Source organism: Streptomyces sp. NPDC060184 (genome assembly GCF_042728795.1).
Classification (GTDB): Bacteria; Actinomycetota; Actinomycetes; order Streptomycetales; family Streptomycetaceae; genus Streptomyces.
Window position 1 is genome coordinate 55679 of sequence record NZ_JBHWYX010000018.1, and the last position, 55873, is coordinate 111551.

A 55873-nucleotide genomic window follows, 5' to 3' on the forward strand; every position below is an offset into this window, starting at 1 on the left:
GAACTCGGCCGCCACCTCGGTGTCCGCCTCGATGACGTCCGAGCAGTCCCGGCAGACCAGGTGGATGTGGTGGTGGCGGTCGGCCAAGTGGTAGGTGGGGGCGCCGTGGCCGAGGTGGGCGTGGCTGACCAGCCCGAGCTCCTCCAGGAGCTCCAGGGTCCGGTAGACGGTGGAGATGTTGACCCCGGACGCGGTCCGGCGCACCTCGCAGAGGATGTCGTCGGGCGTCGCGTGCTCCAGCGCGTCGACCGCCTCCAGCACGAGCTGGCGCTGCGGCGTGAGCCGGTAACCGCGCTGCCGGAGATCGGTCTTCCAGTCGGTGCTCACCACGGGGCCAGTGTACGGCCGCCCCCGCGCGGCATCCCCCGGTACGAAGGGGGACGCCCCGCGGGGGCGTGGGCCTGTCCGGCGCGGTGCCGGCCGCCGGTGGGACGTGCGGCCTGCTGGAAGGAGGTGCGGCCTACTTGAAGAAGGCGATGCCGTCGTCCGGGAGGTCGCCGAGGCTCTTCGCCATCTCCTGGACCTCTTCCGGCGTGACGACCTTCTTGAGGTGCGCCGACATGTAGGGGCGCAGCTCGACGTCGGGGGTCGCCTTCTCGCCGACCCACATGAGGTCGCTGTTCACGTAGCCGTAGAGACGCTTGCCGCCGCTGTACGGGCCGGAGGCAGCGGTGCGGGCGACCGCGTCGGTGACGACGTCGATCTGCGGCTTCTGGTCGGCGAGCTCGCCGTACCAGACCTCGACGACGCCCTGGTCGCGGACCATGACGATCTCGACCTTGCGGTCCTTGTCGATGCGCCAGTAGCCGGACTCCGACTCCAGCGGCCGGACCTTGTTGCCCTCGGCGTCGAGCACCCAGGAGTGCGACACGTATTCGAGGAAGTCACGGCCGTCGTGGCTGAAGGAGACTTCCTGGCCGAAGTTGCACTTCTCGTCGCCGGGGAAGTCGGCGACGCCCGCGCCGGCCCAGTTGCCCAGGAGGAATGCCAGCGGGACGAGGTCCCGGTGAAGGTCGGACGGAATCGAGATCATGAGCGGCTCAGGCGATCTGTGAGGGAGGGGCGGAGGTCGACGAGGGTCAGCGCTGGCCCTGGTACAGCTTCTTCACGGTCACAGCGGCGAAAGCGAGGACGCCGACGCAGACCAGGACCAGCAGGGTGGAGAAGAATGCCTCAAGCACGGGAGCTCCTCGTCATGAGCGAATGGCGGCAATGGCGCCCATACAGGGCCGGGCCCCAGCCTAGTGGGTGGGGGCCCGGCTCTCTCGTTCAGGTCCTCGCGCCGGCGCCCGCCGGCGCGGGGCCCGGCGCTCAGCCCAGCAGCTGGTCCTGGAGGATCACCGTCTGCTGGAACGGCACCTTCGCCGTCTCCCCGCCGCCCTCGTGGGACTGCACGATCACCGCGAGGGTGTCCCCGGCGACGACGTACGCGACCCGGGTGTGCTCCTTCTCGTACGGCTTCGACTCGGTGAAGACGTTGGGCTGGACGTACTCCGGCATCGGGGCGGTCGGCCAGGATTCGTCCAGTTCCAGGCCGGTGGTGCCGTCGAGCAGCGGCTGGTCGTCGCCCCAGCCGGTCAGCTCGTCGCCGAGGGCCGTGGAGAAGCCCACCGAGTTGAACTGGAGCAGATAGATCCGGGACGAGGTGCCGTCCGGCATGGTCCAGCCGCGCGCCGCGGTGTGGCGCAGCGCCGAGTCCCGGAGCACCTGGGTGAGGTGGCTCCGGCTGTCCTCGGCGAACTCCGAGACGAACAGCGAGGAGGGCACCCAGCCGCCGGTCAGCTTCTTGTCCGGCACCGATCCGGCCGGGGCGGGCAGCAGCAGGTCCCGCACGTCGGCGTAGTGGATCTCCGCGTCGTTGGAGCTGTCGAAGGGGCGGCCCTTGCCGGGCGGCAGCGCCGGAAGGGAGAGGGCGGGGTACTCCCACCGTCCGTCGCTCACGGTGGAGAGGCCGGGCACGTCGGTCCGCTCCATCGAGGCGATCCGGTACGCGGTGCCCGTGGAGGCGGCGCCGAGGACCAGCACCGCGACCGTCCAGCGCGCGACGGCCCGCAGGACGCGCCGGGGCCTGCGCGGGCGCGCGGGAGGCTCCTGGCCGTCCGGGGCGGGCACCACCGGCGCCACGGCGGGCATCGGCGGGAGGTCCGCGGGGGCGGGCGCCTGGGCGGCTGCGGCCGGTACGGGGTCCGCCGGTGCGGCGTCGTCGGGTGCGGGGGCCGGTGCGGCTTCCACGGGTGCGGGTCCGTCCGGCTCCGGGGTCCCCTTCTCCGGCTCCGGGGTCACCTTCTGGGGCTCAGGGGTCACCGTCTGCTCGGTCATATGTACTTCCCCGGGGACTTGATGTGGTCGAGCTGGTCCTTCACCAGGTCGGCGACGACGGACATGTCCATCGGCTCCGCGCCGTCGACGGCCACGGTGACGAACAGCTCTCCCTCGTAGGCCACGCAGGTCACGCCGTCGAGCTTCGTGTCGGTCTTGGGGGCCCGGAAGCAGCGGGCCTCCTTGTGGTCCTCGACCTTCGGCCCCTTGCGGAAGACGCCCGCCGCGTCCATGAGCCCGGTGTTGGAGACCCACAGGTTCTTGACGGCCGCGGTGTCCTTCATGCTCAGGATCCCGATGACGGCCACCTGGCTGGAATCCATCGCCACCATCGCGTAGGACCGCTGGGCCATGCCCTGGATCTTCAGCCGGTCGACGCTCTTCTCGTAGGCGCGGCGTTCCTTGCCCGCGAGGCCGGGGATCGACTTCTTGACGGCTGCCGCCGCCTCCTTGCCGCTGACCTCGTTGTCGTTGCTCAGCTTGCCGATGTCCGGGCCGAGTTCCCAGGGCGCGGACGCCGGCAGGAGCAGCTTGCTGAGCGCGGTGTCGGAACGGCCCGTCCGGGCGGCTCTGCCCCGGTCGGTTCCGCCCTTCTGCTGCGCGAGCGAGTCCCTGGCCTCCTCCTTCGTCCAGAGGGTGGTGGGCGCCGTGCGGTCCGCCGAGTCGACGGTGGTCCTGGTGTACGCGCCGGCGCCACCGATCACTCCGAGCACGAGGACGGCGGGCACCACGTACCGCACGGCCTTCATCACCCGGCCGGTGCGCGCCGGGGCCACCGGGGCCGTCTCCGGATCCGCTTCGGGAGCTGCTGCGGGAGCCGCGTCCACGGTCGCCTTGCAAGCCGCCTCAGCGGTCGTCCCGGGCGCCGCCTCCGGAGCCGGTTCCGCGCTCTCTTCCGGGGCCACGGCTTCGTTCTTCTCGTCGGTCACAGCCGCTCCAACTGGCGCTCGGCCAGAGTCCGGATGGTCTTCTTGCTGATCGGCTCGGTGTCGAAGACCACGACGTCCATCACGATGTCCCCGCGCACGGCGATGGCCCTGGCCTGGTACATCGGCTCGTACCCCTCTTCGCGGTCGACCGGGTAGAGGAAGTAGCGGCCCTCGAGGCTGCCCTTGATCGGGTCGCCCTCGTTGCCGGCCCCGTCCTCCTCCGGCAGGTACTCCATCTGACCGTCGAAGTGGTCCTCGGCCCCGAGGAAACTGTCGGAGCGGTACTGCACGAGATCGATCTTCGTCTCGCGGTCGCCCTCCAGCCAGGACTGCCGCGCGATCCGCCGGACGCCCGCTCCGGCCAGCTCGCTGAACATGTAGTCGGGGCTCTCGTACCAGGTGGAGAACGTGGAGACGCCGATCCAGCCGCTGCCGAAGTAGTCGTCCTTCTCGGCGCCCTCGGGAGGGCTCACCAGCATCTTGGTGAGGTCGCCGTCCGTCTTCACCCGGCGGTCCTCGGAGGCCGGCAGCGGGTCGGGGACCTCGTCGGCCGCGAGCGGTTTCGCCGGGTAGGCGAGGTGTGCCTGCGCGAGCGTTCCCAGCGGGGTCGGGTCGCGGTCGGCCTGCACGCCGTACCCCACGGCACCGCCGATGACCACGCCGAGCACCGCGGCGGCGAGCACGATCAGCGAGGTACGGCCGCGCGGGCGGCGGCGGACGGCGTCCGGGGCGGCTTCCTCGGCGACGTCCGGGGCGTCCGGGGCGTGCTCGGTCACGGCTTCCGGGGCCGGTACGGCGGTGGCGTCCGGTACGGCGGCTTCCGGTGCGGCGGGCGCGACGGGCGCGGGAGCATCGGCCGGGGTCAGGTGCTCACCGGTGTCCGCGGCGCGCGGTACGTCCGGCGACTCGACCGCATCGCCGGAACTGGTGTCTTTCGGTTCCAAAAGGGTCCCCCCATAAGAGACCTGAAGCGCCGGTTCCAATTACCTGCGCACACAGCTGACCCACAGGTCGCAGAAGAGGTTGCACGGCCGCCGGTTACAGTTCGGCATATGCCGAAGAAGCTCGTGATCAAGGTGACCGCAGGGGCCGACTCCGCCGAGCGGTGCTCGCAGGCGTTCACGGTGGCGGCGGTCGCCGTCGCCAGCGGGGTGGAGGTCTCCCTCTGGCTGACCGGGGAGTCCGCCTGGTTCGCGCTGCCCGGCCGCGCCGCCGACTTCGAACTCCCGCACGCCGCGCCGCTGCCCGACCTCATCGAGTCGATCATGGCGGGCGGACGGATCACCCTCTGCACCCAGTGCGCGGCACGGCGGGACATCACGGAGCGGGACGTCCTGGAGGGCGTACGGATCGCGGGGGCGCAGGTCTTCGTCCAGGAGGCCATGGCGGACGGCACGCAGGCGCTGGTGTACTGACGGGGCGTCACCCCGCAAGCGGCCTCAACGGTCGTACTTGCGCCGCTTCCTGCCGTCCAGCTCGTCCCACCACTCGTCGGACTCCGGGTCCCCCGATGGATGCTCGTCCCACCAGCGGTCGTCGGGGCCACGGCGGTTGGCGACCATCGCCGCGATCGGCGGGATGACCATGGCGACCACGCACATGCCCACGGCGACCGGCACGGACCAGAGGCGCACGAAGGCCCAGGCGGACACGAAGAGGACGACGCATCCGCCCATCAGCAGGAAATAGCCGCGACGGCGCCGGGCGTACATGCCTCCAGAGTAGGCCCGCGGCCGTCGATCGGCGCCGGCCGTCGATCGGCGCCGGTCGGCGTCCGGGCAGCACGAAGGGCCGCACCCCATTTCCGTCACGGGCGTCCAACCCCCGGGGTGCGGCCCTCCGGCCCTGCCTCAACGGTGCGGCACCGGCGCACGCCGGTGCCGCACCGATCAGCGGCTCACGTCGTTCAGACGGCGATGGCCACCTCGGAGAGGCCACCGGTCTGCGCGACGACGGTGCGGTCGGCGCTGCCGCCCGGGACCAGCGCGCGGACCGTCCAGGTCCCCTCGGCCGCGTAGAAACGGAACTGCCCGGTCGCCGAGGTCGGGACCTCGGCGGTGAACTCGCCGGTCGAGTCCAGCAGGCGGACGTAGCCGGTGACGGGCTCGCCGTCGCGGGTCACGCTGCCCTGGATCGTCGTCTCGCCGGGCTTGATGGTCGAAGCGTCGGGGCCGCCGGCCTTTGCTCCACACATGGTGTTCAGTCCTTCTGGGTCGGGGGTCCTGCGAATTACTTGTTGGCGCCGAGCTCGATCGGCACGCCCACGAGGGAGCCGTACTCGGTCCACGAGCCGTCGTAGTTCTTGACGTTCTCCTGGCCGAGCAGCTCGTGCAGGACGAACCAGGTCAGCGCGGAGCGCTCGCCGATGCGGCAGTACGCGATGGTGTCCTTGGACAGGTCGACCTGCTCGTCCTCGTAGAGGGCCTTGAGCTCGTCGTCCGACTTGAAGGTGCCGTCGTCGTTGGCGTTCTTCGACCACGGGATGTTGCGGGCGCCGGGGACGTGGCCCGGGCGCTGCGACTGCTCCTGCGGGAGGTGCGCCGGGGCGAGCAGCTTGCCGCTGAACTCGTCGGGGGAGCGCACGTCGACCAGGTTCAGGGTGCCGATGGCCGCCACGACGTCGTCGCGGTAGGCGCGGATCGACTCGTCCTGGGCCTTGGCCTTGTACGCGGTGGCCGGGCGCGCCGGGACGGCGTCGGTCAGGTCGCGGGAGTCGAGCTCCCACTTCTTGCGTCCGCCGTCGAGGAGCTTGACGTTCTCGTGGCCGTAGAGCTTGAAGTACCAGTACGCGTAGGAGGCGAACCAGTTGTTGTTGCCGCCGTAGAGGACCACCAGCGTGTCGTTGGCGATGCCCTTCTCCGACAGGAGCTTCTCGAAGCCGGCCTGGTCGACGAAGTCACGGCGGACCGGGTCCTGGAGGTCCTTCGTCCAGTCGATCCGGATGGCGTTCTTGATGTGGTTCTTCTCGTACGCCGAGGTGTCCTCGTCGACCTCGACGATGGCGACCTGCGGGTCGTCGATGTGGGCCTCGACCCAGTCTGCATCGACCAGTACGTCGCTGCGGCTCATGCTGTTCTCCTCCGGGGCAGTCTGCGGCGGTGTCATGCGGAGTGAAGAGTGCTGCGGGTGCACGCGGACGCGGGGCGTGGGCGTGCACCGGGGGCACGGGCCGGCCCCGACGGTTCAACGGTCGAGGGGCCGGACGGAAGCGGGACGGAACGGAACGTCCTGCTCAGAAGGTGCGACAGAGCATGGCGGCGACGCGGCACAGGTCTACTGCCCGCCGCTTCGTGAGGTCCGCCTGTCGTTTCATGTGTCCGATCGTAGGGAGGCGGAGGCGGAGCTGTCACCGGCATGTCGGATGATGAGACAGGATCGTCCGCGATGCGAGACACAGAAGCGGAATCTCGCCTTCCACTCCCCCTCCGGGAGAACGGGGGCCGCGCCGCATCTGCGGTACGGACACCCCCGTCTCACCATCCGGTCACATGCGCCGCACGGCCGCCCCCGCGCCCCGCACGACCGCCCCCGCACGACCGCTCTCGTACGCCCGGCTCGCGGACGTCAGCCGGCGAGGGCGATGTCGGTGGCCTCCACGGAGAGCTCCAGGCCCTCGGGAAGCGCCTCGATCTTCTTCAGCACCACGCCGTTGGGCAGTCCGCCGACGCTCCGCTCGAAGTCGGTGCGGGAGCGCACCAGCTGCTCCAGGCCGGGGATGTCCTCACCCGGCACCGTGTCCGCGTGGACCCGGACCGTACGCCCGTCGACCAGCGTGACCGAGGAGACGACGCTGCGGGTGAGGTCCTCGCCGCCCACCTGCACGGTGCCGGTGACCTTCACCTTGCCGTTCTCGCCGTACCGCACGGTGACGCCGTCCTCGGCGGCGTCGGTCAGGTCGTCGTAGCTCACCAGCGCGGTGCCCTGGACCAGACCGGCGCGGGCGCTGGTGTACCCCTCGCCGATGGCGACCCGGTCGAGCTCGGCCCGCAGCTCGCTGATCCGGACGGTGTCGCCGTCGGTGCCCGCCTCGATGCCCTTGAGCGTGATGTCGACCTGGTCGAGGTCGCGGCCCGCGATCTGGGTGAGGAAGGGGAAGCCGTGGATGGAGACGTCGGTGGAGGCGGCCGTGGCACCGGTGAACTCGATCCGGTCCGCCGCCTCGTTCTCGGCGAAGTGGACGGCGAGCCGGTCGACGGCCACGAACAGGCCCCCCAGCACCACGACGACGATCAGCAGTATTCGCAGTGCGCGCATGCCTGTACTTCTCCCACTCTCGCCCGACGGAATCCGGGCTTCCCGCGTGCCTGGTACGGCTGCGGAAAGCCCGGAGTGAGCGACGAAGCGGGGGACCCGGTCGGTTCCCGCAGGCGCCGGAAAGATCGGCCGCACCTCAGCGCGACCGTCGTGCGGTCGTCAGCCGATCATGCGGCCGACGAGGTAGACGGCCGGTGCCGCGGCGGTCAGCGGCAGCGCCACACCGGCCGTCATGTGGACGAACCGGGACGGGTAGTCGTAGCTGGCCGCCCGGAGACCGACGAGCGCGCACACGCCCGCCGCGAGCCCGGACAGCGCCGCGCTCCCCAGGCCGAGTCCGACGAGGCCGCCGACCAGCGCACCCGCGGCGGTGGCGGCGAACAGCGACGCGACCACGGAGGCCGCTCCGGGCAGCGGCACCGCGCGTACGAGCGCGGCGACGGCGACGGCGATCGCGCCCGCCACCACCACGTCCGGCTCCGCCGCGAGGTACCCGCCCGCCAGCACGGCCAGGGCCGCCGACACGACGGTGGCCATCAGCCCGTACATCCGCTCGTCCGCCCCCGCGTGGCTCCGCAGCTGGAGGACGAGGCTGAGCAGCACCCAGACGCCGAGCGTGCCGAGCAGGGCGGCCGGGCCGTGCTCGCGGCCGGCGGCGAGCAGCGCGACGTCCGCGACGAACCCGCCGAGGAAGGCGAGCGCGATGCCCTGCCGGGCCGGCCACATGCCGTTGAGCCGGAACCACCCGGCCGCCGTCACGGCCTGGAGCAGCACCAGCGGGACGGCCAGCGCGTACGAGCCGATCCAGGCCCCGAGCGCCAGCAGCAGGCCGAGTACGGCGGTCAGCGCGGCGGGCTGCATGCCCGGCGCGATGATCGGCGACCGGCCCTCGGCCCGGGCGCGCTGGGCGTCGGTGATCCGGGCGTTGCCGACCGTGGTGGGAGTGCTGTAGCCGTCCGCACCGGGCCGCGCGGGAGCCTGGGCCGGAGCGGCCGTGGCCGCCGCCGGTACGGGCGCCGGGGCCGCCGGGGCGGTCGCCGGGGCGGTCGCCGGGGCGGTCGCCGGGGCCACCGGGACCTCGGGCGGCAGGGGGTAGGAACCCGACGCCGCCGACGCCGATGCCCCGACGACCGGCGGCAGGAAGGCGGTCTCCGCCGCGTCCGGCACGACCGGCGGCAGGAAGGCGGTCTCCGCCGCGTCCGGCACGACCGCCTGCTGCGGCTGCCCGTACGCCTGCTGCGGCTGCCCGTACGCCTGCTGCTGCCCGTACGGCGACGGCGCCTGGCCGTACGCCTGCTGGGGCTGCCCGTACGGCTGCTGGGCCTGCGGCTGCTCGTACGGGTTCGGCGGGTACTGCGCCGCGTGCGCGCGGGCCTGCCCCGGCTGCCCGTAGCCCGGCTGCTGCTCCGGCTGGACCGGCTGCCCGTAACCCTGCTGCTGGAACTGCTCCTGCTGGAACTGCTGCTGCGGGGACGGGGGCTGCGGAGGCTGGGCCTGCTGGAACTGCTGCTGCGGCTGGACCGTGGGCTGGTACTGGGTGTCCCAGGTCTGCCCCTGCCAGGTCTGCGCGGCGCCGGTGTCCTCGGCGACGCCGTAGGAGGCGGGCGCCTGCCCCGGGGACTGCCCCGGAGTCTGCTGCCCGTACCCGCCGTGGCCCTGCTCCCCGTACGCCGGTGCGGCGGCGGGGGTGCCGGGGTACGGCTGGTCCGGGTAGGCGTGCTCGGGGTACGCCTCACCGCCGCCGTACGCGTACGGCTCCCGGTCCTGCGGCCGGGGGCCGCTCTGGTCCCTGTTCTGTGCGCTGCTCATCGTCTCCGGTTCACCCTCCTGCGAACGGCGGGAGCACCTCGACCGTGCCGCCCTCGGCAAGGCGTACCGTCTCATGCCGCCGCGTCCCGACCGGATCGCCGTCGACCAGGAACGAGCACCTCATCAGCACACGCACCAGCTCTCCGGGGTGACGTCCGCGCGCGGCGTCGAGTGCCTCGGCCAGTGTCGTCGCCGCGTACGGCTCCTCGGCCGTACCCGCGGCGGCCTTGGCCGCGGCCCAGTAGCGGATCGTGCCCGCCGCCATGGCGGCACCCCTTTCGTCGTCCGTCCGTCGTCCTGTCTCACGCGCCACACACGTCGCACGAGCCACATGCGTCACGCGGAACCACGCGCCCGGTCGTTCCGCGCGCGCTGTCCATGATGGGTCACGCGCCGACGGCCCAGTCGGCCATCCGGCCCAGCAGCGCTTCGTCCGCCGCGTTCTCGGCGTGTCCCATGCCCCGCTCCAGCCAGAGTTCGGCCGCGCCCTCGGCCGCCGCACCGGCCAGCATCCGGGGGTGGTCCAGCGGGAAGTACGGGTCGCGGTCGCCGTGCACCACCAGGAGCGGTGCCGGGGCGATCAGCGGGACCGCCGCCACCGGGGAGAGCGGCACCGGGTCCCAGTCCTGGTCGTGGATGCGGGTGCCGAGCCCGTACCGGCCGACCAGCCGCCCGGTGGGGCGGGTGACCACCCAGTGCAGCCGCCGCATCGACGCGGTGCCCCGGTAGTACCAGCGGGCCGGGGAGCTGACGGAGATCACCGCGTCCACGTGGGCGGGGCCGGCGGATTTCGCCACCCCCCGAACGGCCCCCTCATTGCCTACGGATTCCTTCGTATACAAGGCGGCCTGCCGGAGCACCACGGAACCGCCCATGGAGAACCCGACCGTAACGATTCTGCGGTGTCCCAGGGACCTCGCCCAGGCCACCGCTGCGGCCAGATCGAGGACCTCGCGATCCCCCACGGTGGACTTTCCGCCGGACTTTCCGTGGCCCCTGAAAGAGAAGGTCACCACCGCCGCACGCTGCAGGAACACCCTCGCGGCGCGTCGGACGGCGGGCCGGTCGAGTGAGCCGGTGAAGCCGTGTGCGACCACGATCGCCGGCTGCTCCACGACCCCTCCCGCACCCCGTCCGGAACCTGCCGTACACGGCTCGTACACCGCCTCCACCGGGACGCCGTCATCGGTGAGCAATGTGGCGTACTGCGGGGTTCGCGTGATCAAGGGAACAGAAGAACTCACGAATCGACCCTCGGAGAGTGAACTCATGTGGGCTATTCTGCTGCGAAGAGGATCCGGGCAGAGAAGCCCCCGGATCCTTTTGTGCTTTCCGAGCGTTGTTACGGAGACGTTTCAACAAGCTCAGCGGTCCCAGGGCGCGGGGCCGCATCCGTAAAACCTGTATGACGAATGCCGCAGGGCCTGGTCGTACAGCCGCACCGCAGTACGAAGTGTTGCCGCACTCTCCCCCGGGTCCGAACCCGGGAGTGCCCCTCTCGCAGGGAACGAGGAGGACCGAAGTAATGGGCGAGCGAAACGTGCACCACGATCGACCGACGACCGAGACAGGTGGGCGGCGATGAGTTCACTGCTGCTCCTGACGAATGCCCTTCAACCGTCGACGGAGGTGCTTCCCGCCCTCGGTCTGCTGCTCCACAGCGTGCGGGTGGCCCCCGCCGAGGGACCCGCTCTCGTCGACACCCCCGGTGCCGACGTCATCCTGGTGGACGGACGGCGCGACCTGCCGCAGGTCCGCTCCCTCTGCCAGCTGCTCCGCTCCACCGGCCCCGGCTGTCCGCTGATCCTCGTCGTCACCGAGGGCGGCCTCGCCGCCGTCACCGCCGACTGGGGCATCGACGACGTCCTGCTGGACACGGCGGGACCGGCCGAGGTCGAGGCCCGGCTGCGGCTCGCCACCGGGCGCCAGCAGATCACCGCCGACGACTCCCCCATGGAGATCCGCAACGGCGACCTCTCCGTGGACGAGGCGACGTACAGCGCGAAGCTCAAGGGCCGGGTCCTCGACCTGACCTTCAAGGAGTTCGAACTGCTCAAGTACCTCGCGCAGCACCCGGGCCGGGTCTTCACCCGCGCCCAGCTGCTCCAGGAGGTCTGGGGCTACGACTACTTCGGCGGTACGCGCACGGTCGACGTCCACGTACGGCGGCTGCGCGCCAAGCTCGGCCCGGAGCACGAGTCGCTCATCGGCACCGTCCGCAACGTCGGCTACCGCTTCGTCGCACCGGAGAAGGCCGACCGGTCCGCCGAGAGCCGCAAGCAGGCGTCCGCGAACCCGGCGCCCGGGGGCGGCGCGCCTGCGGACCGGACCGAGACGGCCGAGACGGCCGCAGAGCCCGTGGTGGAGCACGTCAAGAGGTGAGCACGGTGTCCCGTGGTCCGTGGTGGATGCGCGGGACACCCCTTGGTTCCATCCGCGTAGACTGCCGCGCGTGGCCAAGGTGACGCGGGACGATGTGGCGAGACTGGCGGGTACGTCGACCGCGGTCGTCAGCTACGTCATCAACAACGGACCCAGGCCGGTCGCCCCGGCCACGCGCGAGCGGGTACTCGCCGCCATCAAGGAACTGGGCTACCGGCCCGACCGGGTTGCCCAGGCGATGGCGTCGCGGCGGACCGACCTCATAGGGATGATCGTGCCGGACGCCCGGCAGGCGTTCTTCGCGGAGATGGCGCACGCCGTCGAACAGGCCGCCGCCGAGCGCGGGAAGATGGTCCTCGTCGGCAACTCCGACTACCGCGACGAGCGCGAGGTCCACTATCTCCGGGCGTTCCTCGGCATGCGGGTCTCCGGGCTGATCCTGGTCAGCCAGGGCCCCAGCGAGCGGGCCGCGGCCGAGATTGAGGCGTGGGACGCCCGGGTGGTGCTGCTGCACGAGCGCCCCGAGGCCATCGACGACGTCGCGGTGGTCACCGACGACGTCGGCGGCGCCCAGCTCGCCACGCGCCACCTGCTGGAACACGGTTACGCCTACGTCGCCTGCCTGGGCGGCGTGGAGTCCACCCCGTCCGTCGGCGACCCGGTCGCCGACCACGTCGAGGGCTGGCGCCGGGCGATGCACGAGTCCGGCCGCTCCACCGAGGGCCGCCTCTTCCAGGCCCCGTACAACCGTTACGACGCCTACCAGGTGGCCCTCGGCCTGCTCGCGGGGCCCGACCGGCCGCCGGCCATCTTCTGCTCCACGGACGACCAGGCCATCGGTGTGCTGCGGGCGGCCCGGGAGCTGCGCATCGACGTGCCCGGCGAGCTGGCGGTCGCGGGCTTCGACGACGTCAAGGAAGCCGGGCTCACCGACCCGCCGCTGACCACGGTCTTCTCGGACCGCCCGGCGATGGCGCGCGCCGCCGTCGACCTGGTGCTCGACGACTCGCTGCGGGTCTCCGGCTCCCGGCGGGAGCGGCTGAAGCAGTTCCCGTCCGCGCTGGTGGTCCGCAGGTCCTGCGGCTGCGGAGAGCCCTCGCCGCTGCGGTCGTAGGACCCCGCCGGGGGCTGGGGCAGGCCCGGCCGATCCGCCCGGTAAACGCCTTCTCACCCGGAGGCCCCGCGTTCATCATGAGCATGATCGACCGGGCTTCAGGGGGAACAGGTTGAGATACCGCGTCGCCGTGCTGTTCGCACTTCTGCTCGGGGCGCTTCTCGTCTCCGGGCAGGCCCCCGCCCAAGCGGCGGAGGACGTCTGCCAAAGCGACCGGCTGTCCGCGGCGTCGGTCAGCGCGTCCGTGGAACTGGACGACGGACACCGTACGGAGACCAAGATACTGAGCCGGATGACCATCCACGTCCCGGCAGCGTGGCCGTTCTCCTCCGGACTTCTGCTGGGCAGGGACTCCGAGGGCTACCGCCGGGCGATGCGGTGCCTGCTGCGCGGTGGTGACGGCCAGGCGCAGTGGTGGACCGAGTGGCGTTCCGGTCACCCCGAGGTCACTTCCGAGAAGGGCGGGGTCCGCGTCCAGGTCGATGCCTACGGCTGGGCGAACGACCAGGACGTGCTCTGGGTCGGCCCCTGGGACGTCGCCGTCGGCAATGACCTCTGGAAGATCAGCCTCCACCCGGCGGCACTGTCCCAGGCCCACTGGACCTCCGCCACCGTGAAGCCGGGAGCGTCAAGCATCCTTTCGGCCACACCGAGACCTTCGGCCAAGACCGGCGAGAACGGCTTGACATGGCGGCAGAAGGCCGGTCAAGGCATGCCGCACGTGTCGGTGCGCCTCGACCCTCCGTGGCAGCGTTCCTGGGCGGCACAGCAGCAGCGGTTGCGCTTCCGCCTCGGCAACGACACCAGCGGCCTGCCGTGGCAGTTGTCGACGGCGGCGGTGCTTCTCCTGGCGGTCCGCAGGACAAGGAGAGCCGGCCCGCTGTCACCGGGCGAATCGGTCGCCCTGCGGACAGCCGGCCGGTGGGTGCGCGTGTGCGTGGTGCTGGTTCTCCTCTCCGTGGGCGACAACGTGTTCTACAGCGTGATGCGGCGGCTCGTCGACGCGGGCGCGTGGGAGCGACAACAGGCTCATGACGGGCTCCTGATCAACCTCGTGCTCGGCTGGACCCTCTTCGTGTTCGGCCGCAGCAGGCGCCTGTCCGTCTGGCTGGCCGCCGTCGCCCTCACCGTGCCCGGGGTCGCGGTGGCGTTGTGGCCCCGGGCCTTCGGCCTCACGGCGAACGCCTTCCTCACCGTCTCGTCGCCGGACAAGGCGGTGATCGCACTCTTCACGGCCACGGGGTGCGTCTTCGCCCTCCTCGTTCTGGGATGCGTGGTCTCCGGCTGGCGGCTCGCCGACGCCGTCGGGCTGTTGAAGCCCGGCTCCGCGGCGAGTTCCGTGGGACCCTCCGGGCCCCGGGAGTTGTCGCTGCGCTGGACCGCGCCCCTGCTCGTGCTCGCCGTGGCGGTGATCGGCCTGTGCGCCGCCGCCACCAGTGAGCGGGAGTGGCAGCGCGCCTCGTGGCTCAGCGCCCAGGTCGACCTCCGCTACGGTGCCGACCACCTTCAGGCATTGCGGCGGGACCTCGCCTGGTTCGCGGTCGAGAGCCAGGACTGGTGGATGGGTATCGTGTGGTGGATTCTCGCCGGTCTCGTCGTGCTCGGAGTCCTCAGGGCCCGTTCGCGCCGAACGGTGCCCCCACCGCAGGACCTCGAAGCCGTGGACGAAGGGTGGCTGCTGCTGCTCTTCCCTCTGCTGGTGGGGCTGAGCCTGGGCTATTTCGTGGGCAACGCGACCATGTCCGGCCTGTGGTTCTTCCTGCATCTCGGCTCGCTCGCGGCGGTCATCGCCCTGTGCCGGGGCAGGGGCGTACTGGACCAGCCGCTGCAGCGTTCCGGCACAGACCTGCGGTCGGCCATCGCTCCCTCGCAGCAGCGGGTGCTGCTCGATCGTGCGCGCAGGTTCCGGGAGATCCACGCGCAGCTCCGCCGTCTGGATCAGGGGCAGTCGGACGAGGAGCCGCACAGTCGGCGGAGCCTCGAAAGCGAACTGCGCAGCCTGCACCGCTGGCGGACGTCCGCCGGCGTGACCGACCGGCTGCCCGCCGACGTCTCGGTCGTCGACGCGGCGCTCGCGCTCGGCACCGGCGGAGGCTGGTGGGCCGACGGGCGGCGGGCCGCCCGCATCGCGTCCGTCGTGGGCCTGCCCGCCACCGCGCTCCTCGTGTGGGCCGAGTGCTTCAACGGCGAGTTCCTGACATCGACGCTCAACTGGCAGTTCGGGCTGCCGAACATCGCCGTGCAGGCCCTCTACTGGGAGATAGCGTGGGCCGCCGCGGGCTTCCTGCTCGGCGCGCTGTGGCGGCAGCTACCCGGACGGCGCGGTCCCGTACGGATTCTGCCCCTGGCGGGTGCCTACACCCTCCCCATAGGGGCTGACGCCGTCGGCAACTGGCTGACTCGTGAAGACCAGACGAACCTCGCGCTCTATGCCGTGAGCATGCTCCTGGTCCTGACCCTCACCAGCATCGTCTTCGATCTGCTGGTCTTCCGCAGCGAGCGGCGCTACTGGCAGAGCTGGCTGGGCCTCCTGTTGTCGGTGTACCAGATGCGCTACTTCTCTCTGCAGATCGCGTATCTCCTCGCCCAGCTCGTCACCCTCTTCACCCTCTGGCAGTTCTTCGCCGAAGGCGGAGGGCCCCCGGACCACGGCTCGGCCAACCCGGGTGGCTGACCCGTCCGGCCGGGTGGCCTCCCGCGCCCACCGGTCCTCCCCCGCGTCCGCGGGTCTGCGGGGCCCCCGGCACTCGGATCGTGGCACACGCCTTATCCGGCCCCTACGAGCTTCTGCCCGGCTTCTCAGCGGGTGCTCAGGCTCTTCTCATGTTGCCCGGACACGCTTTCCCCATGACTGAGAGCCCCCGCCCGAGCGGCGAGTACCCGACGTATCCCACGTACGGCAGCGACTCGTACGGCACCGAGTCGTACCCCGCCGAGAGCGCCCACGGTGTTCCCGCCGCGGCCTCCGCCCCCGTGTCCTCCGGCAGCGGCGCGTACCCGCCTCCCCCGGCGTACGAGCCCGCGCAGCCGGTCGCCCTGGAACCGGGGACCACCGTCTGGCCGGGCGGTGCGGCGGCCGGTGCGGGCGGTGGCGGCGGGTTCCAGGACTTCCCCGAGTACGCGGGCTACCCCGCTCCCGCGCCGCTCCCCCAGGAGCCCGCGCGGAAGGTGAAGCGGCCCTACGCCCTGCTCGCGGCGGTCGCCATCGCGGCGGCGGCGATCGGCGGCGGCACCGCCACCCTGGTCGGCGACCTCGCGGACAACGGCTCCAGCAACACCAGCGCGAGCAGCGTCGTCAGCGGCACCACCGTCTCGGCCGGCAGCGCGGGCACCGTCGCCGGGGTCGCCGCGGCCGTCTCCCCCGCGATCGTCGAGATCGGCGCCACCTCCACCGCGGGCGACTCCACCGGCTCCGGCGTGGTCGTCACCTCGGACGGCGAGATCGTCACCAACAACCACGTGATCACCGGCGCCTCCGAGATCAAGGTGACCCTCTCCACCGGCAAGACCTACACCGCGGACGTGGTCGGCACCGACCCGGACAAGGACCTCGCCCTCATCAAGCTGGAGAACGCGAGCGGCCTGAAGACGGCCACCCTCGGCGACTCCTCCGACGTCGCGGTCGGCGACCAGGTCGTGGCGATCGGCTCCCCCGAGGGCCTGACCGGCACCGTCACCAGCGGCATCATCTCCGCGCTGAACCGTGACGTCACGGTCGCCAAGGAGGACGGCGACTCCGGCTCCAGCGGCTCCGACTCCAGTGGCTCGGGCGGCTTCGGCGGCTTCGGCGGCCAGGGCGGCAGCGGCGGGCAGCAGTGGCCGTTCGAGTTCGGCGGCCAGCAGTTCAACGGCGACACCGGCTCCTCCACCACCACCTACAAGGCCCTGCAGACCGACGCCTCGCTCAACCCCGGCAACTCCGGCGGCGCGCTGATCAACATGAACGGCGAGATCATCGGCATCAACTCCGCGATGTACTCCCCCAGCTCGTCCAGCAGCACCAGCGGTTCCAGCGCGGGCAGCGTCGGCCTCGGCTTCGCGATCCCGGTCAACACGGTCAAGGCCGACCTGGACTCCCTGCGCTCCGGCGACGGTTCCTGACGGACCCGGGCGGTCACCCGGCGCATCCCCGTCGGCCCATCCCCGTCGGCGCATCCCCGTCGACGCGTCCCCGGTCGGCCCGCCCGGCGTGCGAGGCTGAGACCACCCACACCCGCGAAGAGCAGCCGCGCACCGCGTGACCGCGCCTGCCGAGAGAGGACGCCGAGCGATGAGCCCCGCCGAAGACGGTCCGCAGCGCATCCTGATCGTCGACGACGAACCCGCCGTACGCGAGGCGCTCCAGCGCAGCCTCGCGTTCGAGGGGTACGCCACCGAGGTCGCGGTCGACGGCTACGACGCCCTCGCCAAGGCCGAGGCGTACCACCCCGACCTCATCGTGCTGGACATCCAGATGCCCCGGATGGACGGCCTCACCGCCGCACGCCGCATCCGGGCCACCGGGACCACCACGCCCATCCTGATGCTCACCGCCCGCGACACCGTGGGCGACAGGGTCACCGGCCTCGACGCGGGCGCCGACGACTACCTCGTGAAGCCCTTCGAACTGGACGAGCTCTTCGCCCGTATCCGCGCCCTGCTGCGCCGCAGCTCCTACGCGGTGGCGGCGAGCACGGAGATCACCGACGACGACGTGCTCTCCTTCGCCGACCTGCGCATGGACCTCGCGACCCGCGAGGTCACCCGGGGCAACCGGCCCGTCGAGCTGACCCGTACCGAGTTCACCCTGCTGGAGATGTTCCTCGCGCACCCGCGCCAGGTCCTCACCCGCGAACAGATCCTCAAGGCCGTCTGGGGCTTCGACTTCGAGCCCAGCTCCAACTCCCTGGACGTGTACGTGATGTACCTGCGCCGCAAGACCGAGGCCGCCGGTGAACCCCGCCTCGTGCACACCGTGCGCGGGGTGGGGTACGCCCTGCGCTCCGGCGGTGAGGGGTGAGGCGCCTGCTGAACCGGCTCCGCACCCTGCCGCTCCGGTCCCGCCTCGCCCTGCTGGTCGCGCTCGCGGTGGCCGTCGCGGTGGCGGCGGTCGCGGTGGCGTGCTGGTTCGTGACCAAGCAGCAGCTGGAACAGCGCATGGACGACTCGCTGCGCAGCTCCCGGCTGGGGAGCGGCTCCGCCAACGCCCTGCTCGGCTACTGCAACTCCGGCCGGCAGGGACAGATGCCGCCCTTCGTGCCCGGGGTCACCGTCCAGCTCATCGACTCCGACGGCACCGCGTGCTCCGCCGGTGACTCCGCCAAGATCCCGGTGACCGACGCCGACACGGCGGTCGCCGACGGCCGGGAGCGGTACGCCCTGCACACCGAGACGGCCGAGAACGGCGAACGGATGCGGGTCTACACCTACCGGCTGCTCACCGATCCTCCCACCGAAACCGCCGTCACCATCGGCCGCCCGATGAGCGAGGTCGACGACCCGCTCTCCGCGCTCGCCTGGCTGCTGCTCCTCGTCTCCGGGATCGGCGTCGTCGCCGCCGGGGCGGCCGGCACGTGGGTCGCCCGCTCCGGGCTGCGCCCGGTGGACGAACTGACCCTGGCAGTCGAGCACGTGGCCCGCACCGAGGACCTGACCGTCCGCATCCCGGTGGAGGGCGAGGACGAGATCGCCCGGCTGTCGCGCTCCTTCAACTCGATGACGGCCTCGCTCGCGTCCTCCCGCGACCGCCAGTCGCAGCTGATCGCCGACGCCGGGCACGAGCTGCGCACCCCGCTGACCTCGCTCCGCACCAACATCGAGCTGCTGGCCCGCAGCGAGGAGACCGGTCGGGCGATCCCGCCCGACGACCGCAAGGCCCTGATGGCCTCGGTCACCGCCCAGATGACGGAGCTGGCCGCACTCATCGGCGACCTCCAGGAATTGGCCCGCCCCGACGCCGCCCAGCCCGGCCCGCTGGAGGTGGTGGGCCTGCACGACATCACCCGTACCGCCCTGCAGCGCGCCCGGCTGCGCGGCCCCGAGCTGACCATCACCGCCGAGCTGGCCCCCTGGTACGTACGCGGCGAACCGGCCGCCCTCCAGCGGGCGATCGTCAACGTCCTGGACAACGCGGTGAAGTTCAGCCCGGCGCGCGGGACCATCGAGGTGACGCTCGACCGGGGCGAGTTGAAGGTGCGCGACCACGGCCCCGGCATCCCCGCCGACGACCTCCCGCACGTCTTCGAGCGCTTCTGGCGCTCCCCCTCCGCCCGCCAGCTCCCCGGCTCCGGCCTCGGGTTGTCGATCGTCGCCCGCTCCGTCCACCAGTCCGGCGGCGAGGTCGCGCTGCGCCCGGCGGCGGACGGCGACGGCACGGAGGCGGTCATCCGGCTGCCGGGGGCGCCGACGCCACCGCCGGAGATCGTCTGAGGGACGGTTCGCTCCTGCGCCCGCCCGATGCCGCCTTCAGCCATCGGACCGGGCCACCAGCGCCGCCACCCGCGCACGGACGGACATGGCTCTGGGGTCGGTGCAAGCGCTCAGGCACTCCAGGGCTTCGGCCCAGTGGGCGCGCGCGGCCTCCGGGTCCTCGCCCCGGACGGCGGTGGCCAGGTGGTCGAGTTCGAGGGCGAGCTGCCAGGTGTCGCCGAGGGCACGGTGGACGGCGGCGGCTCGGCGGTGGAAGGCGACGGCCTCACCGTGGCGGCCCATCGCCGCGTGCGTCCGGCCCGTGCCGCGCCAGGCGAGGGCTTCGCGGCTGCGGTCGCCGAGGCGCCGGTGGAGCATCGCCGAGCGCTGGTAGGAGATCAGGGCGTCGCCGTACCGGGCGGTGGCGTGCTGGACGTCGCCGAGGGTGAGGAGCCAGAAGCCTTCCCGGGTGTGGTCGCGGAGGGCGAGGGCGATGTCGAGTGCCTCGTCGACGGAGTGCCGTGCGCCCTCCGTGTCTCCCTCTTCGAGTCGCAGCTCGGCTGCGATCCTCAGGAGGTTGCCTTCACCTCCCCGGTCCCTCAGCGCCCTGTGCACAGCCAGCGCCTCGTCGACGGCCGAGGCTGCTTCGGGCAGGCGGCCGGCGCTCAGGCGCACTGCGGCGATGTTGGAGAGTGCGGTGGCGGCTCGCCGGTCGTCACCCAGGTCGCGGAATACGGACATGGCCTGCACGAAATGCGTTTCCGCCCGGTCGAGTTCACGCCTGCGCAGCTGGATCAGCCCGATGAGGTTGAGGGCCCTGGCCTCGTCGGTCCGGCTCCGCGCGCTGCGGGCCAGGGTGACGGCTCGCCCCAGTGCGTCCAGGCCCTCGGAGAAGTCGTTCAGGGCCCTGTGCGCGATGCCGGTGTTGATGAGCAGCCGGGCCTGCGCCCTCGGGTCCTCCTGCCTCGCGGCTGCCTCCGCTCCGATGCGGCCCGTCTCCAGCCAGTCCCGCTCCGACGCGGAAGGGGGCCGTGCGAACCACAGGAGGGTCGCCAGCTGCCAGGCGGTCCGGTCCAGTCCGCTTCGGGCGGCGTCCCGCACGACGGGGAGGAAGTTGGCGTGCTCCCGCTCCGACCAGTCGACGGCGGCGTTGTAGTCGGTGAATACGAGCGGCGTGACGCCTGGCGGGGGTTCCGCCAGCGGCAGGTGGTCCTCGGACGGGTAGAGCCAGCTCTGGGCGGCGTCGGCGGTGTGGAGGTACCAGCTCAGGACGCGCGCGCTCGCCGCCTGCCGTTGGTCGGCTGACTCCTCCGACTGAACCAGGCCAGTGGCGTAGGCACGCAGGAGGTCGTGGAACCGGAACCGGTCCGGGGCGGTCTGTTCCAGCAGGTGGGCACCGACGAGATCGTCGAGCAGCTGGCGGGCCCGGCCGGCAGGGAGTTCGCCGAGGGCCGCGGCGACCGCGAGGCTGAACTCCCCCGTGGGGTGGAGGCCGAGGAGCCGGAAGAGGTGGGCCGACTGCGCCGACAGTGCGCGGTAGGACCAGGCGAAGACCGAGCGGACGGCTTCGGCCTCCTCGTCGATACCGGTACTGAGGGCGTCCCAGAGACCGGACTCGTCCCGCAGATCGTCGATGAGCTCGCCCAGCCGCATGTGCGGGTGGCTGGCGGCCCGCTCGGCGGCGATCCGCAGAGCGAGCGGGAGATGGGCGCACAGGCGGGCCAGCTCCGCGAGTTCGCCCGCGTCGTCCTCGGGTCGGTAGCCCTCGGTGACCGCCCGCAGGAGCGCGACCGCCTCCGGCCCCGGAAGAGTGCCCAGAGTGATCCGGTGGGCACCGTCACGCACCGAGAGGGACGCCAGGCGGCTTCGGCTGGTGACGACGACGAGGCTCTCTCCACCACCGGGAAGCAGTGGCCGGACCTGGCCGACCGTCGCCGCGTTGTCCAGCAGAATCAGAACCCGGCGGTCGGCGAGCAGCGAACGGTACATCGCTGCCGCGTCGTCGACGTCCCTCGGAAGCTCGGCCGCCGCCACGCCCAGCGCCCGCAGGAAGCGCCGCAGCGCCTGGGAGGCGGTGACCGGGTCACCCGGGTCGTAGCCGCGGAGGTCGACGAAGAGCTGGCCGTCCGGGAACTGGTCCTTGACCTGGTGCGCCCAGTGCAGGACCAGCGAGGTCTTGCCCGCACCCGCCGTACCGGCCACCGTGTGGAGGGAGGCAGCAGCGTGCCCACCGGTTCGTCCGGCCAACGCGGCATTCAGCTGGGCCAGTTCGGTGGTGCGGTTGACGAACGTGTTGATGTCGCCGGGGAGCTGGCGCGGGACGGGCCTCGGCGGCTCCGTGGCGGCTCCCCGGTGGAAGTGGATGCCACCGGTGACGCTCCCCGCCTGTACGACATCGTGGGACGACCCGGAGAGGTCGTTCCGCGCGTCCCCGGCGCGTCCGTTTCTCCCGGCCGGTCCGTTTCTCCCGGCCGGTCCGTTTCCCTCGGTCGGCATGTCGGTCGATGCCCTGGTCAGGCCGGGGGCGGCGGCGGCAGGGCGGCCACGACGCGATGGAAGTACTCCTGGACGTCCTCGGCAGCCGCGTACAGCTCGCGCAGATACGCCGACCAGTTCCGCACCGTGCCGGGGTCGGTGAAGCGGACCGCGCCGTCCGGCCGGCCGGCGTCGGTGTACAGCACCCGGTAGAGCGTGCTCTCGTCCAGCAGGACCAGTTCCGGCAGCGGCGACCCGGCCTCGCTCGCCGCAACGGCGGAGGCGGGCAGAACGCGAACGGAATGCCCGCATTGGGCCGTCAGCCGGAGCCAGTGCAACTCCCACTGCACGTAGGGCGTCACGGGCGTCTCGACCACACGGATACGGTGGAAGACCACTCCCCGCGCCGCATCGTCCCGGGCCCTGCGCACCAAAGCGTCGCGCTCCGCCTCGAACAGCCGCAGCACAGTCGGCCAGTCCCCTTGGCGGAGCGCTTCTCGGCTGTCGTCGTCCGTCTCCTCGAAATGCTGCAAGCGCTCGAGTTTCCAGGCAGCGCGGTCACGGATCGCAGCCCGCCGCTCCCGGAAGCCGCGTTTGTAATCCTCCTGGGACACCCGCCTTCCCAGCTCGTCGGGGAGCTCAGGAGCGAGGAGATCAAGCATCGGGGATGTCCGCCTTCGCCTCACTCAGCATGTTGCCCGGGATGACGACCAGTCGCTCGTCCGTCCCCAGGCTCACCCCGTCCGGCAGGTGCGACCGGTAGTGGTCGGTGAGATCGCGACCGATCACGGCGACGTCGCCAGTGCTCAATTGCCAGATGTCCGGGCAGTCGTCCTCGTCCTTCGAATTGCCGAGCTCCGCCGCCGACTTGCCGAGGCGCCTGACGAACAGCGCGGACGGATCTGCTTCCCATCTGCGGGTCACGAACGCCTCCGGTAGCTGCCGAATCACTGACGGTGACCTGCAAAATACCAGGCGGGCCCCGGACGGGTGCACCGGAAAACCAGCCGTCCCGCGGCGAACCTCGCGACCGGCCTTCGGGCGCGGTGCACCCGTGCCCCGCACCCGAAGTACCGGCCGGATACGTCAACTCCCCAGCGTGGGCGGGGCCGGAGGCCCCCCGAAGGTGAGGTGGGAGAAGTCCCGCCCCTGGACCACGGCACCGTGCTGGGTGCCGCCACTGATCGTGTTGGTCACCGAGCCCTCGGACAACGCCGGCGCCCCGCGGAGCCACGCGTCCATCGCGGCGGCGAACTCCGGGTCCTCGGCCGCCCGCGCCACGAGGGCATCGCGCAACGCTTCCGCGCGTTCCGGTTCGCCCGGCGCCTCGCTCAGGGCTCCGAGTTCCGCCACGCCAGGGGCCGAGGTATCCGGTCGACCGCTGAACGGCCTCCGCACCAGATCACTCAGCGCGGCCCATGTCTGACGCCCCCACTCACCACCGGCCCCTCCCGCCAACGCCGCCAGCATCCCGACCGATACAGGGTTCAAAGCCCCGCTCCCCTCTCCTGCTCACTTCCCGGTCCCCTGGTTTCGGCCTACCCACCGGGGAGGGGTAGCCACCCCTGCCTCCTCGGCTCCCGGCGGGTCGGCGCAGCTGCTCTCAGAACCGGTCGTCGATGCTGAAGGCTTCGAACTCCGGGAGGGAGAGCCGAAGGTGTTCGGGCAGTTCGTGGGACGTGGCGGTTTCGGCGGACGGAGCCGGAGAGGGAACCCGCACGGGGGACGAGGCACGAGAAGGCTCCCGCACGACGGACGGGGCGGCGGAGGTGCCCCTTCTCCGGCGTGGCACGTTCTGCCCGGGATGCAGGGAGACGGCCGTGGAGACTCCGGCGGCCTCCTGCTCCCTCTTGAACTCCGAGAACTTCGCCACGTCGTCCACCGCGGCGTACGCGGAGGTGGCGATGATTCCGATGTAGGACAGACCCTGGAGGGCGGCGCCCGTCGAGGACTGGATGGCCTTCGCGTGCGGTTCGCTGAGCTGGCTGACGCCGTACAGGACGGCACTGCCCAGGTTCAGCAGGCCGAAGAGGACTCGGAAGGCGGCGGGACGGTTCTTGCTGTTCTTGCGGAGGTCGTAGCACCCCTTGACGATCTCTCCCAGCCCCACGGCTCCGTTCAGCGCGACGCCGCTCGCGTAGACCTTGGCGCCGTCCTCCGCCAGCCCGTTGCCGATCGCCTGGACGAGGAGGGGTACGGACTCGGGGACGATGCTGGCGAGAAGCTTCAGCGCGCGCTTCGTCTGCTCGTAGTCGTGCGGCTGCACCGCCCCGCTTTCCGCGTCCCGCTCGGGTGCCCGCTGGACCGACGCTCCGGTGTGCGCGGACGCAGGTGCGGGCCGCTCGCCGAACGCGGGCCCACCGCCGACGCGTTCACCGGCGACACGTTCACCGGCGATGCGTTCGCCGTCGACGCGTTCACCGTCGCCCGCCGTCGGCGCCGGTACCTTCGCCAGGAGGTGGGCGTACGACTCCGCCTCGTTCTCGTGCCGGTCGCCCTGGGCGGAGACGCGCAGACCGGCGCCGTTGTCGGTTCCGGCGACCTGGCCGCGCTGTTGCTGCCAGGTGTGGGTCAGTTCGTGCAGCAGGGTGTGTTCGTCCAGGCCCTGCCGGCCGGCCACGATGTGCCGCCCGGAGGTGTAGGCGCGGGCTCCGAGTTCGGCGGCCGAGCGGTGCGCCTCGGGGCCGTCGTGCACCCGTACGTCGCCGAGGTCCGTCCCCAGGCCCTGTTCGGCCTTGGCACGGATGCGCGGGTCGACGGGGGAGCCGGGGGTACGGAGCACGTCGAGGACCGACGACCGTTGCACCGGTGTGCCGTGGTCGCATCCGGCGCCGTGCTCGTGGTCCCCTCCCAGCGCCCGGGTCACGGCGGCGTTCCCGGCCAGCCGCTGGAGGTCGAGCACCGCTGCGGCCGACGCGGTGGCGGGCACGGAGCCCGTGCCCGCGCGGTGGTGTTGCGGGCGTAGCAGTGGGTTCCGGTCGGACTTCTCCGACGGTGTTTCGTACGAGTGCACCAGGGTCCCTGCCCCTCATCCGGTCACGGGCGGCGGCACGTTCGGCCGCCGCTGCCCCGGGAGGGGGGCGACGGGCCCGCACCACGCGCACCGGCCGGTCCGTGCGGACGAGCAGGGTGAGCACGACGAGCGGAGTGAGCAGGGCGAGCGGGGAGCCGCGCGGCGGATCGCTTCGTGGGTTTCGCGCACCGCCCCGTCCCGTGGGGGGTGCCACGCTGCGATCGCCGCAGGTTTCCGCACCGTCGATCCGCTCCCGGATCTTCACCAGGTCGACGGTAGGAAGATCCAACCGGGGTGGCGTACCGCCTTGACGCACCTCTGACGGGTTGCCCCACAACGTTGACGCGTCTCTGACTCCCCGGGTCGGGGCCTCGGCAGCGCGGGGCGGACCCGAGGAGTGACGGGGGCGCCAAGTAGGTCACATCTTCAGTAAGTTGACGTGTGTAAGAGTGACAAGCAGCATCCGCGGAACCGACGAAGGCCCCGCCCCTGGCCGGGCGAGACCTCCGTCTTCGCAGCGCCCGGTGATCGCCGTACGGGGGTGGTATTCACTGGCCCTCATGAGTGACATCGAGCGTACGGCGAGCCGCACCGCGGTCCTGGTGTGCCAGGGGCGGGCGGCGGCGGACGGCAGGATCGCGGTGGGCCGGTTCGCCGACCCGGTGGCGGTACGGCTGCTGCGCCCCGCCGAGCGGGTCCCGGTGGACGAGGTGCGCGCGGGCGCTCCCGCCGAGGCCGGGAGCTGGACGTCCCGGGCGGCGTACGAGCGCGTGCGGGCGGGCGCGGAGGTCATGGTGCCGCGCACGGTCGCCCTCGACGACGCCCTGCGCGGCCACCAGAACCCCCAGCTGGTGGTGCTCGGCACCGGGCTGGACACCCGGGCGTGGCGGCTGCCGGAGCTCGCGGAGACGGACGTGTGGGAGGTCGACCACCCCGCCTCCCAGCAGGACAAACGGGACCGCCTGGCCGACGCGGGGGCGCTGACCGACGCGGAGGCCCCGGCCGCCCCTGACCCCCTGGCCGCAGCGGGCGGCACCCTGCCCGCCACGGCTCGTTCCGTGCGCTTCACCCCCGTCGACTTCGCCACCGACGACCTGGACGGCGCGCTCCGGGCCGCCGGTCACGACGCGTCCGTGCCGACGACCTGGCTGTGGGAAGGGGTCGTCCCCTACCTGACGCGCGCCGAGGTACGGGCCACCGTGCGAGCGGTGTCCGGCCGTTCCGCACCGGGGAGCGCCCTGGTCCTCAACTACCAGAGCCCGTCGCTGAAGGCGTCCGTGGGCCGGCTGGTCGCGCGCGGGCTGAGCGGTTCCGTGACGGCGAAGGAGCCGTGGCGCTCGTTGTGGAAGCCGCGGCGGATGGCGGCTCTCCTCGCCGGGAACGGGCTGCGGATCGTCTCCGACGAAGACCTGCTGACGCTCGCGGAGCGCCTGGACACCGGCGCGCGGGGCCGCGCTTCGCTGCGTTCGGGGCGTGTCGCGGTGGCGGTCACCCGGGCGTGATCATGCTGCGGAATGCCGGTCCGGTGCCACACGGCGTTCAGCACCGCCCCGGGGTGCCGGGTCCGGGCGCCGGGCGAGTTCTGTAGCGTGATCACGACGCCGCACGGAGTGACCGTACGGCGCTTGATCGCCCCACCGGAGACTTCCGGCGGGCAGGAATGAGTGGCAATGAGCCTGGAGAAGCCCGAGGTCGATTTCCCGATCGGCGACGCTCCCACCGAGCTGGTCATCGAGGACATCGTGGTGGGAGACGGCCCCGAGGCGAAGGCCGGCGCCGTGGTCGAGGTCCACTACGTGGGCGTCACCTTCGAGACCGGCGAGGAGTTCGACGCCTCCTGGAACCGTGGGCAGACGTTCCGGTTCCCCCTGGGCGGCGGCCGGGTCATCAAGGGCTGGGACCAGGGCGTCGAGGGGATGAAGGTCGGCGGCCGTCGTCGGCTCACCATCCCCGCGCACCTCGCCTACGGCAACCAGTCGCCGTCCCCGCTGATCCCCGCGGGATCGACGCTCATCTTCGTCGTGGACCTGCTCGGCGTCTGAGGCGTCCGCGCTGCCCGGCCCGGCCGACCGGACCGGGTCTGTTCGGAGCGGAGCGGAACAGACCACGCCGAGGCCGGGCGGCACCCTCGATGAACGGCCCCGCGCCGCGCAGCACGCGGTCCCGTCACGTCCCGTCCCTGCCAGGGGCCCCCGGCAGTGGCGCGCCGATGGTCAGGCCGCCGTCGAGCCTGGCCACCAACTCGGCGGCGAGAGAGGGGACATGACGCTCGGCCCACTGCTCGGTGAGCGCGAGGAAGCCCTGCAGCCCCTCCCGCACGGTACGCAGGAGGGCCGGGATCTCGCCCACTGTGATCTCGACGAGCTGCCCGGGGAGCGCGTTCCCGGTGTCCGCGCCGTCCTGCCACAGCCGTACGACTCCGTCGGCGTGCTCAAGACGGGGTGAAGGGTCGTGGCCGAGCCACACCGTTCCCCCGTCCGCGACGTCGAGCCACGCGCGCCAGTCCTCCAGGCCGCAGCAGCATCCGGGATCGACCGTGGCATCGGTCCGGGTGTCGTGGACGCGCAGACCTCCTGGCGCGATCACCATGTCCGTCTCCAACAGGCCCCGCACCGCCTCAGCGGCATCGGCCGTGGGGAGGTCGTCGTCGTCCGCCCGCGCGTTGCAGTCGGCCAGAACGGCCAGCGCGGTGCCGACTTCGAGCGAGGACATACGACCCGACAGGGCCATGAACCCGTAGGGCGGCAGGTCGGCCACCGGCCAGAGGGAGAAGTCGGCGGTGTTCGAGGTTTCCAGGACGGCTTGCGCGATCAACACCGCGCCATTCTTGCCGGGTACGGGCCGGGCTGCCGGGAATTTGTCCCGGGGCCCCTTCGCCGGGCTCCGGAGGCCGACGGAGCCGGAATCACCCCGGCTGAGTCCACACCGGCCGGTTTCCACCGGGCCGGTATCCACCCGGTCGAGCCGACGCGACGGACCGCGGTGGAAGCGCCAAGGCTCAGCGACGGTCGCGCGGTCCGCCGTCGTCCGTCAGCCCGAGCACCACGCCCAGCCCCTCGCAGCGGACACCGGGACCCACCTCCGCGCGGACCAGCCGGTCCGCCTCACCCCACGGGCGTAACGTCCACTCGCTCCAGGTGTCCCCGTGCCGCAGGGCGAACCCGCACGCCTCGCCCCGGTGGAGCGCGCCGAGCGCCCCGATGCAGCCGCCACCCTCGTCCCAGCGCCGGGCCTCGACCGCTTCACCGGGCGGGAGTTGGGCGGCGATGGCACGCACCTGGTCCCGCACCCAGCGGATCGCCGCCAGCGCGGTCCGGGTGGTGCAGTGCGCGGCATCCACGATCTGGTCGACTTCGACCGTGCGGTAGGTGACCCGCTCACAGCGGAAGAGGCTCGGCGGAGAGGCGGCCGGGGGTTGCGAGTCGTGCACGGGGTGACCTCCTTGTCAGCGCCGAGGACGCCCCCGCCCGCAACCGGCGTGACGAGCCGCAGAGCAGGGGCGCACGGGCTCATCTCCCTCAACAGGCGCAGTTGCTCAGGGAGTTGACCGCCACGCGAGCGACGGCCGAGCAGTACGAAGCTAGCGCCCGGCATCCCCCGGTATCAAGAGTTTGACGTCTAACGAGTGAACCTCTGACCGCTACACATGTTGTACGTAAATCGAAAGCGGCCCCCACCTGCGCCGGTGAGGGCCGCTCGAAGCGCGTACCGCGATAAAGCCAGCGGCGCGATCACGCCAGGTCGTCGAACTCGCCTTCCTTCACACCACCCAGGAAGGCCCGGAGCTTGACGCGCGTCGTCCGGACGACCACGTCCGGGTTGTCGCTCTCGCGCAGCAGGATCTCGCCGTCATGCTCGGCCAGCTCCAGGCAGTTGTTGCCCTCAGGGGCCGACGACTTGGAGGACTTACGCCACTGAATTTCCATGGTTCTCACGCCTTCACACTTCTGATGCGATCTTTCGAATGAAGTCTCTGGAATCCTCCCGCCCGAGCGACAGCTCCTCCACCCGGTCCAACGCAGCACGGTAGTTGACGAGGCGGGTCTCAGAATCCAGGAATGCGGGCCCGGTCGCCGTGTCCATCTGGACGGTATCCAGCTGCGGTACCGGGCCGTAGACGTATTGTGTCGCGCTGCCGGTCTCCGGGAAGCCGCCCGCAGCGAAGGGAACCGCCTTGACCACGACGTTTTCCCGCTCCGACTCCTGGAGCAGATGATCGAGCTGACCGCGAGCCACCCGGGAACTCCCGAACACCATCCGGAGCGCGGCTTCGTGAATCAGGAACGTACACACCGGCGCATCGACCCGATCGAGAACGTCCCGACGCCTCAATCGATGCGAAAGCAGCCTCCGCCGACGCGCCGGGCTCAGTGGCGGCACCGCCTGGTCGAACACGGCGTTGGCATATCCCTCGTTCTGCAGCAAACCCGGCTGGTAGATCACCTGCATCGACCGAATGCCGACCGCGTGATGCTCCAGTTCCGCCAGATCCAGGGCCCCACTGGAGAACTCGCCGCGGTACTCCTCCCACCAGCCCTTGACCCGCTCTTCCGCCATCGCGGCCAGGGCCTCCACATAGGCGCTGTCGGGGCATCCGTAGCCGCCGGCCCAGGCACGCACCCGATCACCACTCACCCCGAACCGCCCGGATTCCGTGTTGCTGATGGCGGTACGGTCCGCGCCGAGCAAGGTCGCCGCCTCGGCCAGGGCGAGCCCCGCCTGCTGACGCATCTTGCGCAGCTCGATCCCCACGCGGCACTGCCGGGCCGTGGGCGCCTTTCTCGGTGGCATGACGCTCTCCTCTGGTCGGCTCACAGTCTCGTTGGCGGCCTCACCGTAATCCATTCGGTCACTTAATGAGCCGATTCGGGTGCACAAGTGAGACCGCGCGCTAGTGTCTCCTCACAGCACCGGCTTTCAGGTCAAACAGCCCGAAGTGCAGCCGTACACGCGCGCCTTGAGGGCGTTCCAGGCTACGGCCATCGCCACGGACCCCTACCGGTGCAGAGCGCCACCCACCCGAGAGCGACGGGAGTACGCCCATGACCACCGCCACCCCGATCCCCACACCGCCCGACCCGCTCGGCGGCGAGCGGTACCGGCTCACGCTGCCGAACACCGCGTCGGCGGCTCGCATCGCGAGGGATTTCGTCGCCTCGCTGCTGGAGCGGGAGCAGCGAGGCGGACTCGTGGACGACGCGCGCCTCTGCGTCACGGAGCTGGTCACCAACGCATATCGGCACACCAGTTCGTCACTGATTCGAGTGCACGTGGCGGTGAACCGGAAGCGCGTCACCGTCTCCGTCGCGGACCACGATCCGGGTGCCGTCCAGGAGCTCGCCGCACAGCGGACCGGCACGGAACGGATGGGTGGGCGCGGCCTGTTGATCGTGGAGAACCTGGCGCTCGCCTGGGGCACCACCTCGCTCGACAGTCGTCTGCCCGGCCACAAGGCCGTGTGGTTCACCCTCGGGCGGACGTAGTCCTCGGGGCTCGGCGGTGGCGGGCCGGACCGCATCGGGGGGCCCTGCGCCGAGACGTAAGCCGTCACCTTGCGCCGCACACTCCACGCACGCACACCCGACAGACCAGACCGCACCGCTGCTCCTCCGCCCTCTTCGGCGCACCTTCTTCCCACCGGCGCCTCCACCCGAGGTCCAGGACAGAAGCTAGTGAGCAACGGCCCTTCGGCCAACAAGATCGGCTCGAAGCTCTCCCCTCCCCCTCTCAGCAAGGTGCACCCCATGCCCCCACCCCCACCCCCGCCACCCGGTCGCCTGCGGTGGGCCGACGTCCCCGCCCCGCTCCGGGCCCGCCTGGAGGCGGCGCTCGGTGGCGTTGTGGCCGAAGTCCGTACGCCTGACGGCGGGTTCGGCCATCAGCTCGCCGCCGTCCTGCTCCTGGACAACGGCCGGAGGTTCTTCGTGAAGGCCGCTCCGGACGATGACCCGCTGACGGTCGGCAACCTCCACGAGGCAGCCGTGCTGGGCGCGTTGCCGCCCAGAGCCCCGGCACCAGCGCTCGTCGGTGTCCACCACCGGGCCGGGTGGACGGCGGTGGTGGTCGCGCATCTCGACGGACCGCACCCCGATCTCTCCCCAGGCTCGGGGGACGCCACGGTGGTCCGGGATCTCCTGGCCGGGCTCACCGCGGATCCCGCTCCCGCCGCGTACCGGGCGGCCGTCGGGAACGCACCCTCCGGGGTGGCCCGGCTCCACGGCTGGGACGTGCTGCTGGCCGACCCGCCCGACGACCTTCCCGTCGAACTCCGGTCCCTGCTGCCCCTGTTGGCCGCAGTCGAAGCGCGGTGGCCCTCGTCGGCCGGCGGTGACCGGATCGTCCACGGCGACCTGCGGGCCGACAACATGGTGCGCGACCGGTTCCGCGGCGTCATGTTCGTGGACTGGGCCCACGCCACCACCGGACCGGCCTGCGTGGACGCCGTCTCCCTCGCCCCGCAACTCGTCCTCGCCGGTCACGAACCCGCGGCCGTCGCACGGCTCCTGGACGAACACCCGGCGGCGACCGCCGATCCGGAGGCCACCACCGCGTTCCTCGCCGCGCTCTGCGGCCACTGGCGCCTGAACGCCCGCAGGCCCGCGCCACAGGGCGCGCCCGGACTCCGCCCGTACCAGAACCGGGCGGCGGCGGCCGGTCTCGCCGTGCTGCTGCACCGCCTGCGGCGGTGACCGGACCCGGGGACGGTCGGGCTGGGGCCACACCGTACGAAAGGCCCTACGCGTCCGCCTGCCACCAGGGGACCGTTGCGGCCTGTGCCAGTTCGGCGTCGTACTGAACGGCGTCGAAGTGGAGCTCCGGCGGCGGGTAGGGCGTGCCACCGTCCTCCCACGGAACCTGCCAGTGGGACCACTCCACGATCCCCCCGTGGCGCTGCACGACCACGCTCAGGAACCCGCAGCAACCGCCGGTGCACTCCGGCTCCCCCAGCACCAGGCGGTGTGCCTCGCCGGTCGCGCGGAGAGGGCTGGGAACACCGGGCGGCAGTACGTCGGCCGCGTACGGGCCGCGTCCACCCGCGCCGACCGCCGCCTCGACCACGTCCTCGCCGTTCACCCAGAACCGCAGCTGGGCCCGGAACCGGCGTCCTCGCGGCACCACCTCGATCACCATGCGGTCGAACATCGAACCACCGTACGCCCCCCCCCGGCCGTCCCGTCCCCCTCAGGATCATGACGAACGGAGGGCGACCCACCCCCGGAAGGCACTCCCGTTGTTCACGGTCCCGACGCTCAACTCCCCTGGTATTCGGCCGACATCGCACCACCCGTCCACCTGTGGGCCGCACACCCCCTGTCGCACAATGGCCCGATGACCGAAACCGAGAACGCCGCTGTCGCACACGCCTGGGCCGCGCTGGGAGGCCGGGACGACCTGGTGACGGGTGTGTCCTACGTCGGGGCCGGTGCCGTCCTGCCGTCCCGTCTGCCGGTGCGGGAGCTCGCCCGCGCCACGGTGGGCGCCGCCTCGCTGGCGGCGGCCGAGCTGCTGGCGCTCCGCAACGGCGTGCCGGTGCCCGCGGTGCGGGTGCACGAGGGTGCGGTGGCCACCGCGTTCGTCAGCGAGCGCCATCTGCGGATCGACGGCCGGACGTCCCCCTCCTTCGCCCCGCTGTCCGGGTTCTGGCAGGCGTCCGACGGATGGGTACGCACCCACGCCAACTACCCGCACCACCGGGAGCGGTTGCTCCGCGCGCTCGGCATCGCGGACACCGGGCGGGACCAAGAGCTCGTGGAGGCGCTGTCGAAGGAGCTGGCGTCGCGCCCGGCCCGGGAGATCCAGGAGACCGTCCACGCCGCGGACGGTCTGGCCGTGGCCGTGGCGGCCGAGCCCGCCCCGGCGGGGCACCCCCTGGTCGAGCGGAGGCGGGTGGACGGAGGCGACCCGCGCCCCCTGGCCCCGGCGTCCCTCCCGGCCGAAGGGGTGCGAGTCCTCGACCTCACCCGGGTCACCGCCGGGCCCGTCGCCTCCCGCACCCTCGCGCTGCTGGGCGCCGACGTGCTGCGGGTGGACGCCCCCTGGCTCCGGGAGGACGAGGACGCGCACGCCGACACCGGTCAGGGCAAGCGCTCCACCCTGCTGGACCTCGCCACCCCCGAGGACGGCCGGGCCTTCGAGGCGCTGCTCGCCGAAGCGGACGTGGTGGTGACCGCCTACCGTCCCGGCGCACTGGACCGGCACGGGCTGAGCCCCGACGCGCTCCTGGCCCGGCGCCCCGGCCTGATCGTCGCCCAGCTCTGCGCCTGGGGATGGTCCGGCCCCTGGGCGGACCGCCGGGGCTTCGACAGCCTGGTCCAGGCCGGTACCGGTATCTCCACGATCGAGGCGACGGCCGACGGCCGCCCCGGCGCGCTGCCCGCGCAGGCGCTGGACCACGGCACCGGGTATTTGCTCGCCGCCGCCGTCCTCCGTGCGCTGAGCGACCGCCGGACCGACGGCGCCGGACGGCACCTGCGCTTCTCCCTGGCCGGCACCGCGGCCTGGCTGACGCACGGCATCGTCCCCACCCCCGTGCACACCGGGACGGACGACTACGACCCCGAGGCCTGGCTCACGGACACCCCGTCGGCCTACGGGTCGCTGCGCCACGCCGTGCCCCCGATCGGCTACGAGGGTGCTCCCGCGACGTGGCGCCGGGCGCCCACCCGTTGGGGCTCCGACCGGCCGAACTGGGCCTGAAACAGAGCCGACGGCCGTGCCCCGCCCGAGCCGCACCCACCGGGGCGGGTCCTCGGCGGGGCGGCCGGCCGACGCACCGGCCGGGCCCGTGCGCCGGGTGGCGCGCACCCGGCGTGCAACGGCGCGTTTCGGAGTCGTATGTGTAATTCCGCCCCACCGGCCCACAACCGTGCGAGATACTCCGCATGTCGGAGCCCGAGCGAAAGAGAAAAGGAATTAACCCTACGCGTTCCGGTTCAAGAAACCCCGACTCCGGAGTCGTTCCATCCGCTCCCCACCGGTGATCCTCCGGTTTTCCGGCTTCCCTACGCTTCACGCCACCATGGCCCGATAGGGCGTCGGCGAGAAACGGACAAGCTCGGAAAGGACGTTGTTCTCGATCTCGGCGCGTACCTAGCATGCGCTGTCCGTGCAGGAACAACGGGAGGAAGAACATGAGATCTTCGCGCTTAGCGGCTCTGCGTGATTCCAGTCGCCGCACAGGCGTCGCCGTTCTCGGCGCCACCGCCGTCCTCGGCTTCGTCGCCTCGCCCGCCGAGGCGTCGAGCTACACCAGCTACCTGTCGAACGTCAGTCCGGGATTCGAGTCCTCCCGGTGGAACGACAGCGGCGGTACCACCGTCATCAAGTTCACCGGCTGCCGGGACAACTACACCGACACCGGGATGCACATCCTGCTCCGCAAGGACGTCCTCGGTATCGACCCGGCGTACGTCAACGGGTACTTCACCAACTGCTTCACCAGCTCCACGGCCGTGTCCACCGGCACCTGGGTGGACCACGGCTCGGGCTCGTACTACTTCGTCGTCAACTCCGGCATGACGGGCGTCAACGTGTGGGTCAACTCGCTGACCATCACGTACTGACGGTTCCGTACGGGTGGCCACCTGCGGGCGGGCCCGTCCACCGGCGGTTCCGCGCCGAACCGGGTGTGCCGAACCGGGTCTGCCGGACCGGGTGTGCCGGACGTCGACGCGTACCTGCCCTCCTGCTCCGTCCTCCGCCCGCCGCGCGGTGGTGGGCCCGCCTTCCCGGGGGCCCACCACCGCGCACGGGCCCCTACCAGCACATGAGAGAAGTCCATGCCCCTGCACTACCAGTCCTGCACCTTCGGCTACGGCCGCAGGTCCCGGCCGGTTCTCGACCGGCTCGACCTGGCCTTCTCCCCCGGCCACACCGTCCTCCTCGGCCCCAACGGGGCCGGAAAGAGCACCCTGCTCACCCTGGGGGCCGGCGCCTACCGCCCGCTCGCGGGGAACGTGCGGTACGGCCGGCTCGATCCCTCCGAGCGGAGCCAGGCCGGCGCATACCGGAAGAAAGTCTCCTGGCTGCCCCAGCATCCCGGATTCCTCTCCGGACTCACCTGCCGCGAGCACGTGGCCCATGTCGGCTGGCTCAAAGGAATGCGGGAACGCGACGCCTGGCAAGCGGCGGCGAAAGCGATCGACACGGTCGGTCTCGCGGAAAAGGCCGACCACAAGACCACAACACTGTCCGGCGGCCAACGGCAACGGATCGCCATCGCCCAAGCACTCGTCCACGACGCGGAATTATTACTCCTGGACGAACCAACCGTCGGACTCGACCCGCAACAACGACGACGCTTTCTCGACATTCTGATCCAACTGCGCGGCCGGGTCCACGTCATCGTCTCCACCCACGACATCACCGATCTGGACGAGGCATTCGACGAAGTCGTCGTCCTCGAAGCGGGGAAGCCCCGATTCCGCGGCACCGTGGGGAAATTCGAGGCCCACGCCGCACCGGACTGCGCTCCGGGCCGACGTCTGGAGAGCGCGTACGCCTCGCTCCTGGAGGCCGGCGAATGAGGGTCTCCTGGGCGAACCTGCGCTCGTCCTCCGCGCCCTGGCTGCTCCTGCCCGTCCTGGTCTACGCCGCCCTCTACATCGACGACGCCGTCTTCACCGAACCGTCCGGATACGGCGTCGAATCCGGCGAACTCGCCGCCCGCGCCCTGGTGGTGATCGCCCCCGCCGTCGCCGCCGCAGCCGCCTGGGAAGCCGGACGCCACCGCGTCCTGCGGGCCCTGGACAGCACCGCCCTGCGCGGACCGGTACGCCGGTTCCTGCGGTCCGCGTCCCCCGTCCTCGCCCTGCTGCTCGTCCTCGTCGCCGCGTCACTCGCGATCGCCCACCACGAGACCGGTGTGTTCCCCGGCGGCGCGGCCGGATGGCTCGCCGTCGCCCACCTCCTCGTCATCTCCCTCGGCTGGCTCCTCATCGGCCGCCGCCTCGGCAGCGTCGCCCCCGCGAGCGTCACGGCCCCCGCGGTCGCCCTCGTCTGCTGGGCCTGGCTGTCGATGCCGGCCTCCATGGACGCCCTCTGGGTCCGGCACATGGGCGGCTACGTCGACCGGATGTCGACCATCACCGACCTGCGCTCCCCCGCCGCCTACCTGGTGCCCTGGGGTGTCGTCGCCGGACTGGTCCTCGCCTGCCAGGCCGCCACCGCGCTGCGCCCCCGCCCGCTCGCCGCGGTGGCCGCCGTCGCCCTCGTGGCCGCCACCCTCGCCACCGGCCGGGCGCTGGTCATCGACTGGGGCGACACCGCCCCCAGCACCCCCCGCACCACCGCCCTGACCTGCGTCGGATCCGCGCCCCGCGTCTGCGTGCCGCCGGAGTACGCCCCGCACGCCGCGACGATCCGCGACGAGATCCTGGAACCGGTCCGCCGCCTCGCCGCCGCCGGGATACCCGCCCCCCGCGAACTGCGCCTCGCCTCCGCCGAACGGCCGCTCGCCCCGGGCACCTGGCCCCTGTACTGGTCGCCGCCCCCGCGCGAAGGCAGGCCGCCCTCCCCCGACCAGTACGCGGCCGACCTCGCGGAATCCGCCGTCACCGGCACCGCCGCGACCGCCGGGCGCACCGACTGCCGCCGGCCCGGGTCGACCGCCGCCGCCTGGGCCGCCCTCGTCGACGGCGTGGACGCGCGGTCCGTACAGGCGGCGCTGCCGCCCCCCGAGTGGGAAGCGCTCCAGAAGGTCCGGGCCCGGCCCGCCGCCGCCCAGGCCACCTGGTTCACCGACGCCGCGGTCAGCGGGCGGCACTGCCGGGCCGTGTCATGAACCGCCACCTGGTCGCCGTACGGCAGTGGTGGGTCCCGCCCCTGGCCCTCGCCCTCCTCGTCCTGGTGTGCACGACCGCGGGCACCGTCGACGTCCCCGTCCCCAGCCTCAGCAACGGCCTGAACGGCGCCCCGCTCGCCCACTTCACGCCGCTGCTCGCCGTCATCGCCGTCATGTACTGCCTGGAACGGCGCCTCGCCGACGCGGAGCTCACCGCGGTGGTACCGGTACGGCTCCTGGACCAGGGAGCCGTCCTGCTCACCGGCGCGCTGGCGCTCGCCGCCGGGGCGTCGGCGGGCATGGCCGTCGCCCGCAACGTCCTCGTGCTGCTCGCCCTCGCCCTCCTCGTCCGGCGAGCCGCCAACGAGGCGGCGGGCACCGCGGTCGCGCTGCTGTACCTCGTCGTCGACCTCGCACTCGGACGGACCCACACCCCGGACGGCCTCGACGCCCACACCTGGTGGGCGCTGACCCTCTACCCGGCCTCCAGCCCGGGAGCGTGGGCCGTCAGCACCGCCGCCCTCCTGCTCGCCCTCACGGTCGCCTTCCCCCGGTACGCGTCGGGACGGTGAGGAAGGGAGCCGCGCGGGAGGTCCGTGCGGTCCGTGCGGTCCGTGCGGTCCGTGCGCGGGAGGTCGGGGCGGCGGGCCCTACGCGTCGCCCCAGATCTCCCCGCGCGGCTCCCACCACTCCAGGAGCCCCCAGCTCCCGAGGGCGAAGGCCGCCACCCCCACCAGGACCGGCACCCAGGGCCGGTACGTCCAGCGGCGCGTCAGCGCCCAGGCCAGTACCGGAAGAAGGGCCCCGCCGAGGACGATCAGCGGCAGATCGAGGTAGAGCACGCTCAGGTCCCGTGCGTGGCCCTCGAGCCCGCCGTCGACGTTGATGGCCGCTTTCGGCGCCCACAGCAACGGCGCGGCCACCGCGCCGAGTCCGGCGAGAAGGCAGCCGGGTGTGTCGCTGGGGCGATCGACGGCACTCATGCGCGTACCAACGGATTCTCGCTCATGCCCGTCCATGACGAACGGGGAGGGCGCGGCGGTTCCGGAGCCACGCGTCGCACCGAGTGCCCGGAACACCGGCTCCGCCCCGGACGGGCAACTTCCCGCAGACGCGTCGACGGACCTCGGCGGCGAACTGGGGGCTCCGCCGACCGTCAAGCGGTCGAGCAGTCCACGCAGATCCCTCGGTTCGCGCCTGTAGCGCGTCGGCAGGGCTCGCAGCGAAAGGGGCGGTGGGCCGTCCTCGGCCCACCGCCCCCACACCGCGGAACTACGGAACTGCGGAACCGCTACTGCACGATCGTGATCCGGTCCGTGACCGGCGGGGCCAGCGGGGCGGAGGCCGTGGAGTGGGCCGCCAGGTAGGCGTTGAACAGGTCCAGGTCGGAGGGGCCGACCAGCTTGTTCGTGCCGAGGGCGAGGGCCGGGAAGCCGTCGCCGCCGCCCGCGAGGAACTCGTTCATCGCGACGCGGTAGGTCTTCGCCGGGTCGATCGCCTCACCGTTCAGCTTGACGCTGTCCGCAGAGACGCGGGCGGCGCCGGTCTTCGTCAGGTCCAGCGTGTACGTCAGCCCCTTCGAGACCTGGAGGATCTTCGGACTGGCCTCGTTCAGGCCGCTGACCTGCTGCTGGAGCGCGGCGATCAGGTTGGCGCCGGACAGGTCGACGACGTTCATCATGTTGGTGAACGGCTGCACGGTGAACGACTCGCCGTACGTCACCACCCCGTCGCCCTCACCGGAGGCCGACGCGTAGACGAGGTCGGCGCGGATGCCGCCCGGGTTCATGAACGCCACCTGCGCGCCGCCCTGGTCGGCGGGGGCCAGGCCCTCCGCCTGGGCGTCGGCGATCAGGTCGCCGAGCGGCTTCTCCAGTGCCGTGGAGCCGCGTCCGTTGATGTCGGCGGAGATGTAGCCCTGCGGGCGGCTCGCGATCGGGGCGGCCAGCGCGTTCCAGCGGGCGATGAGCGCGGTCATGTCCGAGGCCGGGGCCTGGTCACGGCTGACGACGTGGTTCGCCGACTTCACCGACGTGCGCACGATGTCGTTGGTCCGGCGGTCGTAGGTGAGGGTGGTGTCCGTGTAGAGCTTGCCGAAGGACGCCGCCGAGGTGACCATGCGCGGCTTGCCCGCCGGGTCCGGGATGGTGCAGACGTACGCGGTGTGGGTGTGGCCGGTGACCAGCGCGTCGACCTTCGGGGAGATGCCCTTGGCGATGTCCACGATCGGACCGGAGACACCGGCACCGGCACCCGGGCTGTCGCAGTCGTAGTTGTACGCGCCCGAGGCCGGGGCCCCGCCCTCGTGGATCAGCGCGACGATCGACTTGACGCCCTGGCGGTCCAGCTCCTTGGCGTACTTGTTGACCGTCTCGATCTCGTCGTGGAACTGAAGTCCCTTGACGCCGTTGGCCGTCACGATGTTCGGCGTGCCCTCCAGGGTCACCCCGATGAAGCCGATCTTGACGCCGTTCTTCTTCCACACCCAGTACGGCTTGAGGACCGGCTTGCCGGTCTTCTCGCTGGTGACGTTGGCCGAGAGGTAGGGGAAGTCCGCGCCCTGGAACTTCTTGCCCTTCTCGTAACACCCGTCGACCGGGTGGCAGCCGCCGTTCTGGAGGCGGGTCAGCTCGCCGATGCCCTCGTCGAACTCGTGGTTGCCGACCGTCGTGACGTCCAGGTCCAGGCCGTTCAGCGCCTCGATGGTGGGCTCGTCGTGGAAGAGACCGGAGAGCAGCGGGCTCGCGCCCACCATGTCGCCGCCGGCCGCCGTGACGGAGTACGGGTGCCCCTTGCGCGCGGTGCGCAGCGAGGAGGCGAGGTACTCGACGCCACCGGCGCTCACCGACTTCGTCGTGCCGTCCGCCTGGATCTCGGAGACCGTGCCGGACGAGCCCGTCGGCGGCTCCAGGTTGCCGTGCAGGTCGTTGAAGGAGAGCAGCTGGACGTCGACCGTCCTGTCGGCCGGCCGGCCGTGGCCGGAGCTCTTGCCGTGGCCGTGGTCGTCGCCACGGCCGTGGGCACCGGCCGGCAACACGGCGAGCGCGCTCACCGTGGCCACACCGGCCGCCAGGGCGAGCAGCCGCCGGGCTGCGCGGTTCTTCTTCACAGTCGCTGACATCGGTCCCCTTGTGAGTGTTCAGCGTGAGGCACATGGTGTTGACATGTCTGTGTCTTTCGTGCCGCAGCCTAAGGTCAACGCGCGTAGCGCGACAGGCTTTCGGGGTTACGAGCTGGTTGCTTTCCCGTCAGAAACGGTGCCCGTCAGCCATATCGCCCATCCCGGGCGCACCACCCGCCGGCGACGGGCCGCCGCCTCCCGCCGAGGGCCCGCCGCGCGCCCGTACCGCCGCCACCCGCCCGTACCGCCGTCGCGCGGGCCGTCCGCCGTACGCTCGACAGCATGACGACTGACGCACCCCTCCCCGCCCCCGGCCGCGAGATCCAGACGCTGGACGTGCTCGCACCCGTCCAGGCCGACGCCGTCCTCGACCTGCTCGCCGAGGCCGCCCGGACCGACGGCCGGCAGGCGGTCTCCGAACAGGGACGGCTCTACCTCCGGGGCGGCCACCGCACCGGCGTACGCCACCTGCTGCTGACCAGCGGCGGCATCCTGGCCGGGTACGCGCAGCTGGAGGACACCGACCCCGTGGAGGCCCCGGCCGCCGAGCTCGTCGTCCTCCCCGAACAGCGCGGCCACGGCCACGGGCGGGCCCTGGGCGCCGCCCTCCTCGCCGCCAGCGGCAAGCGGCTGCGGGTGTGGGCGCACGGCGGCGGCCCGGCCGCCCGCCACCTCTCGCAGGTCCTCGGGCTCAGCCTCTTCCGCGAGCTGCGCCAGCTCCGCCGCCCGCTGGTCCCGCTCGACATCGCCGAACCGGTACTGCCCGAGGGCGTCACCGTCCGCACCTTCGTCCCCGGCCAGGACGACGCCGCCTGGCTCGCCGTGAACAGCGCCGCCTTCGCCCACCACCCGGAGCAGGGCGGCCTCACCCAACGGGACCTCGACGACCGCAAGGCCGAGCCCTGGTTCGACCCGAAGGGCTTCTTCCTCGCCGAGCGCGACGGCGAGCTCATCGGCTTCCACTGGACGAAGGTCCACGCCGAGGAGCACCTCGGCGAGGTCTACGTCGTCGGCATCCGGCCCGACGCGCAGGGCGGCGGCCTCGGCAAGGCACTCACCGCGATCGGCCTGCGCCACCTCGCCGCCGAGGGGCTGCCCGACGCGATGCTCTACGTGGACGCGGACAACGTGGCGGCCGTGACGGTGTACGAGCGGATGGGCTTCACCACGCACGAGACCGACCTGATGTACCGGACGGAGTCGTAAGTGGTGCCCGGCGGCACGGAGTCGCGCCCGCCGCACGGCGTCCCGGCCCTCCGCGCGGAGTCGTAACCCTCCCCTTTTCCGAACGCGATTTCGTCATCTTCGGTGCGGTAGCGCCGCATTGATCACCCACACTCTCAACTTTCCCAGGGGCGACGTCACTTGACGCCGCCCCTTCTTTACCCCACCCTTTCACTACTCAACTAGTGAAAGGGTGTTGACCGCATGGCAGAGTCCGCAGCGGTCGAGTTCCGCATCGACCGGCGCAGCGGCGTAGCCACCTATCTGCAGATCGTCCAGCAGACCAGGCAGGCGCTCCGGCTGGGCGTCCTGCGGCCGGGCGACCGGCTGCCCACCGCACGCGAGGTCGTCGAAGCCACCGCGATCAACCCGAACACGGTGCTCAAGGCCTACCGCGAACTGGAACGCGAAGGACTGGTCGAGGGCCGGCGCGGCCTCGGCACCTTCGTCCGCCGCACCCTGGGCGGCGCCGCCCATGAGAACGCCCACACACCGCTGCGCGCCGAACTCGCCGACTGGATCGGCCGGGCGCGCACCGCCGGACTGGAACGCGACGACATGACCGCGCTCTTCGGCACGCTCCTGGACAGCGCCTGGGGGCTGGACAGCGCGCGCGGGCCGGACAGCGCAATCGAGGGGGAAACGAACGCATGACCACCGCCGCGATCGAGGCCGACGGCCTCGGCACGACGTACCGGCGAGGGAAGGACGCGTGGGCCCTGCGCCACTGCTCCTTCCGGCTGCCCACCGGGCGGATATCCGCCCTCGTCGGCCCCAACGGAGCCGGCAAGTCCACCCTGCTCGCCCTCGCCGCCGGGGTCCTCCGGCCCGCCGAGGGAACCCTGCGGGTACTCGGCACCACACCCGCGCACGCCCGCACCCGCATCGGGTACGTGGCCCAGGAGAAGCCGCTCTACGGGCAGTTGACGGTCGCGGAGACCCTGCTGACGGGCGCCGAGCTCAACCCCGGCAGCTGGGACACGGAGACCGCCGAGCGGTTCGCCGGGGACCTGCCGCGCACCGCCCGGGTCCGCACCCTCTCCGGCGGCTCGCGCACCCGGCTCGCCCTCGCGCTCGCCCTCGGCAAACAACCCGAACTGCTCCTGCTGGACGAGCCGATGGCCGATCTCGACCCGCTCGTGCGCCACCGGCTGATGGGACTGCTGATGGCCGAGGCCGCCGAGCGCGGCACCACCATCGTCATGTCCTCGCACATCCTCAGCGAGCTGGAGGGCGCCTGCGACCACCTCCTCCTCGTCGACGGCGGCCGGATCCGGCTCGCCGGGGACACCGAGGAGATCCTCGCCGCGCACGCCGTCCTCACCGGGCAGGCCGCCGCCCTCACCCCGCACACCGTGGTCGAGTCCCGCACCACGGGCCGCCAAGTCACCGCCCTCGTACGCCCCGAAGGCCCGGTGGACCGGGACGCCTGGCTGGTCACCGCCCCGTCCCTGGAAGAGCTGCTGCTCGCGCACCTCCGCTCCCCCGACGCCCCGGCCCTGACCCTCACCGGCCCCCTCGCCCGCTCCGGCGGTCCCCTCGACGAAGACTCCCGGACGGTGAACGCGTCATGAGCACCCTCGCCCCGCCCCGCCCGTCCCCCCGCACCACCGCCTCCGCCGGACTGCGCGGGCCCGCCCGGCTCGTCGTCCGCCAGCACCGGCGCGCGTTCCAGCTGCTGATCCTCCTCACCGCGCTCACCGCCGCCGGACTCGTCGCCGTCGCCCTCTGGGCCGGCCACGACGCCGACGTCTTCGCCCGCACCGGCTGCCGGGTGGACACCGTCACGACCGACGCCTGCACCCGGTCGACCCGCGCCTACGACGACAGCCAGTACCGCCTGAACCACTCCCTGAGCGTGGTCGCACTGCTGACGGCCGTCCTGTCCGCCGCGTACGGGGCGTTCATGGCGGGCCCCGCCCTCGCCCGCGAACTGGAGAGCGGCACGCACCGCCTCGCCTGGACCCAGTCCGTGTCCCCCGCCCGCTGGCTCACCGCGAAACTCGCCGTCCCCGCCGCACTGACCGTCGCGTGCACGCTCGTGCTGACGACCGTCTGCACCTGGTTCTCGACCCGGGGCACGCTCCACCCCCTGTACTGGCACGACACCAGCGTGTACGGCACGACCGGCGTCTACCCCTTCGCCCAGGCGCTCTGCGGGCTGGCCCTCGGCACCCTCGCCGGGCTGCTGCTGCGCCGCGCCTTCGCGGCCATGGCCCTCGCCGCGGCGGCCCAGGGCATCGCGGTCCACGTACTGCAGAACGTGCGCGGCCACCTCTGGCCGGTCGTGCACGGGCCCTACGCGCTCGCCCGGTCCAACCCGTTCCCCCGGGACGCGTGGATGACCGAGGTGGGCTACCTCACCGGCACCGGAGAACGGCTCCCGATGGGCACCTGCTTCCCCATACGCGGAAAGTTCGGCGACTGCCTGGATTCCCTCGGCGTGACCCGCAGGTACGCCGACTACCACCCGAAGTCCCACTACTGGCCGCTCCAGCTCGTCGAGAGCGGCATCCTGCTCGCCGTCGCGGCCCTGGCCGTGTACGCCGCCCACCGGCTGCTGCGCCGCCTGCACGCCTGACGCGGGACCGGCCACCCCGCACACCGCCGGGCCGTGCGGGCTCCACGAGGGGGAGCCCGCACGGCCCGGCCGTACACGGTCCGCCACCGCCCCGGCAACCGGACAACGCGGTCATACCCGCCCCCGGTATCCGCACGGGGGCGCGTACGGGCAGGTGAGCGCCCCCCGGGGCCACCACCCCGCGTCCACACCGCTTCCCGCATGTCATGTCGCCGTTACCGTCCGTTCAGACACGCTTGCGACGCTCACGGAATGCAGCCAGCTGTACCCGCCCCCCGCAACGGAAAGCCCCGGCACCCTCCCGGACCTTCCGCGATCTTTCCCCGCTCCGACGCGCCCATTGGGCCATTCAGCGGGAAGAATGGGTCCATGAGCCAGCAGCCCAGCGCCGACGTCCCGGTCCAGCCCGCCTCGTCGACTCCTCCGGCCCAGCCGTCGGTGGGGTCCATCGCCGCTCATCGCCCGCCCGCGGTGTCCAAGGGCTCGCTGGGCTCCTCGGGGTTCTCCACCGCCGCCGACCTCGACCCCGACCTCGACGCCGACGCCGACTCCTACGAGCCGCGCCGCGACGGCGCCAGCCTCCCGGCGGACCGCTTCCTCGACCGGGAACGCAGCTGGCTCGCATTCAACGAACGCGTTCTCGAACTGGCCGAGGACCCCGCGACCCCCCTCCTCGAACGGGCCAACTTCCTCGCCATCTTCGCGTCGAACCTGGACGAGTTCTTCATGGTCCGCGTCGCCGGACTCAAGCGCCGCATCGCGACCGGCGTCGCCTCCCGCTCCGCGTCCGGACTCCAGCCCCGCGAGGTCCTGGAACAGATCTGGACCCGCTCCCGCGAGCTCATGGCCCGGCACGCCGCCTGCTACCAGCAGGACATCGCCCCCGCCCTCTCCGACGAGGGCATCCAGCTGATCCGCTGGCCCGACCTGACGGAGAAGGAACAGGCCCGCCTCTTCACCTTCTTCCGCCAGCGCGTCTTCCCCGTCCTCACCCCCCTCGCGGTGGACCCGGCGCACCCCTTCCCGTACATCTCCGGCCTCTCGCTCAACCTCGCCGTCGTCGTACGCAACCCGGTCAGCGGCCACCGCCACTTCGCCCGCGTCAAGGTGCCGCCGCTGCTCACCCGGTTCCTGGAGGCGTCCCCGCAGCGGTACGTCCCCATCGAGGACGTCATCGCCGCCCACCTCGAAGAGCTCTTCCCCGGCATGGAAGTGCTCGCCCACCACATGTTCCGGGTCACCCGCAACGAGGACCTGGAGGTCGAGGAGGACGACGCCGAGAACCTCCTCCAGGCCCTGGAGAAGGAACTCATGCGGCGCCGCTTCGGCCCGCCGGTCCGCCTGGAGGTCGAGGAGTCCATCGACCCCTACGTCCTCGACCTGCTCGTCCGCGAGCTGAAGGTCACCGACGCCGAGGTCTACCCGCTGCCCGGCCCGCTCGACCTCACCGGGCTCTTCGGCATAGCGTCGCTGGACCGGCAGGAGCTGAAGTACCCCAAGTTCATCGCCGGCACCCACCGCGACCTCGCCGAGGTCGAATCCGCGTCCGCGCCGGACGTCTTCGCCGCCCTCCGCGAACGCGACGTCCTCCTCCACCACCCGTACGACTCCTTCTCCACCTCCGTCCAGGCGTTCCTGGAACAGGCGGCGGGCGACCCGGACGTACTGGCGATCAAGCAGACGCTCTACCGCACCTCCGGCGACTCCCCGATAGTGGACGCCCTCATCGACGCCGCCGAATCCGGCAAGCAGGTCCTCGTCCTCGTCGAGATCAAGGCCCGCTTCGACGAACAGGCCAACATCAAGTGGGCCCGCAAGCTCGAAGAGGCCGGCTGCCACGTCGTCTACGGCCTCGTCGGGCTGAAGACCCACTGCAAGCTGTCGCTCGTCGTCCGCCAGGAGGGCGACACCCTGCGCCGCTACTCCCACGTCGGCACCGGCAACTACCACCCCAAGACGGCCCGGCTCTACGAGGACATCGGCCTGCTCACCGCCGACCCCCAGGTCGGCGCCGACCTCTCCGACCTCTTCAACCGGCTCTCCGGCTACTCCCGCCGCGAGACCTATCGCCGCCTGCTCGTCGCCCCCAAGTCCCTCCGCGACGGGCTCGTCGCCCGCATCAACAAGGAGATCGCCCACCACCGCGCCGGGCGCCCCTCCTACGTCCGCTTCAAGGTCAACTCCATGGTCGACGAAGCGATCATCGACGCCTGCTACCGGGCCTCGCAGGCCGGCGTCCCCGTGGACATCTGGGTACGCGGCATCTGCGCGATCCGCCCCGGCGTCCCCGGCCTCTCCGAGAACGTCCGGGTCCGGTCGATACTCGGCCGCTTCCTCGAACACTCGCGGCTCTTCTCCTTCGGCAACGGAGGCGAACCCGAGGTCTGGTTCGGCAGCGCCGACATGATGCACCGCAACCTCGACCGCCGGATCGAAGCCCTGGTCCGGGTCACCGACCCCGCCCACCGCGCCGCACTCAGCCGACTCCTGGAGACCGGCATGGCCGACACCACCTCCTCGTGGCACCTGGGTCCCGACGGCGAATGGACCCGCCACTCCACGGACGCCGACGGCCAGCCCCTGCGGCACGTACAGGAAATGCTCATCGACGCACGGAGGCGCAGGCGTGCGACGCCCTGACCAGCAGACGCCCGGTACCGCCACGGCACTCTCCGCCGAGGCGGTCCTCGCGCCCTACCTCCGCGCCCAGGCGGCCGACTTCCTCCGGAGTCTGCGCCTGCACCGCGAACAGAGCGCCCCCACCGACGCCGGCGGCCGGGGCGCGGAGGAGGCCGCCCGCGCGCTGCGCCGCTCCGCCCGCCGCATCAGCGGCACCCTGCACACCTTCAAGGGGCTCCTCGACCCCGGCTGGGCCGACCAGCTCCGCGCCGAGCTGGCCTGGCTCTCCGGCACCCTCGCCCGCGAGCACGACTGCTCCACCCGGCTCCTGCGCCTCCTCGAAGCGCTCCACCGGCTCTCCGGCGCCCACCTCCCGGCCGCCCGCACCGGCACCGGCAAGGCCGCCGCCACCGGCACGGGGTCCGGCACCGCCACGGACCGGGCGGCCCTCGACGTCGGCGCCGCCCGCGCCGGGGCGCTGCTGGAACGCCAGCTCACCCTGGCCCGCACCCGCGCCCACTCCGCCGCGCTCCAAGCGCTCGGCTCCTCCCGGTTCCACGCCGTCGCCGACTCCGTCGCCCTGCTCGCCTCCGAGGTCCCGCTCACCGGCGCGGCCGGCGCCCCCGCCGCCGAAACCCTCCTCGGCCCCTCCGAACACGCCCGCGGCCGGCTGCTCGGCGCCGTCGCCGCCCTCCCGCCCGGGGAGTCCGCCGACGTCTACAACGAGGCGCACGACGCGCACTGGCACCAGATCCGGCTGCTGCTCCGCCTCCACCGGTACGCCCACGAAGTCGTGGCCGGGGAGCCCGACCCCGTCCTCACCGGCCCGGAACACGCCCTCGACCTGCACCGGGAGGCCTCCGAGGCCGCCTCCGCCGCGTCGGCGGCGGCCCGCACCCCGCGCATCGCCCCCGCCACCGCGTACGCCCTCGGCGTCCTCCACGCCGACCAGCGCCACGAGGTCGACGCCGCCCGCTGCGTGTTCCGCGAGACCTGGCCGTACGCGGCGGCCGTACCGGCGCCATGAGCTCGCCCGGCCCGGTGCTCGCCGCCGGCTGCGTGCTCTGGCGCCACTCCCCGTACGACGGCGCCCTGGAGGTCTGCCTCGTGCACCGGCCGCGCTACGACGACTGGTCGCACCCCAAGGGAAAGCTGAAGCGCGGCGAGAGCGCGCGGGAGGCGGCGGTGCGCGAGGTCCTGGAGGAGACCGGCCACCACTGCGAGCCCGGCGCCGCGCTGCCGACCCTGCGCTACGAGGTGAACGGGCACCCCAAGGAAGTCTTCTACTGGGAGGCCCCCGCCACCGGCGGCGCCTTCGTCCCCAACGACGAGGTGGACCGCGTCGCCTGGCTCTCCCCCGCCGCCGCCCGCGACCGGCTGACCCGCCCCGCCGACCGGGTACCGCTCGACGCGCTGGTCACCGCCCTGCCGGACGCCTGACCGGCCGGGAACCCCGGGCCGGACACCCCGCGGACCCGTCCACCCGCGCGGTCGGCACGGCGCCACGCTCCCCCGCCCCGGCCGCTCCCGCACGCGTCGACGCGGCGGCGCGCCGCCCTCCCCGGCCGCTCCCGCGCGTCAACACGGTGCACACTCCCTCACCCCGGGCCGGACGGCTCCCGGGGCGTCACGCGCGCCCGCGACCCCGCACCGTCCGACACGGTTCACCTTCCGTTCACTCCCTCCCGTAGGGCGCTTCACCTGTTCTGCCTAATTTCGGACTTACACGGTGCGAGGCACCCAGCCAACACACCATTCCTCATCGCACGCCGTCGTAGAACGTATCGACCACGGCGGCTCCTGGAAGGAACACCCGAAAGTGAAGCTTCAGCGCAAGAACCGGCTTCGTGCCACCGCGCTCGGTGCCCTCGCCGTCTCCGGCGCCCTGGTCCTCACGGCGTGCGGTTCGGACGACAACACCACCAGCAGCAGCACGACCGGCGGGTCCAGCCAGTCCGCCTCGGCCGCCGCCTCGGACATCTCCTGCGACGGCGCCACCGGCCAGCTCCTCGCCTCCGGTTCCAGCGCGCAGAAGAACGCCGTGGACCTCTGGGTGAAGAACTACATGGCCGCCTGTTCCGGCGTCGAGGTCAACTACAAGTCCTCCTCCTCCGGTGAGGGCATCATCGCCTTCAACCAGGGCACCGTCGGCTTCGCCGGCTCCGACTCCGCGCTGAAGCCGGAAGAGGTCGCCGACTCGAAGAAGATCTGCAAGACCGGCCAGGGCATCAACCTCCCGATGGTCGGCGGCCCGATCGCGATCGGCTTCCACCTCGAAGGTGTCGACAGCCTGACGCTGGACGCCCCCACCCTCGCGAAGATCTTCGACACGAAGATCAAGAAGTGGAACGACGCGGCCATCGCCAAGCTCAACCCGGGCGTCAAGCTGCCGGACAAGGCGATCCAGCCCTTCCACCGCTCCGAGGACTCCGGCACCACGCAGAACCTCGGCAAGTACCTCGCCGCCACCGCCGGTGACAACTGGAAGTACGAGCCCGAGAAGAAGTGGCCGGCCCCCGGTGGCCAGGCCGCGACCGGCTCCGCCGGTGTCGCCGCCCAGGTGAAGCAGGTCGACGGCGCGATCGGCTACTTCGAGCTCTCCTACGCCACCTCGCAGTCGATCTCCACCGTCGACATCAACACCGGCGCCTCCGCCCCGGTCAAGGCCACCCCGGAGAACGCCTCCGCCGCCATCGCCGCCGCCAAGATCAAGGGCACCGGCAAGGACCTGGCGCTCGACCTCGACTACACCACCAAGGCCGAGAACGCCTACCCGATCGTCCTCGTCACCTACGAGGTCGTCTGCGACACCGGCAACAAGGCCGAGACCCTCCCGACGGTCAAGTCCTTCCTGACCTACACCGCCTCCGACGCGGGCCAGAAGGTCCTCACCGAGGCCGGCTACGCGCCGATCCCGGCCGAGATCAACACGAAGGTCCGCGAGACCATCGCCGCCCTCTCGTAATCACCGCTCCACCGCTCGACCCGCTCCACCCCCCTCCGCCTCCGGCGGAAGCCCGTACGGCCCGGCCCCGACCCGGACCGGGCCGTACGGACACGAACGACCGGCGGCCGGTACGGCAGCAGACCCGCGAGGGCCTCGGCCACCGACCGGCCGCCGCGCGATCCCATCCGGTGCACCGCCGCCAGGGGAGCCCCGCTCCCCCACACAGACCGGAAAGACCATGGCCTCCACCACACCGATAGACATCCCACCGGCCCCGCCGGCCCGTCAGACCCGCCCGGCGAAGTCCACCGGCCGCGCCGGCGACAAGATCTTCCTCGGCCTCTCCCGGGGCTCGGGCATCCTGCTCCTGGTGATCATGGCGTCCATCGCCGTGTTCCTCACCTACCGCGCCGCGCTCGCCGTCTCGAAGGACGAGGGCAACTTCCTCACCACCTTCGACTGGAACCCGGCGGGCGACCCGCCGGTCTTCGGCATCGCGGTCCTGCTCTTCGGCACCGTCGTCAGCTCGATCGTCGCGATGGTCATCGCGGTCCCGGTCGCCGTCGGCATCGCCCTCTTCATCTCGCACTACGCGCCGCGCAAGCTGGCCGCCCCCCTCTCCTACGTCGTCGACCTGCTCGCCGCGGTCCCCTCGATCGTCTACGGCATCTGGGGCGCCCTCGTCCTGGTCCCGCACCTGGAGGGCCTCAACCTCTGGCTCGACCAGTACTTCGGCTGGACCTACCTCTTCGAGAAGACCGAGGTCGGCGTCGCCCGCTCGCTCTTCACCGTCGGCATCCTGCTCGCGATCATGATCCTGCCGATCGTGACCAGCGTCAGCCGCGAGGTCTTCCTCCAGGTCCCCCGGATGAACGAGGAAGCCGCCCTGGCACTGGGCGCCACCCGCTGGGAGGTCATCCGCCTCTCGGTGCTGCCCTTCGGGCGCTCCGGCGTCATCTCCGCCTCGATGCTCGGCCTCGGGCGCGCGCTCGGCGAGACGATGGCCGTCGCCACGGTCCTCTCGCCCAGCTTCCTCATCTCGTTCCACCTGCTCAACCCGGGCGGCGGCACCTTCGCCCAGAACATCGCCGCGAAGTTCGACGAGGCCACCCAGCTCGGGCGTGACGCCCTGATCGCCTCCGGTCTCGTCCTCTTCGTGCTCACCCTGCTGGTCAACGGCGCGGCCCGGCTCATCATCGCCCGCCGCAAGGAGTACTCGGGGGCCAACGCATGAGCCACGCACCGACCGGCGTCCAGGACCGCCGGACCCCGTCCCGGGGCGCCCTCAGCAGCCGCGCCCTCCCCCGCTGGGCCCCCCTCGGCTTCGCCGCCGCCGCGATCGTCCTCGGAGTCGGCATCGGCGCCGCGGCCGGACTCGACAGCCACGTCCAGTGGGGCCTGATCGCCGCGCTGCTCTTCCTGGCGATCTCCTACGTCACCACCACCGTGATCGAGAACCAGCGCCAGGCGAAGGACCGCCTCGCGACCAGCGTCGTCTGGGTCTGCTTCATCCTCGCGGTCGTCCCGCTCGCCTCCCTCGTCTGGACGACGGTGAGCCGCGGCGCGAAGGTCCTCGACGGCTACTTCCTCACCCACTCGATGGCCGGTGTGCTCTCCACCGAGCCCGGCGGCGGCGTCTACCACGCACTGATCGGCACCCTGGAGCAGGTCGGCATCGCCACCGTCATCTCCGCGCCGATCGGCCTGCTCACCGCCGTCTACCTGGTCGAGTACGGCAGGGGCGCCCTCGCCAAGGCCGTCACCTTCTTCGTCGACGTGATGACCGGCATCCCGTCCATCGTCGCCGGCCTCTTCATCCTGTCGATCATGCTCATGGCCGACCTGGGGCCCTCCGGCCTCATGGGCTCGCTCGCCCTGTCGATCCTGATGATCCCGGTCGTGGTCCGCTCCACGGAGGAAATGCTCAAGCTCGTCCCGAACGAGCTGCGCGAGGCGTCCTTCGCCCTCGGCATCCCGAAGTGGCGCACCATCCTGAAGGTGGTCCTGCCGACCGCGATCGGCGGCATCGCCACGGGCGTCATGCTCGCCATCGCCCGCGTCGCCGGTGAGACCGCGCCGATCATCCTGCTCGTCTTCGGCAGCCAGCTGATCAACACCAACCCCTTCAGCGACCCGCAGTCCTCGCTCCCCTACTACATCTGGGAGCAGTACAAGGTCGGTTCCGAGGCGTCGTACGACCGCGCCTGGGGTGCGGCACTGGTGCTGATCGCCTTCGTCATGATCCTCAACCTGGTGGCCCGCGGCATCGCCCGCTGGAAGGCCCCGAAGACCAGCCGCTGACCGCGGCCACGAAAGAAGCAGTGATTCAGATGGCGAAGCGCATCGACGTCAGCGGCCTCACCGCCTACTACGGCTCCCACAAGGCCATCGAGGACATCTCGATGACCGTGGAACCCCGCTCCGTGACGGCCTTCATCGGCCCCTCCGGCTGCGGCAAGTCCACCTTCCTGCGCACCCTGAACCGGATGCACGAGGTCACCCCCGGTGGCCGCGTCGAAGGCAAGGTGCTGCTCGACGACGAGAACCTGTACGGATCGAACGTCGACCCGGTCTCCGTGCGCCGCACGGTCGGCATGGTCTTCCAGCGCCCCAACCCGTTCCCGACCATGTCGATCTTCGACAACGTCGCGGCGGGCCTGAGGCTGAACGGCAAGTACCGCAAGAGCGAGCTGAACGACGTCGTCGAGAAGTCGCTCCAGGGCGCCAACCTCTGGAACGAGGTCAAGGACCGCCTGAACAAGCCCGGCTCCGGCCTCTCCGGCGGCCAGCAGCAGCGACTCTGCATCGCCCGCGCCATCGCGGTCGAGCCCGAGGTCCTGCTGATGGACGAGCCCTGCTCCGCGCTCGACCCGATCTCGACCCTCGCGGTCGAGGACCTGATCAGCGAGCTGAAGGAGCGCTTCACGATCGTCATCGTGACGCACAACATGCAGCAGGCGGCGCGCGTCTCCGACCGCACGGCCTTCTTCAACCTCGCCGCGGTCGGCAAGCCGGGCCGTCTCATCGAGATAGACGAGACGGAACGGATCTTCGCCAACCCCTCGGTCCAGGCCACCGAGGACTACATCTCGGGCCGCTTCGGATAAGCCCGCACCAGGTCTCGGGCCGCTTCGGACGAACCGGTCCAGCCCTCCGCCGCCGCCCCGGACACCCCGGGCGGCGGACCCCGAACAGCCTCGCGGTGCTGCATGGCGGTGCCACCGTAAGGCCGAAAAGGGGCCGCCCCCGTTCTCTGCGAAGAGAACGGGGGCGGCCCCACATACGAAGGGTTTTGGCCTCGGCGGTCCGTGCGCCCGGCGGTTCGTGCACCCGGCGGTCCGTGCACCAGGCGGTCCGTGCACCAGGCGGTTCGTGCACCCGGCCGTCACGTGTCAGCCGAAGAGCAGATACACGATGCCGTAGCTCGCCGCGGCGACCAGTGCCGCCGCAGGCATGGTGATGAACCAGCCCAGGATGATGTTCTTGGCGACGCCCCAGCGGACCGCGTTGACCCGCTTGGTCGCGCCGACACCCATGATCGCGGAGGTGATGACGTGCGTGGTGGAGATCGGGGCGTGGAAGAGGAACGACGAACCGAACATGATCGACGCGCCGGTCATCTCGGCCGCGAAGCCCTGCGGCGGGTCCAGCTCGATGATCTTCCGGCCGAGCGTGCGCATGATGCGCCAGCCGCCCGCGTACGTACCGAGCGAGAGCATCAGGGCACAGACGATCTTGACCCAGACCGGGATCTCGTCGTTCGGACCCTCGACGTCGGCGATGACCAGGGCCATCACGACGATACCCATCGTCTTCTGCGCGTCCTGGAGACCGTGGCCGAGGGCCATGGCAGCCGCCGAGACCGTCTGCGCGATCCGGAAACCGCGCTTGGCCTTGTGCGGATTGGCCTTCCGGAACATCCACATGATCGCGACCATGAAGAGATAGCCGACGACCAGGCCGATGACCGGGGAGAGGAACATCGGGATGACGATCTTCTCCAGCACCCCGTCCCAGTGCACCATCGTCCCGCCGGCCAGCGCCGCTCCGACCATGCCGCCGAAGAGGGCGTGCGAGGAGGAGGACGGCAGACCGAAGTACCAGGTCACAAGGTTCCAGATGACCGCGCCGACCAGCGCAGCGAAGAGGATGCCCATCCCCTTCGAACCCTCGGGCGTGGCGATGAGCCCCTCGCTGACCGTCTTCGCGACGCCCTGCCCGAGGAACGCACCGGCCAGGTTCATCACCGCGGCCATCGCCAGAGCCGCCCGCGGGGTCAGCGCCCGCGTGGAGACCGAGGTGGCGATGGCGTTCGCGGAGTCGTGGAAGCCGTTCGTATACGTGAAGCCGAGCGCGACAGCAACGGTCACGATCAGCGCAAAGGTGTCCACTGAAGTCAGGACTCCTTGACCGCGATGGTCTCCACGGTGTTGGCGACGTGCTCGAACGCGTCGGCCGCCTCTTCCAGCACGTCCACGATCTGCTTCAGCTTGAGCACCTCGATGGCGTCGTACTTGCCGTTGAAGAGGTGGGCGAGCAGCTTGCGGTGGATCTGGTCCGCCTGGTTCTCCAGCCGGTTGACCTCGATCCAGTACTCGGTGAGGTTGTCCATGGTCCGCAGCCCCGGCATGGCCTCGGCGGTCAGCTCCGCCGCCCGGGCCAGCACCTCGATCTGCTGCTCGACACCCTTCGGAAGCTCCTCCACCTGGTACAGAACGACCAGGTCGACGGCCTCCTCCATGAAGTCCATGATGTCGTCGAGCGACGAGGCGAGGTTGTAGATGTCCTCGCGGTCGAACGGCGTGATGAAGGAGGAGTTCAGCTGGTGGAAGATCGCGTGGGTGGCATCGTCCCCCGCGTGCTCGGCCGCCCGCATGCGCTCCGCGATCTCGGCCCGGGAGGAAGAATCCGCTCCGAGCAGTTCCATCAGGAGTTTCGAGCCCGTGACGATGTTGTCCGCTGATGCGGAAAACATGTCGTAGAAGCTCGTCTCCCTGGGGGTCAGACGAAAGCGCACGTGGGGTCCTCGGGATGCTTTGGGTTCGGTCAGGCTGATGCTAGGCGCATCATCCGGCCACGGCTAACCGGCATTCTTCAGTGTCGCCCATCCACCAGCGTGATCAGCACGGCCCCCGGGTCACGTTTCGGCTCGATTCGTTACCCTATACCCGCCCGGGGTATACAGCCGGGGAAGAGTCCGGGCGGCATCCGGCGACACGGCCGGTCGGAGTGGGTGCGACCGCCTGCCCGGTCGCCGCCGCGGTCGCCGGCCCGGTCACTGCGGCGGTCACCGGCACGACCGCGGACCCGGTCGCCGACACGGCCGGGTACGACACAACGGGAGGACCCCATGACCACCACCGACGCCGCCGGCCAGACCGGCCCCACCTCCCCGGACCCCGCCGGGACCCCGCCCGCGGGTCCGGCCGGTGTCGTCACCGACCACGACCGGGGCGTCCACGGCTACCACCACCAGAAGGACGAGCACCTCAAACGCCTGCGCCGGATCGAGGGTCAGATCCGCGGTCTCCAGCGGATGGTGGACGAGGACACCTACTGCATCGACATACTCACCCAGGTCTCGGCGTCCACCAAGGCGCTGCAGTCCTTCGCGCTCCAGCTGCTGGAGGAACACCTCCGCCACTGCGTCGCCGACGCCGCCGTCAAGGGCGGGGACGAGATCGACGCGAAGGTCGACGAGGCCACCAGGGCCATCGCCCGCCTGCTCCGCACCTGACGCCCCGTACGTCCGGGCGCTGCGCCGGTGCGACACCAGTCCGGCCCCGGTCCGACTCCCGTGCGGCCCCTGCCCGACACCTGCGCGGCCTCCCGGCCGATGCCCCGTGCGTCCCGGGCCGGCCCCGGTGCGATCTCCGGCCAGCCTCCCGCGCGCTTCCGGTCCGCCTCTCCGCGCACGTGACACGTGCCACTCGGTCCGGGCGGGTCAGGACCTGCGTTCGGACTGGTGAGGGATGCCGCCGGACGGACCGGCGGCCTCGCCCGCGTTGAGCACCTCGTCGATGCGGTCCGGGCTGAGCCGGTCCTCGGGGCTGGAGGATGCGGCGATCATCAGCTCGCCGCAGAGCTCGATCTCGGCGAGGGCCACGTACTCCTGTGCGTTCGGAGCGCTGAGCGTCATCACCTGCGTCACCTCTTCTCTCTGCCGTCGCCGGCCCTCGGGGCTGTCCCGCGGTCCCTGGCGGATGCGCGACCACGGCCGTGGAACCCGGGGCCTTCCGTTCGGACCGGCCCCGGCCGCGTTGCCGGAACGTCCGCATACATCCCGGATGCGCACGCCCCTTTGCCCCGCGATGCACCGCGTCCGACGCCGCACACTGATCCACCACGGATCACGGGAGAGTCCTTCGGCGCACAGACTCCAAGCGTAGGGACCGGCAAGCGCCGCGCGCATGACACGGACGGGCCATTTCGGCCCCTCCCAAGAGGACTGCTCTCCCCCACCGAACACCCGTACGCCTGGCCGGTTGCCCCTGCGGACACCCCGCCCGAACCCGTACGAACGTCGAAAACCAGCCATCGGTACGGGCCGGGGTGCCGACCCGAACCCCCTGCCGCCGTCACGCCCCCTGCCGCCGTCACCACCGCCACCGCCACCGTCTCAGCTCTGCCGGATCTCGCCCGTGTAGAGGTCCGCCCCGTCCGGCAACTCCACGGCGACCGGCGTTCCGAACCCGTACAGCAGCATCGTCGAGACCACCGTCACCGCCGGGCCCTCGGCCGCGAAGGTGAAGCGGTGGCGCACCTTCCGGAGCCGGCCCTCGTCGTCCAGGTAGGCGTCGAAGGGCACCGCGTGCGTGCGGAACCCGTCCGCCGCGGCGGACAGCGCCGCCCGCGACAGGGGCGAGGCGGCCCCCGCCGCGCTGCCGATGTCCGCCGTCCCCCGGTAGTGGCGGACC

At 71.8% G+C, this 55873-nt stretch carries 57 protein-coding genes (2 of these 57 cut by a window edge); 28 read left to right on the top strand and 29 right to left on the bottom strand.

Annotation, left to right across the window (positions count from 1 at the left end; all coding sequences use genetic code 11):
• The 5 genes from ACFWEE_RS14590 to ACFWEE_RS14610 form a co-directional block, all read right to left on the bottom strand.
• On the bottom strand, positions 1–330 hold the 5' portion of the coding sequence (locus ACFWEE_RS14590; protein ID WP_386889125.1) for a Fur family transcriptional regulator. The gene continues 117 nt to the left of window position 1, outside the view; the window shows 330 of its 447 coding nt (coding positions 1–330); it begins with the start codon at positions 328–330; its stop codon lies beyond the left edge, outside the window.
• A gap of 130 nt (positions 331–460) precedes the next feature.
• On the bottom strand, positions 461–1033 hold the full coding sequence (locus ACFWEE_RS14595) for an FABP family protein (RefSeq protein WP_266706086.1): 573 nt from the start codon (positions 1031–1033) through the stop codon (positions 461–463).
• A 278-nt stretch (positions 1034–1311) separates the two neighbouring features.
• Positions 1312–2319 carry a hypothetical protein gene (locus tag ACFWEE_RS14600; RefSeq protein WP_386889127.1) on the bottom strand — a complete coding sequence of 336 codons (1008 nt, stop codon included), beginning with the start codon at positions 2317–2319 and terminating at the stop codon, positions 1312–1314.
• A complete protein-coding gene (locus ACFWEE_RS14605; RefSeq protein WP_386889129.1) occupies positions 2316–3248 on the bottom strand; it encodes a hypothetical protein in 933 nt (310 codons plus the stop codon). Before ACFWEE_RS14605 ends, ACFWEE_RS14600 begins: the two co-directional genes overlap by 4 nt.
• A complete protein-coding gene (locus ACFWEE_RS14610) occupies positions 3245–4192 on the bottom strand; it encodes a hypothetical protein (protein ID WP_386889131.1) in 948 nt (315 codons plus the stop codon). The genes ACFWEE_RS14605 and ACFWEE_RS14610 overlap by 4 nt, the downstream gene beginning before the upstream one ends.
• Positions 4193–4300: 108 nt before the next feature.
• On the opposite strand from ACFWEE_RS14610, the gene ACFWEE_RS14615 reads away from it, so the two are divergent.
• Positions 4301–4663 (top strand): DsrE family protein, encoded by a 363-nt coding sequence (locus ACFWEE_RS14615; protein WP_327176566.1) that lies wholly within the window; start codon positions 4301–4303, stop codon positions 4661–4663.
• 24 nt (positions 4664–4687) lie between these two features.
• Here ACFWEE_RS14615 and ACFWEE_RS14620 read toward each other — a convergent pair whose 3' ends face one another.
• The 8 genes from ACFWEE_RS14620 to ACFWEE_RS14655 all read right to left on the bottom strand — a co-directional run bounded on the left by ACFWEE_RS14620 (position 4688) and on the right by ACFWEE_RS14655 (position 10582).
• On the bottom strand, positions 4688–4960 hold the full coding sequence (locus ACFWEE_RS14620; protein ID WP_386889133.1) for a DUF3099 domain-containing protein: 273 nt from the start codon (positions 4958–4960) through the stop codon (positions 4688–4690).
• Between the two features lie 194 nt (positions 4961–5154).
• Positions 5155–5442 carry a DUF1416 domain-containing protein gene (locus ACFWEE_RS14625; protein WP_030925040.1) on the bottom strand — a complete coding sequence of 96 codons (288 nt, stop codon included), beginning with the start codon at positions 5440–5442 and terminating at the stop codon, positions 5155–5157.
• Between the two features lie 35 nt (positions 5443–5477).
• A complete protein-coding gene (locus tag ACFWEE_RS14630) occupies positions 5478–6317 on the bottom strand; it encodes a sulfurtransferase (protein WP_327176568.1) in 840 nt (279 codons plus the stop codon).
• A 163-nt stretch (positions 6318–6480) separates the two neighbouring features.
• Entirely contained in the window at positions 6481–6561 is an 81-nt protein-coding gene (locus ACFWEE_RS14635) for a putative leader peptide (protein ID WP_350310325.1), read from the bottom strand.
• Positions 6562–6812: 251 nt separating this feature from the next.
• On the bottom strand, positions 6813–7502 hold the full coding sequence (locus ACFWEE_RS14640) for a DUF2993 domain-containing protein (RefSeq protein WP_386889135.1): 690 nt from the start codon (positions 7500–7502) through the stop codon (positions 6813–6815).
• A gap of 159 nt (positions 7503–7661) precedes the next feature.
• Positions 7662–9311, bottom strand: a complete 1650-nt coding sequence (locus tag ACFWEE_RS14645; protein WP_386889136.1) for a hypothetical protein — start codon at positions 9309–9311, stop codon at positions 7662–7664.
• A 10-nt stretch (positions 9312–9321) separates the two neighbouring features.
• On the bottom strand, positions 9322–9576 hold the full coding sequence (locus tag ACFWEE_RS14650; protein ID WP_386889138.1) for a MoaD/ThiS family protein: 255 nt from the start codon (positions 9574–9576) through the stop codon (positions 9322–9324).
• 121 nt (positions 9577–9697) lie between these two features.
• The gene (locus ACFWEE_RS14655) at positions 9698–10582 is read right to left on the bottom strand and encodes an alpha/beta hydrolase (protein WP_386889140.1); all 885 of its coding nucleotides are present in this window, start codon (positions 10580–10582) and stop codon (positions 9698–9700) included.
• Between the two features lie 310 nt (positions 10583–10892).
• Here ACFWEE_RS14655 and ACFWEE_RS14660 point away from each other — a divergent pair, with 310 nt between their 5' ends.
• The 6 genes from ACFWEE_RS14660 to ACFWEE_RS14685 all read left to right on the top strand — a co-directional run bounded on the left by ACFWEE_RS14660 (position 10893) and on the right by ACFWEE_RS14685 (position 19215).
• Positions 10893–11693 (top strand): response regulator transcription factor, encoded by an 801-nt coding sequence (locus ACFWEE_RS14660; protein ID WP_386889142.1) that lies wholly within the window; start codon positions 10893–10895, stop codon positions 11691–11693.
• Between the two features lie 70 nt (positions 11694–11763).
• Positions 11764–12807 (top strand): LacI family DNA-binding transcriptional regulator, encoded by a 1044-nt coding sequence (locus ACFWEE_RS14665; protein WP_386889143.1) that lies wholly within the window; start codon positions 11764–11766, stop codon positions 12805–12807.
• A 130-nt stretch (positions 12808–12937) separates the two neighbouring features.
• On the top strand, positions 12938–15481 hold the full coding sequence (locus ACFWEE_RS14670; RefSeq protein WP_386889144.1) for a DUF6185 family protein: 2544 nt from the start codon (positions 12938–12940) through the stop codon (positions 15479–15481).
• 173 nt (positions 15482–15654) lie between these two features.
• Positions 15655–16908, top strand: coding sequence for a S1C family serine protease (locus ACFWEE_RS14675; protein WP_386889145.1), 1254 nt, complete (start codon positions 15655–15657; stop codon positions 16906–16908).
• A 169-nt stretch (positions 16909–17077) separates the two neighbouring features.
• Positions 17078–17806, top strand: a complete 729-nt coding sequence (locus ACFWEE_RS14680; protein ID WP_386889146.1) for a response regulator transcription factor — start codon at positions 17078–17080, stop codon at positions 17804–17806.
• On the top strand, positions 17803–19215 hold the full coding sequence (locus tag ACFWEE_RS14685; protein WP_386889147.1) for a sensor histidine kinase: 1413 nt from the start codon (positions 17803–17805) through the stop codon (positions 19213–19215). Before ACFWEE_RS14680 ends, ACFWEE_RS14685 begins: the two co-directional genes overlap by 4 nt.
• A gap of 36 nt (positions 19216–19251) precedes the next feature.
• On the opposite strand, the gene ACFWEE_RS14690 is transcribed toward ACFWEE_RS14685, so the two are convergent.
• The 5 genes from ACFWEE_RS14690 to ACFWEE_RS14710 all read right to left on the bottom strand — a co-directional run bounded on the left by ACFWEE_RS14690 (position 19252) and on the right by ACFWEE_RS14710 (position 24598).
• Positions 19252–21690 carry an ATP-binding protein gene (locus ACFWEE_RS14690; protein WP_386889149.1) on the bottom strand — a complete coding sequence of 813 codons (2439 nt, stop codon included), beginning with the start codon at positions 21688–21690 and terminating at the stop codon, positions 19252–19254.
• A gap of 17 nt (positions 21691–21707) precedes the next feature.
• Complete coding sequence (locus ACFWEE_RS14695) at positions 21708–22331, bottom strand: DUF6879 family protein (RefSeq protein WP_386889150.1); 624 nt, start codon at positions 22329–22331, stop codon at positions 21708–21710.
• A complete protein-coding gene (locus tag ACFWEE_RS14700; protein WP_386889151.1) occupies positions 22324–22593 on the bottom strand; it encodes a hypothetical protein in 270 nt (89 codons plus the stop codon). The genes ACFWEE_RS14695 and ACFWEE_RS14700 overlap by 8 nt, the downstream gene beginning before the upstream one ends.
• A 162-nt stretch (positions 22594–22755) precedes the next feature.
• The gene (locus ACFWEE_RS14705; RefSeq protein WP_386889152.1) at positions 22756–23022 is read right to left on the bottom strand and encodes a hypothetical protein; all 267 of its coding nucleotides are present in this window, start codon (positions 23020–23022) and stop codon (positions 22756–22758) included.
• 250 nt (positions 23023–23272) lie between these two features.
• Entirely contained in the window at positions 23273–24598 is a 1326-nt protein-coding gene (locus ACFWEE_RS14710) for a DUF4157 domain-containing protein (RefSeq protein ID WP_386889153.1), read from the bottom strand.
• Positions 24599–25242: 644 nt separating this feature from the next.
• Between ACFWEE_RS14710 and ACFWEE_RS14715 the strand changes: the two genes are divergently transcribed.
• Positions 25243–26184, top strand: a complete 942-nt coding sequence (locus ACFWEE_RS14715) for a class I SAM-dependent methyltransferase (RefSeq protein ID WP_386889155.1) — start codon at positions 25243–25245, stop codon at positions 26182–26184.
• Between the two features lie 168 nt (positions 26185–26352).
• A complete protein-coding gene (locus ACFWEE_RS14720; protein ID WP_386889157.1) occupies positions 26353–26724 on the top strand; it encodes an FKBP-type peptidyl-prolyl cis-trans isomerase in 372 nt (123 codons plus the stop codon).
• 124 nt (positions 26725–26848) lie between these two features.
• Here ACFWEE_RS14720 and ACFWEE_RS14725 read toward each other — a convergent pair whose 3' ends face one another.
• The 4 genes from ACFWEE_RS14725 to ACFWEE_RS14740 form a co-directional block, all read right to left on the bottom strand.
• Positions 26849–27499, bottom strand: coding sequence for a hypothetical protein (locus ACFWEE_RS14725; protein ID WP_386889158.1), 651 nt, complete (start codon positions 27497–27499; stop codon positions 26849–26851).
• Positions 27500–27680: 181 nt separating this feature from the next.
• Positions 27681–28112, bottom strand: coding sequence for a hypothetical protein (locus ACFWEE_RS14730; protein ID WP_386889159.1), 432 nt, complete (start codon positions 28110–28112; stop codon positions 27681–27683).
• Between the two features lie 301 nt (positions 28113–28413).
• Positions 28414–28608, bottom strand: coding sequence for a DUF397 domain-containing protein (locus ACFWEE_RS14735; protein ID WP_386889161.1), 195 nt, complete (start codon positions 28606–28608; stop codon positions 28414–28416).
• A gap of 13 nt (positions 28609–28621) precedes the next feature.
• Entirely contained in the window at positions 28622–29473 is an 852-nt protein-coding gene (locus ACFWEE_RS14740) for a DUF5753 domain-containing protein (protein WP_386889162.1), read from the bottom strand.
• 251 nt (positions 29474–29724) lie between these two features.
• Between ACFWEE_RS14740 and ACFWEE_RS14745 the strand changes: the two genes are divergently transcribed.
• Positions 29725–30165: an ATP-binding protein gene (locus tag ACFWEE_RS14745; RefSeq protein ID WP_386889163.1), complete on the top strand. Its 441-nt coding sequence runs from the start codon at positions 29725–29727 to the stop codon at positions 30163–30165.
• A 261-nt stretch (positions 30166–30426) separates the two neighbouring features.
• Complete coding sequence (locus ACFWEE_RS14750) at positions 30427–31371, top strand: aminoglycoside phosphotransferase (RefSeq protein WP_386889164.1); 945 nt, start codon at positions 30427–30429, stop codon at positions 31369–31371.
• 46 nt (positions 31372–31417) lie between these two features.
• Here ACFWEE_RS14750 and ACFWEE_RS14755 read toward each other — a convergent pair whose 3' ends face one another.
• Complete coding sequence (locus ACFWEE_RS14755; RefSeq protein WP_386889166.1) at positions 31418–31825, bottom strand: hypothetical protein; 408 nt, start codon at positions 31823–31825, stop codon at positions 31418–31420.
• 186 nt (positions 31826–32011) lie between these two features.
• Between ACFWEE_RS14755 and ACFWEE_RS14760 the strand changes: the two genes are divergently transcribed.
• From ACFWEE_RS14760 to ACFWEE_RS14780, 5 genes are all read left to right on the top strand, one after another.
• Positions 32012–33379 carry a CoA transferase gene (locus ACFWEE_RS14760; protein WP_386889167.1) on the top strand — a complete coding sequence of 456 codons (1368 nt, stop codon included), beginning with the start codon at positions 32012–32014 and terminating at the stop codon, positions 33377–33379.
• Between the two features lie 434 nt (positions 33380–33813).
• Positions 33814–34245 carry a hypothetical protein gene (locus ACFWEE_RS14765; protein ID WP_386889169.1) on the top strand — a complete coding sequence of 144 codons (432 nt, stop codon included), beginning with the start codon at positions 33814–33816 and terminating at the stop codon, positions 34243–34245.
• 216 nt (positions 34246–34461) lie between these two features.
• Positions 34462–35208 carry an ABC transporter ATP-binding protein gene (locus ACFWEE_RS14770; protein WP_386889170.1) on the top strand — a complete coding sequence of 249 codons (747 nt, stop codon included), beginning with the start codon at positions 34462–34464 and terminating at the stop codon, positions 35206–35208.
• Positions 35205–36464, top strand: a complete 1260-nt coding sequence (locus tag ACFWEE_RS14775) for a hypothetical protein (protein ID WP_386889172.1) — start codon at positions 35205–35207, stop codon at positions 36462–36464. The genes ACFWEE_RS14770 and ACFWEE_RS14775 overlap by 4 nt, the downstream gene beginning before the upstream one ends.
• The gene (locus ACFWEE_RS14780) at positions 36461–37036 is read left to right on the top strand and encodes a hypothetical protein (RefSeq protein ID WP_386889174.1); all 576 of its coding nucleotides are present in this window, start codon (positions 36461–36463) and stop codon (positions 37034–37036) included. Before ACFWEE_RS14775 ends, ACFWEE_RS14780 begins: the two co-directional genes overlap by 4 nt.
• Before the next feature lie 78 nt (positions 37037–37114).
• On the opposite strand, the gene ACFWEE_RS14785 is transcribed toward ACFWEE_RS14780, so the two are convergent.
• Positions 37115–37447 (bottom strand): hypothetical protein, encoded by a 333-nt coding sequence (locus ACFWEE_RS14785; RefSeq protein ID WP_386889175.1) that lies wholly within the window; start codon positions 37445–37447, stop codon positions 37115–37117.
• A 308-nt stretch (positions 37448–37755) separates the two neighbouring features.
• The gene (locus ACFWEE_RS14790; RefSeq protein ID WP_386889177.1) at positions 37756–39585 is read right to left on the bottom strand and encodes a bifunctional metallophosphatase/5'-nucleotidase; all 1830 of its coding nucleotides are present in this window, start codon (positions 39583–39585) and stop codon (positions 37756–37758) included.
• Between the two features lie 282 nt (positions 39586–39867).
• On the opposite strand from ACFWEE_RS14790, the gene mshD reads away from it, so the two are divergent.
• From mshD to pstB, 11 genes are all read left to right on the top strand, one after another.
• Complete coding sequence (mshD, locus tag ACFWEE_RS14795) at positions 39868–40791, top strand: mycothiol synthase (protein ID WP_386889179.1); 924 nt, start codon at positions 39868–39870, stop codon at positions 40789–40791.
• A gap of 222 nt (positions 40792–41013) precedes the next feature.
• A complete protein-coding gene (locus tag ACFWEE_RS14800; RefSeq protein WP_386889180.1) occupies positions 41014–41463 on the top strand; it encodes a GntR family transcriptional regulator in 450 nt (149 codons plus the stop codon).
• Positions 41460–42383 carry an ABC transporter ATP-binding protein gene (locus ACFWEE_RS14805; protein ID WP_386889182.1) on the top strand — a complete coding sequence of 308 codons (924 nt, stop codon included), beginning with the start codon at positions 41460–41462 and terminating at the stop codon, positions 42381–42383. The genes ACFWEE_RS14800 and ACFWEE_RS14805 overlap by 4 nt, the downstream gene beginning before the upstream one ends.
• Positions 42380–43390 carry an ABC transporter permease subunit gene (locus tag ACFWEE_RS14810; protein ID WP_386889183.1) on the top strand — a complete coding sequence of 337 codons (1011 nt, stop codon included), beginning with the start codon at positions 42380–42382 and terminating at the stop codon, positions 43388–43390. The genes ACFWEE_RS14805 and ACFWEE_RS14810 overlap by 4 nt, the downstream gene beginning before the upstream one ends.
• A gap of 369 nt (positions 43391–43759) precedes the next feature.
• Positions 43760–46030, top strand: a complete 2271-nt coding sequence (locus tag ACFWEE_RS14815) for an RNA degradosome polyphosphate kinase (protein WP_386889185.1) — start codon at positions 43760–43762, stop codon at positions 46028–46030.
• Positions 46017–47036: a CHAD domain-containing protein gene (locus ACFWEE_RS14820; RefSeq protein ID WP_386889186.1), complete on the top strand. Its 1020-nt coding sequence runs from the start codon at positions 46017–46019 to the stop codon at positions 47034–47036. The genes ACFWEE_RS14815 and ACFWEE_RS14820 overlap by 14 nt, the downstream gene beginning before the upstream one ends.
• Entirely contained in the window at positions 47033–47449 is a 417-nt protein-coding gene (locus tag ACFWEE_RS14825; RefSeq protein WP_386889187.1) for an NUDIX hydrolase, read from the top strand. Before ACFWEE_RS14820 ends, ACFWEE_RS14825 begins: the two co-directional genes overlap by 4 nt.
• A gap of 379 nt (positions 47450–47828) precedes the next feature.
• On the top strand, positions 47829–48974 hold the full coding sequence (gene pstS, locus ACFWEE_RS14830; protein ID WP_386889188.1) for a phosphate ABC transporter substrate-binding protein PstS: 1146 nt from the start codon (positions 47829–47831) through the stop codon (positions 48972–48974).
• A gap of 220 nt (positions 48975–49194) precedes the next feature.
• Positions 49195–50190, top strand: coding sequence for a phosphate ABC transporter permease subunit PstC (gene pstC, locus ACFWEE_RS14835; protein WP_386889190.1), 996 nt, complete (start codon positions 49195–49197; stop codon positions 50188–50190).
• Positions 50187–51257: a phosphate ABC transporter permease PstA gene (gene pstA, locus ACFWEE_RS14840; protein WP_386889192.1), complete on the top strand. Its 1071-nt coding sequence runs from the start codon at positions 50187–50189 to the stop codon at positions 51255–51257. The genes pstC and pstA overlap by 4 nt, the downstream gene beginning before the upstream one ends.
• A 29-nt stretch (positions 51258–51286) precedes the next feature.
• Positions 51287–52063 carry a phosphate ABC transporter ATP-binding protein PstB gene (pstB, locus tag ACFWEE_RS14845; RefSeq protein ID WP_386889194.1) on the top strand — a complete coding sequence of 259 codons (777 nt, stop codon included), beginning with the start codon at positions 51287–51289 and terminating at the stop codon, positions 52061–52063.
• A gap of 285 nt (positions 52064–52348) precedes the next feature.
• On the opposite strand, the gene ACFWEE_RS14850 is transcribed toward pstB, so the two are convergent.
• Positions 52349–53347 (bottom strand): anion permease, encoded by a 999-nt coding sequence (locus ACFWEE_RS14850; protein ID WP_386889196.1) that lies wholly within the window; start codon positions 53345–53347, stop codon positions 52349–52351.
• 5 nt (positions 53348–53352) lie between these two features.
• The gene (locus ACFWEE_RS14855; RefSeq protein WP_266706158.1) at positions 53353–53973 is read right to left on the bottom strand and encodes a DUF47 domain-containing protein; all 621 of its coding nucleotides are present in this window, start codon (positions 53971–53973) and stop codon (positions 53353–53355) included.
• Positions 53974–54306: 333 nt separating this feature from the next.
• Here ACFWEE_RS14855 and ACFWEE_RS14860 point away from each other — a divergent pair, with 333 nt between their 5' ends.
• The gene (locus ACFWEE_RS14860) at positions 54307–54693 is read left to right on the top strand and encodes a metal-sensitive transcriptional regulator (protein WP_386889198.1); all 387 of its coding nucleotides are present in this window, start codon (positions 54307–54309) and stop codon (positions 54691–54693) included.
• A 207-nt stretch (positions 54694–54900) separates the two neighbouring features.
• Here ACFWEE_RS14860 and ACFWEE_RS14865 read toward each other — a convergent pair whose 3' ends face one another.
• Positions 54901–55095 (bottom strand): hypothetical protein, encoded by a 195-nt coding sequence (locus ACFWEE_RS14865; protein WP_386889200.1) that lies wholly within the window; start codon positions 55093–55095, stop codon positions 54901–54903.
• 480 nt (positions 55096–55575) lie between these two features.
• On the bottom strand, positions 55576–55873 hold the 3' portion of the coding sequence (locus ACFWEE_RS14870; RefSeq protein WP_386889201.1) for a hypothetical protein. The gene runs 545 nt beyond the window's last position; the window shows 298 of its 843 coding nt (coding positions 546–843); its start codon lies off the right edge, out of view; it ends in the stop codon at positions 55576–55578.

Coding starts and splice junctions, on each gene's coding strand:
- ACFWEE_RS14660 (WP_386889142.1), top strand. CDS start 10,893: ATGAGTTCACTGCTGCTCCTGACGAATGCCCTTCAACCGTCGACGGAG.
- mshD (WP_386889179.1), top strand. CDS start 39,868: ATGACGACTGACGCACCCCTCCCCGCCCCCGGCCGCGAGATCCAGACG.
- pstA (WP_386889192.1), top strand. CDS start 50,187: ATGAGCCACGCACCGACCGGCGTCCAGGACCGCCGGACCCCGTCCCGG.
- ACFWEE_RS14635 (WP_350310325.1), bottom strand. CDS start 6,561: ATGAAACGACAGGCGGACCTCACGAAGCGGCGGGCAGTAGACCTGTGC.
- ACFWEE_RS14825 (WP_386889187.1), top strand. CDS start 47,033: ATGAGCTCGCCCGGCCCGGTGCTCGCCGCCGGCTGCGTGCTCTGGCGC.
- ACFWEE_RS14775 (WP_386889172.1), top strand. CDS start 35,205: ATGAGGGTCTCCTGGGCGAACCTGCGCTCGTCCTCCGCGCCCTGGCTG.
- ACFWEE_RS14595 (WP_266706086.1), bottom strand. CDS start 1,033: ATGATCTCGATTCCGTCCGACCTTCACCGGGACCTCGTCCCGCTGGCA.
- ACFWEE_RS14735 (WP_386889161.1), bottom strand. CDS start 28,608: ATGGAAATTCAGTGGCGTAAGTCCTCCAAGTCGTCGGCCCCTGAGGGC.
- ACFWEE_RS14765 (WP_386889169.1), top strand. CDS start 33,814: ATGAGATCTTCGCGCTTAGCGGCTCTGCGTGATTCCAGTCGCCGCACA.
- ACFWEE_RS14780 (WP_386889174.1), top strand. CDS start 36,461: ATGAACCGCCACCTGGTCGCCGTACGGCAGTGGTGGGTCCCGCCCCTG.
- pstB (WP_386889194.1), top strand. CDS start 51,287: ATGGCGAAGCGCATCGACGTCAGCGGCCTCACCGCCTACTACGGCTCC.
- ACFWEE_RS14680 (WP_386889146.1), top strand. CDS start 17,078: ATGAGCCCCGCCGAAGACGGTCCGCAGCGCATCCTGATCGTCGACGAC.
- ACFWEE_RS14625 (WP_030925040.1), bottom strand. CDS start 5,442: ATGTGTGGAGCAAAGGCCGGCGGCCCCGACGCTTCGACCATCAAGCCC.
- ACFWEE_RS14815 (WP_386889185.1), top strand. CDS start 43,760: ATGAGCCAGCAGCCCAGCGCCGACGTCCCGGTCCAGCCCGCCTCGTCG.
- ACFWEE_RS14810 (WP_386889183.1), top strand. CDS start 42,380: ATGAGCACCCTCGCCCCGCCCCGCCCGTCCCCCCGCACCACCGCCTCC.
- ACFWEE_RS14655 (WP_386889140.1), bottom strand. CDS start 10,582: ATGAGTTCACTCTCCGAGGGTCGATTCGTGAGTTCTTCTGTTCCCTTG.
- ACFWEE_RS14740 (WP_386889162.1), bottom strand. CDS start 29,473: ATGCCACCGAGAAAGGCGCCCACGGCCCGGCAGTGCCGCGTGGGGATC.
- ACFWEE_RS14785 (WP_386889175.1), bottom strand. CDS start 37,447: ATGAGTGCCGTCGATCGCCCCAGCGACACACCCGGCTGCCTTCTCGCC.
- ACFWEE_RS14630 (WP_327176568.1), bottom strand. CDS start 6,317: ATGAGCCGCAGCGACGTACTGGTCGATGCAGACTGGGTCGAGGCCCAC.
- ACFWEE_RS14690 (WP_386889149.1), bottom strand. CDS start 21,690: ATGCCGACCGAGGGAAACGGACCGGCCGGGAGAAACGGACCGGCCGGG.
- ACFWEE_RS14640 (WP_386889135.1), bottom strand. CDS start 7,502: ATGCGCGCACTGCGAATACTGCTGATCGTCGTCGTGGTGCTGGGGGGC.
- ACFWEE_RS14755 (WP_386889166.1), bottom strand. CDS start 31,825: ATGTTCGACCGCATGGTGATCGAGGTGGTGCCGCGAGGACGCCGGTTC.
- ACFWEE_RS14620 (WP_386889133.1), bottom strand. CDS start 4,960: ATGTACGCCCGGCGCCGTCGCGGCTATTTCCTGCTGATGGGCGGATGC.
- ACFWEE_RS14645 (WP_386889136.1), bottom strand. CDS start 9,311: ATGAGCAGCGCACAGAACAGGGACCAGAGCGGCCCCCGGCCGCAGGAC.
- ACFWEE_RS14770 (WP_386889170.1), top strand. CDS start 34,462: ATGCCCCTGCACTACCAGTCCTGCACCTTCGGCTACGGCCGCAGGTCC.
- ACFWEE_RS14720 (WP_386889157.1), top strand. CDS start 26,353: ATGAGCCTGGAGAAGCCCGAGGTCGATTTCCCGATCGGCGACGCTCCC.
- ACFWEE_RS14675 (WP_386889145.1), top strand. CDS start 15,655: ATGACTGAGAGCCCCCGCCCGAGCGGCGAGTACCCGACGTATCCCACG.
- ACFWEE_RS14790 (WP_386889177.1), bottom strand. CDS start 39,585: ATGTCAGCGACTGTGAAGAAGAACCGCGCAGCCCGGCGGCTGCTCGCC.
- ACFWEE_RS14750 (WP_386889164.1), top strand. CDS start 30,427: ATGCCCCCACCCCCACCCCCGCCACCCGGTCGCCTGCGGTGGGCCGAC.
- ACFWEE_RS14805 (WP_386889182.1), top strand. CDS start 41,460: ATGACCACCGCCGCGATCGAGGCCGACGGCCTCGGCACGACGTACCGG.
- pstC (WP_386889190.1), top strand. CDS start 49,195: ATGGCCTCCACCACACCGATAGACATCCCACCGGCCCCGCCGGCCCGT.
- ACFWEE_RS14600 (WP_386889127.1), bottom strand. CDS start 2,319: ATGACCGAGCAGACGGTGACCCCTGAGCCCCAGAAGGTGACCCCGGAG.
- ACFWEE_RS14760 (WP_386889167.1), top strand. CDS start 32,012: ATGACCGAAACCGAGAACGCCGCTGTCGCACACGCCTGGGCCGCGCTG.
- ACFWEE_RS14745 (WP_386889163.1), top strand. CDS start 29,725: ATGACCACCGCCACCCCGATCCCCACACCGCCCGACCCGCTCGGCGGC.
- ACFWEE_RS14615 (WP_327176566.1), top strand. CDS start 4,301: ATGCCGAAGAAGCTCGTGATCAAGGTGACCGCAGGGGCCGACTCCGCC.
- ACFWEE_RS14800 (WP_386889180.1), top strand. CDS start 41,014: ATGGCAGAGTCCGCAGCGGTCGAGTTCCGCATCGACCGGCGCAGCGGC.
- ACFWEE_RS14715 (WP_386889155.1), top strand. CDS start 25,243: ATGAGTGACATCGAGCGTACGGCGAGCCGCACCGCGGTCCTGGTGTGC.
- ACFWEE_RS14695 (WP_386889150.1), bottom strand. CDS start 22,331: ATGCTTGATCTCCTCGCTCCTGAGCTCCCCGACGAGCTGGGAAGGCGG.
- ACFWEE_RS14865 (WP_386889200.1), bottom strand. CDS start 55,095: ATGACGCTCAGCGCTCCGAACGCACAGGAGTACGTGGCCCTCGCCGAG.
- ACFWEE_RS14650 (WP_386889138.1), bottom strand. CDS start 9,576: ATGGCGGCGGGCACGATCCGCTACTGGGCCGCGGCCAAGGCCGCCGCG.
- ACFWEE_RS14860 (WP_386889198.1), top strand. CDS start 54,307: ATGACCACCACCGACGCCGCCGGCCAGACCGGCCCCACCTCCCCGGAC.